Origin of the sequence: Streptosporangium subroseum, assembly GCF_900188345.1 — a bacterium.
GTDB lineage: Bacteria > Actinomycetota > Actinomycetes > Streptosporangiales > Streptosporangiaceae > Streptosporangium > Streptosporangium subroseum.
This window is the reverse complement of record NZ_FZOD01000034.1, coordinates 56,080-98,642: the sequence shown is the minus strand read 5'-3', so window position 1 is coordinate 98,642 and position 42,563 is coordinate 56,080. Positions and strand designations below refer to the sequence as shown.

Here is a 42,563-nt window from a genome sequence, read left to right as displayed (position 1 = left end):
AGCGCCTCCCCCTCGGCGCCGACCTCACGGTGACCGTGCAGCGGTGGCCGCCGTCCGCGCTCCGGCCCGCCACATTTGTTTACCGCGAGCGCGACGGGTAGGGCGATGGGTGCCCAACCATCGCCGAAGAAAAGAGTCTGGCCATGACCGAAAACGTGTGGGACTACCGTTCCGAGGCCCGTAGCGGCGACCAGGCACTGGATCTGGTCGGGTTCGACGTTGAGGCCACCGACGGCAAAATCGGCTCGGTGGACGAGGAGAGCAACGCCGTGGGCGACAGCTACGTCGTCGTCGACACGGGTTTCTGGATCTTCGGCAAGAAGGTCGTGCTGCCCGCCGGTACGGTGACCCGGATCGACCCCCAGGAGCGCAAGGTCTACATCTCCCGTACCAAGGAAGAGATCAAGAACGCTCCCGAGTTCGACGAGGCGACCTACAAGGAGCCCGACTACCGCGACAAGCTCGGCGGCTACTACGGCATCGGCCCCGGCCCCGGCCCCGGCGCCATGTAACCATTGGTCGTCGATGGGCTCTTCCCGCGAGGGAAGGGCCCATTTCACGTTGGGGATGGGGTTGGTGGATTTCGAGGAGGTCTTCACCGGAGAGGGGGTGACGGTGGTGAAGACGCCGCCGCGGACGCCCCGGGCGAATTGCTATGCCGAGTGATGGATACGCACCGTACGAGCCGAGTGCATCGATCTGATCGGCGAGTGTCACCGGGCTGCATAGCGGATCCCGTGAGACGCCAGGTCAGAGCGTGGGCGATGAGTTGAGAAGCGGTACAGGGGACGCAACGCTGCTACTTGTCATCGACACGATCATCGTGCTGGTCGAGCAGGGCCACCCGGGTGAGCATCTGGTGCATGTGCCGGCGGAAACGCAGCAACGTGCACGGATCGCCCGCGCCGGACCGCCGCCCCATCGAGTCCAGGACTCCGCTGAGCACGAACCCGTGGATACACCAGACCAGCGTGTACGTGATGAACTGCGCGTCGGCGCCCGCAGGGTCCGTCGCGGTGGACATGCTGTCGATGATGTGGGGGGTCATCGGCCGCACGTCGATCGCGTCCAGGTCGATGTCGCTGGCATCGGACATCCAACGGTGCATCCACAACAACGCGATCTCAGGGTGGCTGAGGCACAGGTCTAGATAGCTGTCCGCGAATCGCCGCAGGGCGGCCGCCTTCTCCTCGTGCGGGGCGGTCCGCAGCTCGTCCGAGCAGGGTATGACAACGTCGGCCCGGATCCGGTGGTTCTTCCGCATGACCTCCAGGTAAAGCTCCCGCTTGGTGGGGAAATACGCGCCGATGGTCTCCGCGTCCAGCCCGGCGGCCTCTCCGACCTGCTGGATGCTGGTGCCGTCGTAACCAAGCCCGGCGACCAATCTGGTCGCCACCTGCAGGATCAACTCCCGCTCGTTTCCTTCTGGAAAATCCATATTTTTGACCGTATGGCGGTTAGATTGAGGGGCCCACCACCGGATCGACAAGCACCGGCAAAAAAACCTACCCGACCCGGGATTCGCCGTCGCCTTGGTAATGAAGTATGCCTTCTGGCGGCGCGGCGGTTGGGAGCTGCTCGATATCGTGCCTCTGGCTGAGGAGGGACGAGCCGTCGTCCAGGGACGTGGGTAGTGACGAGCGGCGCTCGTATTCGTACGACACGCTTCTCTGGCCAGAGTCGCCTCGCGATGCGGGCACGTCGACAAGAATGGTCAGCGGGTACAGCATCTCAGCGCACTGATGACCGGACTGGCCATGCTACCGATGGCCATGATGCCAATGATCTCCTCGCCGCTGAGCGGCCGGGTCACCGCACGCACCGGGCCACACCTAGCCGCATGGACCTACCTCGCCGCATGGATGGGCATCGCCCTTATCGGGATGCTGTTCACCCGCACCGGACGAGCCGCTGAGGCCTGATCAGCCGGATGTCCTCAATGCCTCCGTTCAAGGTGCCGTGGCCTCGCTCAACTCTGACTGTCAACGCGGGGCATACATGATGACGGCGACGCCGATCAGGCACACCACGGCGCCGATGACGTCCCATCGATCAGGGCGGAACCCGTCAATGAGCATGCCCCAGGCCAGAGATCCGGCGACGAAGACGCCACCGTAGGCGGCCAGGATGCGACCGAAGTTGGCATCCGGTTGCAAGGTGGCCACAAAGCCGTACAGGCCCAGGGCGATGATCCCCGCCCCGACCCACAACAGCCCACGGTGTTCTCTCACTCCCTGCCAGACCAACCAGGCACCGCCGATCTCGGCGAGCGCGGCCACCACGAACAGCAGGAGGGAACGGACGACAGTCACAGCTGCGACTGTAGGGGATCGCTTTCGGTGGGCCATCCCCCGTCCGCCAGGCCGGAGAATGGCAGCGGGCAGCACGAACTCACCGCACACGCCACACCTGACGCGCCGGTCGTGTGGTCCTGCCCAGAGCCAGGTGCTCTGTCTGACGTTGTGGAGCGCGGCTGTACGTCATGGCCCCACCGAGTTCTCTGTCAGGCCGCCCCGCTTCGCCCACTTCCCAACTGTCTACGGGCCGCCACCGACGTTCGCCAGCATGCCCCACGGGGCGTACCCCTCTAGCCCAGTGCGTCCTCGCCCGGCGGGACTGGGTACGGCCCCGGCATTAGCGCGCCTCGCTCAGCGAAAATCATCGGTTCATGGGACGACAGGTTCCTCGGAGGCGATGCCGCGGGCAGGCAGCGGGGCCGGAAGACCCCGGCTGCGTGCCCGCCGGGACGGTGCGTCAGGCCACGGCGAGCCGGTCCACCAGCAGCTCCGCCCTCCGCTCGGACTCCTCCGGCGGCAGCCGTCCCGCCCGGGTCAGGGTCGCAAGACCGTGCAAGGACGCCCAGAACACCTCGGTGAACAGCCCCGGGTGGACACCGTCCCCGGCGACCTCGCCGAGAGTCTCCAGCAGCGCGGCGAAGGCGTCCTTCAGCGGCTCCGGGGTGTCCTCGTTCGCGAACGCCAGGCCGCCGTCGAGCTGGAACATGGCGTCGTAGACCACTGGGTTGCGCTCGGCGAAGTCGAGGTAGGCGCGGGCGAGGGCGTGCACCCGGGCGCGCGGGTTGTCCGCGGCGGCGGTCGCGGCCCGCACCGCCGCAGCCATCTCTGTGGCGCCCTGGAGGGCGACGGCGCCGATGATCTCGCGTTTGCCGCGGAAGTGGCTGTAGAGGACGGGCTGGCTGTATTCGATGCGCTCGGCGAGCAGGCGGGTGGTGACCGCGTCCCAGCCCTGTTGCTCGGCGAGTTCGCGGGCCGTCGCCACGATGAGGCGCTCGCGCTCCGCCCGTTCGCGCTGCTTGCGTTCCTGTACCGACATGATGAGATCCTAGCATCGCTAGACAAGTGAGCGACAGCAGTACTAGTGTTGCCTCATCATCTAGCGGCACTAGATATCAAGAGGGGTCACCATGCTCACCGCACTCGAGGTCGTCACCGTCGTGGTCGTCGGCGTGATGGTGGGGGTGGAGTTCTCCGTCGCCTTCGTCATCAACCCGATCCTCAACGCACTCCCGGAGGACAGCGGCCAACTCGGCCGCGCCCATGGGGGCCGGATGCTCGGCGCCGTGATGCCGGTCTGGTACATCGGCTCACTCGTCCTGAGCGCGGTCTGGGCCATCGCCGGATGGCACCACGACGGCGCCGGCCTCGTCGTCATCGCCGGCGCGCTGCTGATCCTCAGCGTGATCATGTCGCTTCTGCTGCTGGTCCCGATCAACAACCGGGGCAAGACGTGGACCCCTGACAACCGGCCCGCCGACTGGAAGGAGCAGATGAACCGCTGGGACCGCTTCCACTACGTCCGCGTCGCCGTCATCATCGCCGCCTTCGCCCTGCTGGTCGCCGCCCTCGCCTGAGCCCGCGGGCTCAGGCGCCTGGTCGTCAGCCGCAACCGCTCGGCCGTGCGCCCGAAGTGCGGCAGCGCCACCTCCATCTACACACATCTTCGAGCAGATCGACGTATGACACGGCAGCTGTAGCCGGAGGAGGGCAGCCGGAGAAGCCCTCCCCTCCCCCGGGCGGTCGCGCAGCCATGCACCATGCCGGGTCGCCAAGGCCGCCGAGCACCCCACCACGCGTAGCCCCGTCCCTGAAAAGGAGTCACTATGACCGTGGAACTGAATCACACCATCGTCCCCGCCCGTGACCCGCAAGCCTCGGCGCAGTTCCTGGCCGAAATCCTCGGCCTGAGTGTCGATCCGCCAGTGGCGCACTTCACGCCGGTCACGCTGGCCAACCAGGTCAGCCTGGACTACGACCAGCTGGACGACTTTGAGCCACACCACTACGCGTTCATGGTCAGCGAGCAGGAGTTCGACGCCGCCCTCGCCCGCATCCAGCACGGTGGAATCACCCACTACGGCGATCCCGCATGCCACGAGATTGGGCAGATCTATCACAGTAAGCACGCCAAAGGCCGCAGGGGCACTTACTTCCACGACCCCGACGGACACCTCATGGAGATCCTCACCCCGGGCGGCAGCTAGCCACCGAAATCCCGACATTCGGGAATGCAGCCGCCGCTCAGATCCCACAACTGCGATGCCGACGAACCACGCCCCTCGATCAGCCGCGTCCGCGCGGCTGATCAGGCTCCACACGACTCAGCAAGCTCCATGAAGCTCACCAAGCTGACGAGGACTCGCAAGGAGAAGAACAATGTCACTGAAGAAGATCAACACCATCCTGGCCACCGCCTTCATCCTCTTCATCCTCTGGTTCGGGGTGGAGTTCATCCTGAGCCCGGAGACGATGGCGCCGGGCTTCGGCCTGCCGAGCCGGCCGTCCGGCGACGGCGGCGGCTTCCTGATCATCAAGGGAATCCGCGACGTCGTCTTGGCCCTGGTCCTGGGCATCCTGCTGGTGACGGGCCACCGCCGGGCGCTGGGCTGGGTGCTGCTGGTGGAGGCCCTCGCCGCGTACGGCGACATGGCCACCGTGCTGGCCCACCACGGCTCCGTGGCCACCGCGCTCGGCGTCCACGGCCTGACCGCGACACTGATGGTGATCAATGGCCTGCTGATAATGCGCGAGACCCGCAAGGTCGCGGCCGCTCCGGCAACGCCCGCCCCGCAGCCCGCCTAACGCCGCCTTGGGCGCGTGTCGGTATTCGCCTGTCAGCGCCCGCCGGGAAAGGCGAGGTGCACGATCTTCTTCCAGTACGCTCGCTGCTCGACGCTCGGCCAGGAACTCGACGCGCTGGCCAAGCACGACATCCCCCGGGACAAGGTCTTCAGTGGGTAGATCGGCACGTGATGATCTACCGCAGACAACTGCCGAGTATCTGTGGTAGCCGGACCATGATGACCCCATGGAGCAGGTGAAATTCCTCCGAGAGCGGCTGACTTCACGCGGTTATCTGGGATAGCGACCCGGCCTGCCGTTCCATCGGTCACGCAGCGCGCAGACGCACGATCCGGTTCCGATGTTCCTCACACCCCGGTACGTGCATCGAAATCCTCCATTGCGTGGCCGACGCGGCTCACCCGCGGCTCAGCCCAGGTAGAAGTCCCTGCGAGCGGCCACGAACGCCTCGACCGTCTGGGCGGGCACGCCCGTCACGCGTTCGACGTCGTCGGACGCGCCGTCGTAGCGGTTCTCCTGGTGCAGTCGGATCAAAACGGTGGCGAGGTGCTGTTCGACGTGCGGCGGCAGGCCCGCCTTGGCGAGCACCTCGGCCCGCCACCGCTCCAGCGGCACATCCACATAGGCCACCGGACGCCCCAGCGCCCGCGAGAACTCCTCGGCCATCTCGGTCATGTCGGCCATGCGGGGCCCGGTCAGCTCGTAGGCGTGCCCGATGTGCGGAGCCGGGTCACGAAGCACGGTGGCGACCACCCGAGCGACGTCGTCCACGGCGACCGGCGCCGTGCGCCCGGTAGCGAACGGTAGCGCGATGGTGCCGTTCTCCCGGATCGATCGGGCCACCAGCGTGGTGAACAGCGCATTTTCCAGGAAGAGTGTCGGCCGGATGTGTACCACCGGCAGGCCCGACCAGTTCAGTACCTGCTCCGCCAGCCAGTGCAGCCGGTGCTGGTGCGACTCTGTGGTGCCGGTGCCGGTGGCGGCCATCTCCGACACCGTCATCTGTGACATGCCCACCAAGGCCTCCAGTTCCCCGCGTTCCCGCGCCACGGTGGCCACCACGGTCGCCGCCAGCAGATGCTCCGGCGACACGGGCATCGCGAAGTACATCCGCCCGACCCCCTCCAGCGCGGCCGCGACGCTCTCGGGTCGGGTCAGATCGCCGACGACCACTTCCGCGCCGCGCGCACGCAACCGGGCCGCGCGCTCGTCGTCGCGGCGGACCATCGCGCGCACCGGCACATCCTGCGCGCGCAGTTGGTCGAGGACCGCGAGGCCCGTGCCACCGGCGCCAGCGATGAGGACAAGGTTGCCGGCAACCATCGGTCGCTCTCCTTCTGATATTTCACCTCATTTCCTGGGCGTCTTGCTTCCTCCCCCGGACTCCCTCAAGCCACATCTAAAGATCCTTCATCGATATTTGGCGCGCTGTCCCTGGCCGATTCCGGGACGATCGCAATCTTGAGAAAGATCCCCAGATCGAGGCGTCCCGGCGGTGGGAGTACATCGAGGTCAGGATCCAGCCCATATACGCCCACAACCCACATATCGGCCGCTTGTTAGTCTTTCCGATCATGCGAGCCCTCTTCCCAGGATCCTTCGACCCGGTCACTCAAGGGCACCGGGACGTTCTCCGCCGCGCCGCGCTCCTGTTCGACGAGGTCGTCGTCTGCGTGATGTCCAATTCGAACAAGACCGGCCGCTTCCCCATCACCGAGCGGCTGGACCGGCTCCACGCGGCGGCAACCGGTCTGAGCAACGTCACGATCGACTCCCACGCCGGCGGCCTGCTGGCCGACTACTGCCGTCGAGGCGGAATCGACGTCGTCATCCGCGGAGTCCGCAACGTTCGCGACCTGGACTACGAAATGCCGATGGCCCATATGAACCACGAACTGGCCGGAGTCGAAACGTTCTTCATCGCCGCAGACCCCGCCCAGGCCCACATCTCCTCCACCCTCGTCACCGCGATGAGTCGACAAGACCCTGGAGCGTGTCCTGAATGATGATCCGAGCGAGCTTCTTCCAGCAGGTGAGGGCGGTTGCGAGGCCGTAGCCCGACAGATTCGAAGCACCGTCTGGTGTAGCCCAAGAATGGGCCAGGTGATGCCCTTCACGCGAGGGGTGGCTGCTTTAGCTGTGGGGCTGGTCGTGCTGACCGGGTGCGGAGAGACCCCGTCTCAGCATGGCGAGCGGCTGCGTAAGGCGGCCGGGGTGACCGCCTTTCGGATCACCTGCACCAAGGACATCTGGGAACGCACCAAGGAGTCGATTCGAGGTGTTCTGCTGAAGGCTCTCGACGTGGATGCCTCCGACCTGCGGACCGGCGCGCGCCAGGCGAGGTAGGGCCTGTCCGCGCCGCCCTCGGCCCGGCGCGGACGGGCACTTCGAGAGGGGCGCTGTTCGCCGCTCCCGGCGTGGGGCCCCTCCCGGCCGTCAGAGGGCGGGGTGCTGGTTGCGGACCGGGCTCAGCGACTCCAGCAGCGAGGCGATGTACAGGATCGTCGACTCTGAGTGCCAGTTGGCCGCCAACTGCACAGCGATCGGCATGCCGTCGCTGCTCGTGCCGAACCGCATGGACAGGGCCGGGAGCCCGGTCAGGTTGAACGGGACGGTCGCCGTCATCACATGGAAAGCGTCCACCGTCCGGCCGTCGATGGTGAACTGTGTAAGCCCGTGCGCGTGCGCGGGGATCGACGTCACCGGGAGCAGCAGCGCGTCGTACCGCTGGAAATACTCCGCGAAACCGTCTCGAAGCCGCTCGATGCCCTGCTCGGCCAGGACGTAGTCCTCCATGGACGTGTCGGGTGCGGCGAGCATGGACCTGGAGTACGTGAACATCTGGTCCTCGTGACCGGCGGTGATTTTCCGGAACGCCGGCTTCATCTCCATGATGTGCTGCCGGGTGAAGAGTTCGAGAGGGTTGTCACGCTCAAGAGCCGGGATGCTCACGGCCTCAACCTGGACCCCCGCTCCCCGCAGGGCGTCGGCGGCCTCCTGGACAGTTGCCGCGACCTCTGCGTCGATCGGACCGAGTCCCGAGTCGACCAGCCAGCCAACGCGGACGGGCCGGTCCGGCGAGGCGCCCAGGCCCGCGTCGAACTCGCGCGGGACGGTGGCGAAGCCGTCGGCGCCGTCGGGGCCGGCCAGTATCGAATACGCCAGTGCGAGGTCGCGGATGGTGCGGGCCATGGGACCGGCGTGCCAGTCACGACGCGGCTCCCGTGGCCAGACCCCCGTCATCGGGATGCGCCCGTGCGTCGGCTTGAGGCCCGCGATACCGGTGTCGGCTGCCGGCCCGCGCACCGAGATGGACAGGTCGCTTGCGAGCCCGAGCGGCGACATCCCAGCAGCGATCGCCGCGGATTCCCCGCCGCTCGACCCGCCGGAGCTGCGGTCGAGGTCCCAGGGGTTGTTCGTCCGGCCCGTCAGAAGATTGTCGGACTCGATCCAGTATGCGAATTCTGGGAGATTGGTCTTCGCCAGGAGAATCGCACCGGCGCCCTTCATGCGGGCCACGCTGGTGGCGTCCGTGTCCGGGATACGCCCCGCGAAGATCGGTGAACCGCGCTGGGTGAGCACCCCGGCGGTGTCGAACGAGTCCTTGACCGTGAAGGGCACGCCGTGGAGCGGCCCCACCTCCGCGCCCGCCGCGAGCTCCTCGTCCGCCGCCCTCGCGGCGTCCAGTGCACCGTCGGCAAGCGCGACGATGGCGTTAATCCTCGAATCGGCGGCTTCGATGCGCTCCAGGTGCGCCTGAACCACCTCAACGGAGGAAGCCCTCCTCGTGCGGATCAGCTCGGCGAGCTCGGTCGCGTCGCAGTAGTTGAGATCTGTGCTCATGATGGATCCCCTTTTACTAGAAACAGGCTGCCCGGTCCCGGTGCGCGGCAGGCAGCGGCGGCTCATCAGACATCGTGGCGCTGCATCTCGGAATCGACCCCGCAACGCTGGCCGCCGTAACGCCTTTCTGACCTGGCGTTGACGAGGTAACTCCCAGCACGGTCGACACGCTTGGTCTGGCCGGTTCTGCCGCGCCTCTGGGATGATCTCGACGATCCATTCCCGCCGAGCGAAAGGGCCCTACTTGAACACCGAACGGCCACCGACCGCCGACCTGCGCGAGCACTACCGGCGACTGATGAACAGCACGCAGTGGCTCGACGGGGGCATTTGCTGGACGGCGGTGGTCCCCGACGACGGGCGAGCGCTCACCCTGGACCAGGTCGCCGCCCGGCTCGCCGGAAACACGTCCTACCGGTTGCACGAGCCGGCGCCGCTCGACGCCATCGGGCCGCCCGAACGCGACGCCTACCCCATGCTCGTCGACCGGTGCGGCTCGACCACCGTTCTCTTCGAGTGGGACTACCTCGGGGCGAGCCCCGTCGTGCTCCGGCGGCTCAGTGAGGGCGCGCGTGTCTACAGCGCCTGGTGGAACGTCAACGCCAACAATCTGCTGAGCTTCGCGGCCGGAGGCGAGCACGTCCTGGCGATCGACGCGCTCTTCCCCGGGCTTCAGGAACACCATGCCGGCCTGGCCCGATGGCCCGAACTGCAGGCGATGACGGACTTCTTCGCCGAGCCCGAGCCCGAGGACCTCGACGAGGACGAGGACGAGGACGAGGACGACCTTGATGATCGCGCTGACTACGACTGGAGGGCCGCCTGCCTCGCGGTCATCGACCGCACCACCGGTGCGCGGCTGACCGGCGAGTGGCTGGAGCAGCCGCATCCCTACGTGACGGTTCGGATGCTCGACGCGACTCGCTGACCTCTGCCTTGGCCGCCTCATGGGGGCCCGGTAGTAATCACGGCAAATCCAACAGATATACCCCTGACCTGCACTGATGAGGGCATCGCATAGCTGGTGTGCCGCTTGGTGGACGCGGCGGGTTGGGTCGAGCAGGCGCACGTTTCGGTTCGGATGTTCTTCGCGGCGTGAGTGTGTCGGAAAACGATCGGTTCCCCGACAAGATCACGGCGGGCGGTAGAAGAGCCGGTTCGGCCCTGCGGCGGTGCTCATGAAACGTGCCGGAAAGTCGAGGCGTTCAGGAAGGCGCGCGGGGTCGTTTTTCGTACACCGGGGTCACGTCCAGCGGGGTGGTGTATGAAGTGCTGGATCCGCCTTGTCGCCAACCTCTGCGGTCAGTACATCTGATGCGGGGCCGATCACGAGCACCAGCCGGCCTCGTACGCGGCCCTGTTCGCTGGTGCGGTGGGCTTCGGTGATCTCGGTGAGCGGGAAGGTCAGGTCGACGGGAAGCCAGAAACGCCCGGTGCTGATCACCTCGCCCACCTCGGCGAGTGCGCGGAAGGCGTTGTCGCCGGACTCCGATCAGATGCCGGGAATTCCGTCGAGGGTAGCCAGCACGGCATCGCCGAGGCGGATGGAGCCGGCGGCGACGTTGGACTCGAGGTGCTCGACGCCGGCGGTTCCGGGGATGAGGAGCACGTTGGGTGCGTGGTGAAGCAGCCAGGCGAGGCCGACCTGGGACGGGGAATGTCCGAGGGCTTCGGCCGCGGCTCGGACGGCGGTTTGTTCCGCGACCTTGGGCAGACCGGGAACCGCACTGCCGAGCGGGAAGAACGGCACCCAGGCGATGCCTTCCGCCAGGCACAGGGAGAGAAATCCCTCATCGCGTCGGTCGACGAGGCTGTAAGCGTTCTGCACACAGACAATGCCGGCGGGGATCGCTCGGCGCAGCCCGTCAAGGGTGATGTTGCTCAGCCCGATCGCGCCGATCTTGCCCTCGTCGCGCATCGCTGTCATCGCAGCGAGCTGATCATCGAGGTCGACGGCCTGGTCGCCCTCGGCCCGCAGGCCCGGGCGGTCATCCGGACGTCGGAGGTTCATGACCGCGATCTGTTCAAGTCCGAGGCTCTTGAGGTTGTCCTCGACGCCGGCGCGCAGTTCCTCGGGTCGCTGAGCGAGTCGGAGATGGACGGGTCCGTCAGGATTGGCATCCGCGCCGATCTTGCTCGAGATGAGAACGTCGTCCCCGGAACGGAGCGCTTCGCGGATCAGGTTGTTGACGAGGCCGTTTCCGTAGATGTGAGCCGTGTCGAAGTGGTCGATTCCGAGTTCGGCAGCGCGACGTAGGAGCATGACCGCTTGATCGGGGTTGTTCGCCAAGCGAGTCAGCTGCATGGCTCCGTATCCGATCCGGGAGACCGTTCGACCGGCGAAGGCGGCCGCGCCGCCGGGGCGCCGATCGTCGGTCGAACGGTCTCGGATTTCCGGGATGTCAGGGGTGGACATGCAGACCTCTTTCTTCTGCGATGAGAGTGAGATGAGATGCCCGCGCCAGGCCGTGATGGGCCTTCGCCGGGGCGGGGGCCGGTTCGGCCGTACGCGCGTCAGGGGCGGGTCGACTCACGTGACTCCGGCACGGAGGAGGCCGACAGGGCCGGAAGCAGCACGTTGTCGATCACGGCAGCCGCGTAGTCGGGGTCCGGGCCGACACCCGTGAAGATCAGGCGGTGGAGGCCCAACGCCGGCAGGATCGCGGCCATCAGCGCCGGATCGGCCGGGGCGGCGATCTCGCCGCGGGCCACCGCCCGGTCGATGATCGTCGCCACCGCGCGCTCGACAGGCGGTACGAGCGTCGTGACGCCGGCCGCGTTCGTGCGCCAGTTCAAGGACGCCGCCGTCCCGCTCCTCGGCGATCCAGCGAAGATCGCAGCCCGTATCATCGACGGCGCCGAGCGGCAGCCCGCTCCGCTGAGGCTCGTGCTGGGCAGCGACTCCTACGAGGCGGTCACCACCGCCCTGCGCGACCGCCTCGCCCAGGTCGAGCCCCAGCAGGCTGTCGCCGCTCAGACCGACGCCGACTCCTACGCATAGCGGAGGGGCATCCCAGCTCTAAACCGCTCCTGTACCAGCAAGGTCGTTACCGCTGCAGGGGAGCTCGGCGAGCAAGTCGTTGGCGCGCGCCGCGAAAAGGTGGGCTCCGCGCTCCTGCGAAAGGGTGAGCGCTCGATGGGCGGTGCGCACGGCGGACTGGACGTCGCCGCCGGCTCGGAGTGCCTTCGCGCGGATGAGGAAAACCAAGCCCTCCGCATACCGTTCGCCGTACGTGTCGATGAACGTCTCGGCCTTGCCCAACGCGGTTATGGCGGCGGAGACATCGTCGGCGCAAAGCTGGACCTCGGCAAGGAGCGCGTACCAGGTGGCTAGGTTCGATCGAGGTGGGTCGACCAGTGTGGTCTCAATGATGCGCTCCATCTCCATGGCCGACGTGACGGGGTCACCGCCGGACATGGCCTTCGCCCAGTGCCTCGCGAGCCGCGGGTAACTGCCGGAAAACGTGAAGGAGAAGTCCGGATCGGCGTTGATCGCCGTCTCAGCCGCCCGCAGCGCCCAGGCGAAGTCTCCCGCAGCGGCTGCCGCGGTGACAGCGAATGAGCCCCAAATGCTGATGGCGTAGGGGTCGTCGCCGGCGTCGAACTCCACCACGTCAAAAAGGTGGCGCGCGGCAACCAGATCGCCGTGCAACGCGGTGTTCAGCGCCAGCATGACCGGCGTCATCATCTGCAGTCGGTGTCGCAGCGGCTCGGCGTCTCGCTGGGCACGGATGAGCGAATCGGATTGGCTCAGGTTCCGGTGGGCCTCACCGATGTTGCCTGAACTCCACTGATGGACTCCCCACGCGTGATGGCCGGAAGCCTGGACGACAGGGTCCGAGGAGCGCTGACCATGAACCAGCAGTCGGCGCGCGAGCCGCCCAGCAGCGTCGAGCTGGATGCCCTGGGCGTGAGCCAGGAACCGGGAGAAGAGGAAGCCGGTAGCCTCCCGTTCTTGGCCGAGCGACCGCGCGACCTTCTCGGCGCGGTCCAGATGGTCCATGGTGGCTCCGACGAAGCCGGCGTGGATACCCGCGACGGCAGTCAGCTCGGTGAGCGCGGTCAGCTCAAGGCCGAGGAGTCCGGCGCTGCGTGCGATGTGGGCCGCGGTGTCGAGGTGCTTCTCCGCAGTCTCGTAGGCGGATCGTCTTGCCGCGATGCGGGCCGCGACAATGAGTGCTTGCGCCGTCTGCTCCGGCTCGGCGAGCGGGCCCGCCGAGCACAGGTGGTGGGCGAGTGCCTCACCATGACGCTCGGCTGGTTCATGGATCTGCGCGAGCGCGGACGCGATGGCTAGATGGAAGTGGCTTGCGTTTGATCGGGACGTCGAGCGGGCCACTGACTCGCGGACGAGATCGTGCACGAACCGCCAGTCACCCGAGGAGCCGGAGGTCACCTCGACCAGTCCGAGCGCTTCAAGGGCCTCCAGGCGAGTGAGGCACTGCGACGCGTCGAGGCCGGATGCCCTCGCCAACAGGCGGGCGTCGATATCGCGGCCCATCAGGGCCGCGATATCGATGAGACGACGGTCCCCGTCATCGAGCTTGCTCGTCCGGTCGCTGACGATGTCGCGCACCGTGGACGGGACGGCGGCTTGGGCTGCCGCTTGGTCAGACAGGTGGTCCTCTTCGGCCAGGAATCTCGCGAGCTCGCGCACGAACAGGGGGTTGCCTTCGGTGCGGGCCTGTATGTTTCGCGCGACGCCGGGACTCGGAGACCGTCCAGTCTCTTGGTGGATCAACTCGGCGACGTCAGATGGGCCGAGGGGACCAAGAGCGACGCGTCGGTGGCGGTCTTGGCGCGCGACCGCCGCCAACATGCGCCGCACGTGTTGGCTGGGCGTCGGTGCATGGTCGCGTAGGGTGCCCATCAACACGCTCCTGTCCGGGAGCGACTCGGCTAGGTGTGCGAACAGCTGAAGCGAGGCCTGGTCTGCCCAGTGAAGGTCATCCACGACCACGACCAAGGGCCGGCGTGCAGCGGCTGCGCTGAACAGTGCGACGACGTTGCTGTACAAACGGAATTGCGCTCCGGCGTCTGGTCGCGCCAGAACTTCGGCATCGTGTGCGGGGTGCTGCAGCAGGTCGCCGAGTTCGGCGGTCCAACGCGCCCGGTCGTTCTCCGGTAGTTCCGCGATCAGGGCCTCGACGATCTGGACCCAGGGCCACATCGATGGGGCGCCTTCTCCGTCGTGGCATCGACCCCAGAAGGTAAAGGCACCGTTCGCGGCGGCCTCGTCGGTGACTTCGGCAAGCAACCGGCTCTTGCCCACTCCTGGTGGACCCTCGACGAGTACGATCTGCGCTCGGGTGAAGGTGGCCGAGTCGATGGCATGGCGGAGGAGGGTGAGTTCCTCTTGTCGACCCACGAGACGATCGGACCGGCTGCCGGAAAGTTTTCGCGCTCCGCTCGTGGAGTGTGCGCCGGACGTGGATCTGGGCGCGACTTCCGGGAGAAGGCCGGCGACGCGTGGTGTGAAGACAGCCTCGGTTTGTTGAAGAACTTGTCGGTGCGCCTCGCGAAGCGCTGGACCGGGATCGATGCCCAGATCGTGGGCCAGCCGTGCTCGCACCGTGTCGAACACGGACAGGGCCTCCGCCTGCTGTCCCGACGCCGCCAGGGCGGTCATGAGCGTCGACTGAATGGTCTCGTCGATGGGCGCGATCCATGCGGCGAGGCGCAGTGGTTGCAAGATGCGTTTGGCATGGCCGCGAGGCACGGTAACGCGAGCGGCCTCGACGCAGGCGTCGAGCAGCTCGCGGTTGACGGAGGCGATCAGAGGGCTGGCGGCGGAGCTGAGGGCCAGCCCGTCGCCCGCGGACCCTCGCCACCGCGACAGAGCCTCTTCGTAAGCATTGACTCCCTCCTCGAACCGGTGAGCGTCCAGTGCGGCGCGGGCGAGGCCGAGGAGCCGGCGAAATTCAGTCAGGTCGAGCGCCACGCGGCTGTCATCGAACTGGTAGCCGCTGCCGCGGCGGTGGAGGTAGGAGCCGGGCGCCCGCGCGGGCAGGTTCGGTTCGAGCAGCCGTCGCAACGTCCCGACATATTTGTGCACGATATTCAACGCCGACGTCGGCATGCTTTCGTCCCAGACGAGGTCGATGAGCTCAGAAGAGCTGACCGGTCGACCCGCACGCATCAGCAACAGGGCCAGCAGGTAGGTCTGCTGTCGCGGTCCGATGTCGACCTCGACGCCGTCACGCCACACCCGTAAGGGACCGAGGACCTGGATGGTCAGCGAAGCGGCGCCACCTCCCGGACGGGCCACGGGGATGGCAGCAGCGGGTACGACGAGCGTCGGTTCGGTTCCGACGCTTCGTCGGGAGGGGGAGGTGTCGGCCATCGAGCCCTTCCTCGGACTGGGTGGATGTTGAGGAAAGGCTACGCGTCGGCCTCGGCCGTTCAACTCTGCCGGGTCGTGTTCGAAGTTCGGATCACTGGGATGCTCTCTTTCTTGCTCGGGCACGGCGCCGCGCGTTGAATCGGGCGCGATGTGCGACCACCCGACCGCTTGCGTTTGGCCGATTCCGCATGGTGCCGACGAGTTCACCTGTCTGCTCGACCACTGCGTCTTTCGTCGGCGTGGCAACTCAGGATGTCGGTGATGTGATGCCGTGGCCGGCTGTGGTTCTGGTGAATCGGCGGGCGAGGTGTTCGAAGGCGTCGGTGAGTTCGTCGGGGCCGATGACTTCGATGTCGGCGTCGTAGCGGGCGATGGCGGCGGCGAGGCTGGGCCAGGACCAGGATCCGAGGGTGAGCCGGCAGCGGTGGGGGCTGGTCTCCTCCACGAGTCCGTCGCGGGTGTAGAGGGCCACGGTGGCGGCGGGCAGGTCGAGGATCACCGTGCCTTGGCAGGGCCAGTCGCCCGAGGCGTCGCCGGAGCCGCGGAACGTGCCGGTGACGAAGGCGGCGGCGTCTCCTCCGGGCAGGACGCGTGGAGTGAACCGGGGCCCGTTGGGGGTGCGCGGGGTGATCCGGTCTGCGCGGAAGGTGCGCCAGTCGTCGCGGTCGAGGTCCCAGGCGATGAGGTACCAGCGTCCGTCCCAGGTGATGACGTGGTGGGGTTCGACGCGGCGCGGGGGTTCGTCCGTGGCCTCGCCACCGTAGTCGAAGCACAGGATCTCGCGGGCGTGGACGGCGGCGCTGATGGTCAGGAGCACGTCGCCGTCGACCGGGGTGGGCGGCCGGGTGACGGGTCGTTCGACGGCGGTGACGCGCAGCGCGTTGACGCGGTGCCGGAGCCGGGAGGGCATGACCTGCCGGATGGTGTTCAGTGCCCGTTCTGCGGATTCGGCGAGGCCGTTGCCGGGGGTGGTGGCGGCGATCTGCAGGGCGACGGTGAGGGCGACGGCCTGTTCGTCGTCGAACAGCAGCGGGGGGAGTTCGGTGCCGGCGCCGAGCCGGTAGCCGCCGTCGGGGCCTTTGACGGCGGCGATGGGGTAGCCGAGCTCGCGGAGCCGGTCGACGTCGCGGCGCACGGTGCGCAGGCTGATGTCCAGGCGATCGGCCAGCACCGTACCGGACCAGTCCCGGCGGGTCTGCAGCAGCGACAGCAGGGCCAGCAGTCGGGCAGAGGTTTTCGGCATGAGCCTGATTCTGCCCGAAGTAGGTGCCACATCCTGTCACCTACCCCTGCGAATCTTCGTCTCGAGCCGGTCAGCCACCCGATTCGGCCTTCCTCGGTTCCCTCAAACGAGACTTATCAGCCCATATCGGGTGCACCGCGCCCGGAAAATCAACAGGGAGTCACCATCATGGCCATCTCCACTACCACCCACCTGAACTTCCGCGGCGACGCCCGCTCGGCGCTGGAGTTCTACCAGACCGTGTTCGGCGGCCACCTCACCACCATCGCCTACGGCGACTTCGGCATGCCGAAGGAACTGCCCGACGCCGACAAGATCGTCTTCGGTCAGGTCACGGCCGACAACGGCTTCAGCATCATGGCCTACGACGTGCCCAGCCAGGCACCGGCCGCCGCCGCGCCCGCCGCCACCACTCGCGAGCACGGCATGACACTGACCGGCGAGCGGTTCTTCGTCTCCGTCCGCGGCGAAACCGCCGAGGAAGTCGGCGCGTTGTGGGACAAACTCGCCGACGGCGCCGACCTCATCGAGAAGTACGGCCCGTCGCAGTGGGCCCCGGGCTTCGGGATGCTGACCGACCGCTTCGGCGTCACCTGGATCCTCGACGTCGCCGCCCCGTACGCCGGCTGACCACCAACGCACTCATCCGGTCCGAGGCGGCCTGGGAAGGCCGCCTCGGACCACCCCGGCCCTCCGCCTTTCGAAGGAACAAATCATGCGCACTCGCCCCCTCGGCCGTAGGGGAGCTATCTGCCGGAGGGCGAGAGCTGGTACTTCACAAATCTGCGCTCCCGGGGCCGGGCGCTGCTGATGCTGTTCCTGTTCAGCGAGGTCGGTGAGGAGGACGCCCCGACCCGGATCCGGGTCGGCTCACACCTCGACGTGCCGAAGGTGCTGGAGAAGTACGGGGAGGACGGGGCGAGCGGGCTGGCCCTTGCGCCCGATCTGGTGGCGGCGTCCGACCACCGGCCACTCGCCCTCGCCACCGGATCCCGGGCGACGCTTTCCTGTGCCATCCATTCCTGGTGCACGCGGCGCAACCGCACCATGGGGTGCGACCGCGCTTCATGGCCCAGCCGCCGCTAATGCCGGCCGCGCCGTACGAACTGGAGCGGGCCGACGGCGCGTACTCACCCGTGGAGATCGCGATCCGTCGGGGCCTGGGACAGGACACCCCCGGTCGGGACGGGGACGGCCTGCATGCGTGCGTTTGAGTTTTCGGACGCGGCACCCCATGGCGGTGACGGGCCAGAACTTAGCATGCTTCCCGGTGTCGAGAACGTGGCATTAGCTCCGTCCCAGGTACACCAGCGGCCCACAACGGGCCGCGACGAAGGAGGAGAACCACCATGACGCTCCAGCGGATGGACAACGTCGGCATTGTCGTCGACGACCTTGAGGCTGCCATTGCGTTCTTCGTAGAACTCGGCATGGAACTGGAGGGCGAAGCGCAGATCGAGGGCACCTGGGCGGACCGCACCGTCGGACTCGACGGCGTCCGCTGCGACATCGCGATGATGCGGACCCCAGACGGCCACGGCCGGCTGGAACTGGCGAAATACCACGCCCCCGCGGCGATCGGCGCCAGACCGCACAACCCGCCGCACAACACGCTGGGCATGCATCGCGTCATGTTCGCCGTCGACGACATCGAGGACGTCATTGCCCGCCTGCGCACCCACGGCGCCGAACTCGTCGGTGAACTGGCCCAGTACGGGGACAGCTACCGGCTCTGCTACGTCCGCGGCCCCGAGGGGATCATCATCGCGCTGGCCGAGCAGCTCAGCTGACAGCCCGTCGCGGCCGACCTGCGACCAACCAGAACGATCCGCTGGACGGACCAAGAAAACGACGACGAAAGGGCTGACCGTGCAACCGAACGAAGTCACCGAGGTTCTGAACCGGCCGATCAGTCAGGAACTGCTGGCTCGCGACGTGACCCGCCTGGCCTGCGTCGCCAAGGACGGCACGCCCCGCAACATCCCGATCATCTTTGCCTGGAACGGCCCGGAGATCATCATATGCACTCCGAGTTGGGCAGATCGCCCAGGCCTCAACCCCCACCGCGATGCGCGGAAAGGCCTGCTCCTGCCGGCCGCGGCGGGTGCCGATCAGCAGCGGCGATCCGGCGCGGCCGGATCTGGGACACCACCGTTTCCTCCGGCGTCGGATCCGCCACGAAGGGGCACAGCGCCAAAGCCCGACCCTCGTCCCCTTTTTTCGCTGATCGACGAAAGCTCTGTGTCGTGTGCCGAAAGATGGACGTGAATCGTCGAGAACAGTAGCCTCATCGCCAGTCGTACATGGGGTTCCACGGCGAGAGGAGCCGTCCATGGCTCAAAAGACGAGTAAATCATCATGGGCCCGGCCTCAGCCCAGCGTCCGTCGATCGAACGTAGTCGGTTACACCATCGCCGTCCTCGTCGCCGCCCTGATAGCAGGGCCGCTGGGAGCCGTGATCGGCTACGCCGTCGGCCGCCCTGACGCCAGTCAGGCCGCCATCGCCGCCATGCAGGAGGCGGACGTGAAACGAGACGCCCAGCAGATCGGCGAGCTGACCGCCCTGGCGCGCGCGAGCGCCGACGACCTGAACAAGGTACTGGCCGGACTCGCCCAGGCACTCCCCCAGGACAGAACCTCTGCTGCGCAACCGGCCGGACCGGAGCAGATCGACGGTTGGCAGCAGATCCTCCGGCAGACCGTCGACAAACACGCGGACGCCCCCTCGGGGACGACCGCGACCAACGTGGCGCGTGGAGGATTTCGCAGCGCGGTGAACGCTCTGGTCACTACGGTCGACACGTATGCGGCCAGCCGGCAGCTTCCCGAAAGCGCCCGGCAGACCTTCCTCGATCTCGCCGCACGCCAACGCTCCGTCGCCGTCATGATGTGGTCCGTCGCAGCGACCCAGCTCGACCAGCTCAACGTCGACGCCGGCAACGGCCACCAACATGCCTACCTGACAAGTACGCCAGAGGAAGGCGCCATTACCGCAGACGACGTTCCGGAGGGCACGTCCAACTAACGACGCGGGAAACAAAGGATATGCAGGTCGGCGACCCGCCTTCCAAGCCGTGCCCGAAGGCCCTTAAAGAAGCTCCGACCTGCGTATCCGTTGAAAATTTCGCCGACACTACCTGGGACCCAGAAAGGGCGGCCTGGCTGCCGGAGCCGGCGGCCAGGCCGTACCAGGTCATGCCGGGCGCGGGTGCCCGTGCCGCCGTCAGGATTGGCCGGCACGGGCACCCGGCCGGTCACCGGTCACCGTTGAACGTGTGCCGTCCCTTCTTGCCGCAGCCGTCGAGGGTGATGGTGATCGGCCCGTCGCTGGTCACGTTCAGCGCCGCGTCGCAGCGGACCCGTGCGCGCTTGACGTTGACGACCAGCTCGCTGATATTGGTTGCCGAGATGTCGAGCCGGTTGCGGGCCGGAATCCTGGGCGCCGCCTCCCAGTCCTTGGACTGCCTGGTGTAGGAGACCGGGCCGATCGCGCCCTGGAGCTCGCCCGACTCGGACCGGGTCGGCGTGGCGGCCGGGTCGCCCTGGCCGAAGCCGTGGGAGAACACGTCGATCGTGCCGGTCCGTGTGTTGGCGGCCTCGTCGCGCAGCTTGAGGCCGGACACCCAGTAGGCGTGGTCGGCGTTGAGCCCGACCGCGGGCTCGTTCATCATGCCGTTCAGCACGTAGGTCACGTGCACCGGGTCACGGACCACCCGGCGGTCGCCCATCCAGTCCACCATCGGCTGGAACTCGTTGCCCAGCGGGAAGGCGTGCCCGACCGGGAAGGAGTAGAAGTCGTACCGGTAGCCCATCGCGTCCAGCTTGTTCATGTACTCGACCTGCGCCCAGTACGAGCACACCGTGTCCTGGGTGCCGGCCCACAGCAGCTGCGGCACGTTGCGGAAGGACGGCGCGAGCAGCCGGGCCAGCGACGCGTCGCCGCCCGGAACAGGGCCGCCCTCCCGGTAGACGGCGCCCGAGCTGGGGCACGAGACGATCGCCGGCGTTGCGGCGAACAGGTCGGGGAACTGCCCGGCGAGCTTCCAGGTGGCGTACCCGCCCATGGACAGGCCGCCGATCACGGCCCGGTCGGGGTCGAGCCGGTAGCGGTGTGCGACGTCGGCCCAGATCTCGAACACCTCAGCACCGGCCTGCCCGTAATACCAGTAGGTGGTGCCGCGGGCGTTGGGGGTCACCGAGATGTACGGGGTCTCCCGGTCGCCGACCTGGCGCTGCCAGTTCGGCTGCCCGCCGGAGTAGCTGTTGTGGTTGCCGCCCGTGGCGTGCGGGTTGACCATCAGGCCGTCGCCGCGCTTGGGCGCCGGTGCGTCCGGCACGTAGATCTCGTACGGCTGGAGCCGGCCGGCGAAGCTGGGCGGCTGGTTGGCCAATCCCGCGCTGTACGCGCTGATGTACAGCGAGCCCACGAAAGAGACGTCGGCGCCTTCAAGGTCGGCATGGAGGCCCTGATGAGCCATATCCGACGCCTCGCCGTCGGTGGCTGGCTCCGCGTCGACGAGGAACTCGCGGTCACACTCATCCACGCCACGGCGCGCGGTGCCGTGCTCACCTGGCTGACCCTGCCCGAAGACCGGCGCGACCCGGCCCTGCTGACCGCTCTCCGGGAATCCATGGTCGCCGCCGTGACCAGCCAGGTGCCCGCCGTGCAGGACTCGGGCCCGGCCGGCGCAGCCCGCGCCCTACGCGCCGCGCTGCCCGAACAGACAACCCTCAGCGGCGCTGAACGGCATCTGCTGACGGAGTGGCATGTGATGCCGTCGATCAGCCGCGTCTCCCCTGCGGTTCGCCGGTGATCCAGTTCCAGCTGTCGATCGTGGTGCGCATCAGGCGAGCCGGCCGGGCGAATCAGTGGAGATCATCACCCGGTTCGACGGCTACCGCGGCCGCTACCTGTTCCACTGCCACAACGCCGAACACGAGGACATGGGCATGATGGCCAACCTCGAGATCATCTAGGAGCGTCCGCCATGCCTGCCCATCCCGGCATCGTCATCATCGGGACGGGACAGCGGCTCGGCTCTTAGGCGGCCAGCTTCTCGAGGCCGGTCCGAACCCAGCTGAGGCCCAGTTCGTCGGCCAGGCTCCGAGCAGTCTCGATGAGCGTGGCACGCTCAGGATCATCCTCGGGCAGCTCACCGGCGAGCAACAGCTGGGCCGCAGCGATCTGCGGACGCATGCCGGCTGCGGAGCGCAGATGAAGCGAGCGTCGCAGCATGCGCAGCCCCTCTTCGCGATCGCCGTCGTTGATCACATGCCAGGCCGAGTGGCGGAGCACGATGGACTCGAGGATCAAGTCGCCTTCCTGGTGGGAGGCTTGTAGGGCCTTGGTGTAATGCGCCTTCGCGGCAGCACTGTCTTCGCGGACGTTGTCGAGGAGCGCACCCCAGTGGAACTCGCCCCATCCGTGCGTCTTCGGGTCGGCGGCAGCGAAACGGTACCCCTCCTCTGCGGTCTCGTAGTCCTCTGGCAGCGGGTCCAGCTGGAAGAGCAGACGAGTGTAGGCGAGCCGGGCGGTGAGTAGACGAGCTTGCGGCGATTCCGGATCGAGGGCCGCTATCGCTTCGGCCGCGGCTTCGATGCCGTCGACTCGGAACAAGAACCGCTCGTACAGGATCTCGGCCTTCAGCTCGAGCGCTTCGGTGCTCTGCTCTTCGGCCAGCAGCGCAGCGGCGTGATCCCAGTCACCGAGTGCGTGGAGGCGGCGGGCCGCACCGAGGCTCGTGTAGGCGTCATTATCTATCATGCTGCCTACATTAAGAGTTGGGAATGTAGGTGGTCAAATGAACTACAGCGACTACATGGAGAGTTGTGGCCCGTCCGGCAGTCGAATCAGCCCGCCGAGCTGCCGCGCCAGATCTTCGCCCGGCACACGGCGTGGTTCTCGGCGTCTGCGGGCACGGCATCATCGGATGGTGGCCGCCTTGCGGCGGGCGCGGTGGTTGGCGACGGTCGTCCGGCTGGCGCAGGTGTTGGAGCAGAAGCGGCGGCTGCGGTTGCGCGAGTCGTCGACGTAGAAGCGAGTGCAACCGTCCGCCTGGCAGCGACCCACGGTCACCTCCGGGTCTCCACAGATCGCGTGTGCGAGGGCCGCGGCGCAGCTGCGGCCAAGCCAAGCGACGGGCTCCTCTCCGTCGCGGGCGAAGTGCAGGTGCTGACCCTCCCCGTCGTGCTCACTGACATAGATCGCGGGTGGGAAGCGTTCCAGGAGCAGGTTGACGGGGGCGATCGGCCCTGCGTCCGCGACGGCCGCGACCGCCTCGTGCAGGGGTCGAAGGAGACCTTCCAGCTCGTCGACGTCCGGTTCGGCGATGTGGTGCTGGCGGAAGAACTCTCGCCGCAGCTCGCTGGGCTCGTCACCGTTGACCAGTTCGACGGCCAGCCGGGTCAGATTACCAATGTAGGCAACGTAATGCACTTGACCACCTACCTCCTTCGCTCTCATAGTAGGCGGCATGAACATGAACACCTACTACGCTATGACGTCTGTCTACATTACGACGTCTGCCGAAGGTGCCGCGCGGGCCCTGAAACGGGGTGTCGTGGCCGAGCACCTGGATCACGCTCCCGAACAGGCGAAAGAACGCTACCTCCATGCCTTTGACGCGGCCGTCAAGGACCAGGACCTGATGTTCGGAGTCCTATGCGATCAGGCACCTGGGCGGCCAGGCCATAGCCGACGGCGACATGGCCGGCCTCGCCTGCCGCGCCGGTCGTATCGCCTGCGTGCCGCCCCGGGCGCCCACCCCCGGATCGCGTCCGCGGCGGTCACGCTCGGCGCCTGCCTCCCACCCGGCGCCGAGGCCGGACAGACGAAGGAGACCGCGGCACACACAGCCCGCGAACTCGGGCCGACCTGGCTGATCAAGGCCCTGTGAAAATGATCGCCGACATCGATCTGGGCCAGGGCCTGCGGCTGCGCACCTTGACCGCACATGACGTCGACCTCGTGGTCGAGGCCACCGGCACCGAGATGGCCCGGGCCCTCTGGGGGCCACACCCAGGGCCCTACACACCTCGGGACGCGCGCGCGGCGCTGAACGACTGGGATCCAGCCGCAGGATGCCAGGCGTCCCACGGAATACTCAAACACGACCGCCTGCTCGGTGCCCTAGGGCTGATGATCGACGGCCCGCACAGCGCCGAACTCGCCTACTGGGTGCGACCGGAAAGCCGTCGCCAAGGCCTTGCCCTGCGCGGTGTCAACGCGCTGACCCGCTGGACGCATGACGAACTGGGCCTAGACCGGATCTGGCTTGAGATCAACCCCGCCAACACCCCCTCGCTACGTCTGGCCGACCGCGTCGGCTACCGGTACGAACAACGCCTCCCGCATCACTGCCGTGCCTGGACCACACCCGACCCCGACCACGACACCTGGCACGACTGCATGATCTGGGTGCACGCCAACCTCACGACATCACCGGCCACCTGAGCCGGGGGTCGAGGTGCAGCGGAACGAAAACGTACGCCAAGCCGGCTCTCGCAGACCATGACCACCGCGCGTCTTCGGCTCGGCCGGTTCTCAGGTCCGCGTGGGGACCTCGGCGGCGGCGTTGGCCCGGATGCCGTCGAGAAGCCACGTGAGGCCGAGGGCGAAGCTGCCGTCCCATTCGTCGTCCACGGTGAGGGGACCGTGGGCTGCGAGCGCGGGGTAACGCTCACGATTGGCACGCAGGTGCTCCTGGGCGGCCTGCCGCGTCGCCTGCTCCACGTTGGTCGTCCAGGTGGTCTGCATCAGCGCGGAGCCGATGACGTAGTTGGACAGCCCGTACGCCGCGGCGGTCAGGTGAGGCTCGGTGACCCCGGCTCTCAGCAGGGTGGCGTACAGGAACTCGCTGCGGGCCAGCACGTTGGGCCCCAGCATCGGACGACCTAGGAGCGTCGCCGACCAGGGGTGATTCAGCAGGGTGGTGCGCCACCGGCCGATCAGCGCGGTGATGTCGGCACGCCAGCCGCGATCGCCCACCGGCGGGATCTCGACTTCCGCGAAGATCGCATCAAGTGCGAGGTCAAGGACGTCGTCCTTGGTCTTCACATGCCAGTACAGCGTGGTGGAGCCGGTGCCGAGCCGCTCGGCGAGCCGCCGCATGGTCAGCCGGCCGACGCCTTCCTCGTCCAGGAGGGCCACGGCCTCTTCGACGATCCGGCCCCGGCTGAGCGGGGGCGCGTCGCGCCCCGCCCGCGCGGACGGCCGCAGCCACACGCCTCCCGCCGCCCCCGAACTCCCCGTTCCCGGCCCCGCCTTGCTCGTGTCCACACGGACGAGTTTAGTATGGTGATCGAGCACCGGATCATTGGTCCGGTCACTAGAACAGCGATCCAGGGCCGATTCAGGGCCTCCATCCGGACAGAGGAGGCCGGTATGGCGGGGCATGTCGAGGTGGACCGGCTGACCTACGTGCTGCCGGACGGACGGCTGCTCCTTCACGAGGTGTCGTTCCGCATCGGCGACGGGGTCAAGGCCGGGCTGGTGGGGCCGAACGGCGCGGGCAAGACCACCCTGTTGCGATTGATCGCCCAGGATGTGCAGCCGGATGACGGCCGCGTGGTCCACTCCGGAGGGCTGGGGGTGATGCGGCAGTTCATCGGCAGCGTCCGCGACAGCCGGACCCTGCATCACCTGCTGCTGTCGGTGGCGCCGGACCGGGTCCGCACGGCCGCCGCGGTCTTGGAACGGGCGGAGTCGGCGATGGCGGCCCACGACGACGAGAAGACGCAACTGGCCTACGCGCAGGCGATCACCGACTACGCCGACGCAGGCGGTTATGACATGGAGGTCGTCTGGGACACCTGCACCACCGCGGCGCTGGGCCTGCCCTACGACACGGTCCGCGACCGCCCGGTGAACACCCTTTCTGGAGGCGAGCAGAAACGCCTCGTCCTGGAAACCCTGCTGCGCGGCCCCGATGAGGTCCTGCTGCTGGACGAGCCGGACAACTACCTGGACGTGCCCGCCAAGCAGTGGCTGGAGGCCCGGTTGCGGGCGACCTCCAAGACCGTGCTGCTGGTCTCCCACGACCGGCAACTGCTGGCCAATGCCGCCGACCGCATCGTGACGGTGGAGTCACGTGGCGTCTGGGTCCACGGCGGAGGCTTCGCCACCTACGCCCAGAGCCGTCAGGATCGCACCGCCCGGCTGGAGGAGCGGCGCCGTCGCTGGAACGAAGAACACGCCAGGCTCAGGCAGCTGGCGCGCACCCTGCAGCAGAGCGCGGCCAACAACGACGCGGTGGCCTCGGCCTACCGGGCCGCGCGCACCCGGCTGAGCCGGTTCGAGGAGGTCGGCCCGCCCGAACGCCCGCCCAGGAAGCAGAACGTGCGGATGCGGCTGCGCGGCGGCCGCACCGGCAAGCGCGCCGTCATCTGCGAGAACCTGGAGCTCACAGGCCTGATGCGGTCGTTCGACGCCGAAATCTGGTACGGCGAGCGCATCGGGGTGCTCGGTTCGAACGGCTCGGGCAAGTCCCACTTCCTGCGACTGCTGGAGCAGGCCGCGGACGGCGCGGCCCCCACCGTGCGGCACAGCGGCTCGGTGCGACTGGGAGCGCGGGTGGTGCCCGGCCACTTCGTCCAGACCCACGCCCGGCCGGATCTGCATGCCCGCACCCCGGCCGAGCTGGTCATGACCGGTCACGCGCTCACCCTGAACGAGGCGATGGCCGCCCTGGCCCGCTACGAACTCGCCCCCGCCGCGACCCAGCGGTTCGAGACCCTGTCCGGCGGCCAGCAGGCCCGGCTGCAGATCCTGCTGCTGGAGTTGTCCGGTGCGACCCTCCTGCTCCTCGACGAGCCGACCGACAACCTGGACCTGGCCAGCGCCGAAGCCCTGCAGCAGGGCCTGACCGCCTACTCCGGCACCGTCATGGCCGTCACCCACGACCGCTGGTTCGCCGCCGACTTCGACCGCTTCCTGATCTTCGGCGCTGACGGGCTCGTCTACGAGAGCGCCGAACCGATCTGGCACGAAGGCCGCGTCGAGCGCACACCACAGGCTCGGATTCCGTATCGAAGCTGACGGTCCGGGGACGGCAGCCGGGGACGCTTTTGTCGCACGGCTGTCAAAGGCGCAGCCCGAGGGGCGCCGCTCCCACGAGGCCGCCGTCGATGACGAGGTCCTGACCGGTGATGTACGACGCGTCTTCCGAGGCCAGGAAGGCGACGGCGGCGGCGACATCGTCCGGGTGGCCGAGCGAGCCGAGCGGCACCTCCGCCGTGATGCGGGTCTCCGCGTCGGGGTCGATGGCGGACCGGTACATCTCGGTCTCGATGTAGCCGGGGCTGACGGAGTTGACGCGAATGCCCCGCGGCGCGAGGCCGGTGCCGGGGAACGCGCGCATCTCGGAACTGCGCCGCTGCCGCGCATCTGTGGAGAGCCGGGAAATGCCCATCAGGTCATGCTATGTCGTGATTAACAAGCCTCGTCTGTACGGAACGCCCACGGGCGTCGCCGCCCGGGCCGCTATCGGCGGGTGTTTGTCACTGGTTGTCCTTGAGGAGTTGTTGTGTGCGGGTGAGGAATGCCTGGCGGACCTCTTCTGGGTGCAGGATCTGGAGTGGTCGGCCGAGGCTGAGCAGGTAGCGGGCCAGGCCGTCGGCGTCTGGCCCGCCGATGTCGACGATCGTGGCGTCATCGCCGTCCGGGTGGTGGACGCCGACCGTTAGCGGTACCAGCATGCGGGCCTCATCGGCCGGTACGGCCAGGCGGATGGTCACCCGCACCGGGTAGGGCCTCAGCGCGATGCCCGTGCTGACCATCTGTGCTGGATCCGGCGGGTCCGGCAGGGCAGTGGCCTGCCCGGTGGCTGTGGCATCGACGATGCGATCGGTACGGAAGGTGCGCCAGTCCTGCCGCGTCAGGTCGTAGGCGAGGAGATACCAGCGGCGGCCGGTGTAGATGAGCCGGTAGGGGTCCACTCGGCGGGTGGACGTCGTTTCGGCCCGGTCGCGGTAGGTCAACTGGGTGCGTTCGCCTCGCCGGCACGCGGTGGCCAGGTCGAGCAGCAGCGCGGGAGAGGTCTGGCTGTCGTCGGGTCGTACGGTGTGGGTGAACGCGGCGTCCAGCTCGCCGAGCCGGTCGGCGATCCTGGCCGGCAGCACCTGGCGTAGTTTCAGCAGCGCCGACAGGGCTGCCTGGTCGCTGCCGGAGACTCCGCTGAAGGCGGCGGTGCGCAGCCCGACAGCGACCGCGAGGGCCTCCTCCTCGTCAAGGATCAGTGGCGGAATGCTGGTTCCGGGCCCGAGGTGGTAGCCGCCCCACGGGCCCATCTCCGATTCGATGCCGTAGCCGAGTTCACGTAGCCGGGCGATGTCCCGGCGAACCGTCCGTTCGGTGATCTCCAGCTGGGCGGAAAGATCAGCGCACGTCCAGGACTGCCGCGTTGACAGCAAAGACAGCAGCCGCAGCAGCCGCGCCGAGGTGTTGACCATGGCTAACAGTCTGCTCGATAACCAGGACCGTTTCTGACCGGGTCATACCGTAACGTCGCCGGCATGACCGAGAACTCCTCGGCTGAAAAGTCCATTCCGACGACGATGACCTCCGCCAAGGTGCGTTAGACGACGGGCCCGGATGGGCGCACGTAACCAATGAGGGGCAGGACCCGTGGAAGCACGCATGAAGAGCGTGGCGAATCCCGACGTGATCACAGCGATCCAGCATCTCCATAAGGCGATTCACGCCGGTGGCGTCGACCCGCTCGTGCTCGAGCTGGTCCATCTGCGGGCCAGCCAGATCAACGGCTGCGGCCCGTGTGTGTTCGCCGGCGTCCAGTCGGCGAAGAAGCATGGAGAGACCGATGAGCGGCTGCACAACGTGGTCGCGTGGCGCGAGACCCCGTTCTTCACCGAGGAGGAGCGGGCAGCGCTCGCGCTGACCGAGGCCGCCACCCGGATCCAGGACGGCGCGCCGGGCGTGACCGACGAGATCTGGAACGGTGCTGCCACCCACTTCGACGAGAACCAGATGTCCGCGATCATCCTGAACATCGCAATCACCAACTTCTTCAACCGGATCAACCACACGATCCGGGAGCAGGCCGGCAAGACCTGGTGAAGGCGGGTGGGCGTCCGTTCAGAGGCCGCGGTGGCGACGTGGCGGAGGACGTGATCGGCCGGCTCCACCGCTGACCGATCCAGCGCCACTTCCGGCAGGCCCCCGTCCTGGGCTCCCACCTTCGGGTGACCGCCGACAACCATCCCTTTGATGATCATCAGGGGCACATGACGATGAGCGACGAACTACTGGAACTGACCGTTACCGATGCCCGAGCCTGGCGGGAGTGGCTCGGCAGGCACCACGACAGCTCGGCAGGGGTGTGGCTGGTCCTCGCCAAGCAGAACACGACCCGGCCCACCAGCCTGACCTATGACCAGGCGCTCGACGAAGCCCTGTGCTACGGCTGGATCGATGGTCGGCTACGACGGCGGGATGAGATCACTTTTTGTCGGCGCTTCACCCCTCGCGGGAGGCAAAGCACCTGGTCGGCGCGGAACGTTTCCATCGTCACTCGCCTGATCAGCGAGGGCCGGATGCATCCGGCCGGAATGACCGAGGTCGAACGCGCCAAGGCCGACGGCCGCTGGGACTCTGCCTACGCGGGACAAGCCGGCATCGAGGTACCAGCCGACCTGGCCGCCGCATTGGCCGCGAAACCCCAGGCACAAGCGATGTTCGACATCCTCACCTCCCAAAACCGCTACGCCGTTCTCTATCGGATCACGAACGCCAAACGCGCCGAGACCCGAACCCGCCGTATCACCCAGTTCGTTGACATGCTCGCCCGCGGCGAGACGATTCACCCACAAAAGCGCGCCCTCGGCAGTTGAATGCGAGCCCACTCCTCTCCCCGCCTCGCTCCTCCACCATGCGGGTCGGCCCCAGGTTGGCGGCCATCGCGATCAACACGGCCAGAATGTTGCGTTTCAGCTCGGCGGACTTGGCCTGTTTACGGCCCCCGGCGTGGGTGAAGCAGTCCAGTTCAGCGGTGCACGTGGGGAAGCACCTGGCGGCCGTAGAAGTCGATGACACCTGCCTGGTCGGCCTGGCCGGAATGGACCATGGGGACGCCGCCCGTGTCGACGATCTTCTGCAGGGCCTTGATGTGCACCCCGGGATCGGTGCCGCGTGGCCATGGCCCGTACACCTCGGGCAGGGGCCAGCGTTTCTCGGCGATCTGCTGGATGGTGACCGGGTTGGGCTGGTACAGCAGGTCGCCGAAACCGCCCGGGGTGAACCGCCACAGGTTCGCCGCGTACTCGGCCTGCGCCTGGTCGCCGACGACCACCCAGGTCTCCACCAGTTTCGGCATCGTGTCGGGGTCCCGGCCGGCGGCGCGGGCGCCGCGCGCGAACTCCGTGCGGAGTTGCGGGTCGGCGATGTCCTTGGTCTGGGCGATCCAGCCGTCGCCGTACCGGCCGGCCGTGTAGGCGCTCTTCGGGCCGCTCGCGGCGATGTAGATGGGCACCGCCTTGTCGGGTACGTCGTAGAGCTTGAACTGGTCGGTGCGGTAGTAGTCGCCCTTGAACGTGGTGCGCTCGCCGGTCCACAGCTTGCGGATCAGCGTGACGGCCTCGATCAGCCGGGCACGGCGTTCGGGGTAGCGGTCGTAACGACCGGTGCTGGCCTGCTCGTTGAGGGACTCACCGGTGCCGACGCCGAGGAACACCCGGCCGGGCGTGAGGATACCGAGCGACGCGAACGCCTGCGCCACCTGCGAGGGGTGGTGGCGGTAGAGCGGGCAGGTCACGCCGGTGCCGTACGTCACCTTGGACGTGTGGTCGCCTATCAGAGCCAGGGTGATCCACGGGAACATGGAGTGGCCCTCGTTGTCCTGCCAGGGGTGGGAGTGGTCACTCGTCCAGACGTGGGTGAATCCCGCCCGGTCGGCACGCTCGGCGGCTGACACGAGCTGCGGCGTGCGGAACTGCTCATGCCCGAGGACAAAACCGACCGGAGCGCGCTGCCCGTTGCCCGGGCTCGGCGTGGGACTCGCTGCGGTCTGGGGGAGCCTTCCCAGATGCGGCAGGCTGCCCAGCGCCGCCCCCAGGAAGGAGAACTCCCGTCTCGTCATCCCATCGGCATGATCGTTCATCGCAGGACCCCCAGGAGATCTCTTCCGGGGGCTACCCGGAGATAAATCGCCCAAAACTCCATAAATGAGACAGGAGAACCAAAGTGCAGCTGGGCGCCGGGACGTGGAAGCGCGCGCATCGGTGGCCATGCCTCTCGTTCTAGATCACCCTTAACATTTGTCCTCAGCCGAGGACAAATGTCCTCAACTGAGGACTATAGTTGTCCTCAGTTGAGGACATAGTTGCGAGCGGACGCGTCCCCGAGTGCGGGCATGTCCGCCGCCCGGAAAGGACCTTGGTCATGAGCATCACCACCCGATTCCTCGGCCCCAACCGTCTCGAGGTCGGAGCCATCGGCTACGGCGCGATGAGCTTCGCCAACCCCTACGGGCAGAGCGGAGAGTACGACCCGGACGCGGTGGCCCGGGAGATCATCGACCGTGCCGCCAAGCTCGGCGTCACCATGATCGACACCGCCGACGGCTACGGGGACAGCGAGGAGATCGTCGGCCGTGCGATCGCCGGACACCGCGACGAGTTCGTGGTCGCGACGAAGTTCGGCATCGTCTCCGCCCCGTTCGGCGGGGCCGAAGCCCGCATCGACGGCAGTCCCGCCTACGCGCGCGAGCGTCTGGAACGGTCCCTGCGGCGCCTGGGCACCGACCACATCGACCTGTACTACCAGCACCGCGTCGACCCGACGGTCCCGATCGAGGACACCATCGGCGCCATGGCCGAGTTCGTCGCCGAAGGAAAGGTGCGCCACCTCGGCCTGTCCGAGGCCGCGCCCGACACCATCCGCCGCGCCGCGGCCGTGCACCCGATCACCGCGCTCCAGACCGAGTGGTCGCTGTGGGAGCGGAGCATCGAGGACGAGATCCTCCCGCTCACCCGCGAACTCGGCATCGGGATCGTGCCCTACAGCCCGCTGGGTCGCGGCGCCCTCACCGGTGCCATCACTTCCCGGGACGACCTGAAGCACGAGGACCATCGCAGCGGCCTGCCTTGGTATTCCGAGGAGAACTTCGACCGCAACCTGTCGACCGTCGACGTCGTCCGTGGCATCGCCGCCGACCTCGGCGCCACCACCGGTCAGGTCGCGCTCGCCTGGCTGCTCGCCAAGGCGCCCGACGTCGTCCCGATCCCCGGCACCCGCCGACCGGCGTTCTTCCAGGAGAACAGTCTCGCCGCCGACATCATCCTCACCGAGGACCACATCGCCGCCCTCGAACGCATCACCGTGACCGGGGACCGCGAGCACAACACCGCTGTCGCCACGCGGAACTGGTTCAACGGGGTCACCCCGCCCCGCTGAGGAGACCCTTGCCGAGCAGAGGACGCGGCGGCACCCGCGTGGGCGGTGATCTGCTTACGCGCGTCCGCCGGCCGTCACACGGGACGGCTCGCTGCCCCTTCCTCCCGTACTTGGTCCGCCTCCCTGATCGGCTCATCTCTGCCCACAGCGTCAGGTCGCGGGCCGCGCTGCCGTGGTGGTCTCGTTCCAGGCACGTTGGTGGCGGGTGATCTGCTGGAGGGTGTCCTTGAAGGCGGTGTACCGGTCGGCGCCGAGGGCCTGTTCGTAGCGGTCTTCGATCGCGGCGAGGGTGGCGCGGGCTTTGGCGACCTCGTCCAGGGCGCGGTCGGTGGGAACGATGAGCTTGGCGCGACGGTCGGCGGGGTCGGGTTGGCGGGTGACGTAGCCGAGGCGGACGAGTTCGTCGGTGATCGTGCCGACGATCTGCTTGTGCTGGCCGGACCAGGCTGACAGATCGGTCGCGCGGGTGCCGCCGGGCTCGAGGAATGCCAGGACCGTTCCGTGCCGCGGGCTCACGTCGGGGTGCCCCTGCTCAGCCAGGGTGTGGAACAGCTCCTCCTGAATGGCCCGCATGAGCTGACCTGTGAGCATGCCCAGGTCAGGGCCTCTGCCGGTGATGCCCATGGAAATCCTCTCCGAATTTTTTAGTCACGATCATTGACGATAATTGATCGTGACTATATCGTAAGTCTCAGTTGATCCCACCCCCTGAACCAAAGAGGCAGGCCATGCGCAAGATCATTGCATCCACCTACGCCACCCTCGACGGCTTCATCGACAACCCGCACGAGTGGTCGCTGCAGTACTCCGACGCCGAGTCCCAGCACTACGCGTTGTCCATGACGCTCGGCGCCGACGCCCTGCTGCTCGGCCGCATCACCTACGAGGGCATGACCCAGGCCTGGCCGAACATATCCGGCAACCCCTACGCGGACCACGTCAACTCCATTCCCAAGTACGTGGTCGCGTCCCAGCCGGTCGACGTCTCCGCGTGGAACCCCACGACGGTGATCCCCAGCGATGACCTCGTGGCGCACGTCACCAAGCTCAAGGAACAGGACGGCAAGGACATCCTGATCTGGGGGTGCGGCCGCCTCACCGACGCCCTGGCCCAAGCCGGCCTGCTCGACGAGTACAAAGTGTGGATCTTCCCGGTCATCAAGGGCCAGGGCGAGCCCCTGTTCCGCGTCGACAGCGCCGCCACCCTGGCCCTCACCGACTCCACCGTTTTCGCCGGCGGCACCGTCGTCCTCACCTACCGCCCCGAGCCCTCCGCTTAGTCCATCGCAGGACCGGCGAACACCCAGAAGGGATCGGTCATCATGACCCTGACCGGATCGAGGAACACCTCCATCCCCGCACGCCGTCTGCGCGCAGGCTTCGCCGGCGCTGTGCACCTTCCCGGCGAAGCCGGATACGAAGAGCACCGGCGCCCGCTGTTCACACCGATCGACCAGCGACCCGCTCTGATAGCCGAGGCGACCAGCGCCGAGGACGTACGGGCGGCGGTCGTGGCGGCTCGGGACGCCGGCCTGACACTGGCTGTGCAGGCGACCGGGCACGGCACCCACGCGCCCTGCGACGGCGGCCTGTTATTGAGGACGTCCTCTATGGGCGGAGCACTCCTCGATCCGCGCCGGCGCATCGCCCGCGTCGGCCCCGGCGCCCGATGGGGCCAGGTCATGACGGCCGCCGAGCCGTTCGGACTGGCCCCTCTGTCGGGCTCGCACGCCGACGTCGGCGTGACCGGATACACCCTAGGCGGCGGCCTGGGCTGGCTCTCCCGCGCGTACGGCTTCGCCGCCGACAGCGTGCTGCGCGCCCAGGTCGTCACGGCCGACGGACGGCTCGTGACCGCCGCTCCCGACAGCCACCCCGATCTGTACTGGGCGCTGCGCGGCGGAGGCGGCAACTTCGGCGTGGTCACCTCGCTGGAGTTCCGGCTGCACCCGGTGGCCCAGGTCTTCACGGGCGCCGCCTGTTTCCCGGTGGAACGCGCCGGCGAGATCGTGACCTTCTACCGGGACTGGATCACCGGGCTGCCCGACGAGCTCAGCACCGCACTGTCACTGACCTCGATGCCCGACGATCCAGAGGTGCCCCCACTCGTGCGCGGCCGCCGCGTCCTGCAGCTCAAAGCGCTGTACGCGGGGAGCGCCGACCAGGGCCGGCGACTGCTGCGGCCGCTGTGGCGAGCCGCAGGTCCGGCGCTCATCGAGGACTTCCGCACCATGCCGTACGCCGAGGCCTCCATGGGCGGCATCGCCCCCAGCCAGGTCGAACTCCTGAAGGAGCTGCCGGACTCGGCGATCGCGGCGATCATACGCGTCGCCGAGCCGTACGACGGGCCGGCCGTGGAGATCCGGCACTGGGGCGGCGCCATGGGCCGCCCCGGCCCCGACGCCGGCCCGGTCGGCCACCGCACCACCCGCCTGTCGGTGATCGCCGATGCCGGCTCTCCGGTCCTGGCCGACGCCCTGCGCGCGCACACCAGCGGCGGGGCGTTCCTGAACTTCCTGCACGACTCGACCCGGACCGCAGACGCCTACACCGCCGCCGACCACCGGCGGCTGCGCGCCGTCAAGCGCCTGTACGACCCTGACAACACCTTCGGTGTCACGCACAACATCCCGCCGACACCGCTCGCCGCCGCCCGCCCGACGTCATCGAAGTGGGCTCCATCCCCGACGGTTCCCGCCTGAGAGTCAGTAGGCGATGCCGGCCGTTTGCTCGATGGTGGCGGGGTCGTCGAGGGTGACGAGCATACGGTGGCGGCCCGGGCCTGCTCCTCCAGCGCCTACAGAAATCAGCACCGTGAAAACCTCCCCCGCGCAGATGCGGCAATGCACCGCGGCCACCCGGCGAGTGGAGGGGCGGATCAGGCCGCCTCGTCCTTGGGCTTGGGAGCTGGAGCCAGCCGTACGCGGCCGGGGTGGGCCTCCTCGTCGGGGAAGACCCACTTCCGGAACGCCCAGAAACGGAAGACCATGGCGATCAGCGTGCCAATGACCTGCGCGCTCATGAAGTCGGCGATCTCCTGTGGATCGTACGACCGGCGTCGAGATGTTTCAGATCGTCCAGACCGCGCCCGGCACGCTGCGTGTACGCCTCAGGATCGCTGGCGGTACCGACCCCGACCACGTGTGGCGGACGGTGTTCGCCGACCTCGCCCAGCTCCTCAAAGAGCACGGGGCCGGCGACGTCACACTCGAGCGCTCCGACGAAGCACCCCAGCAGGAGCCCGGCGGAAAGTTCCGCAGGGTCATCCCGCGGGCCAAGCCGTGATCACCCGATACCGCGCGGTTAAGGATCACGAGCCCGGCGTCAAGGGCTCGCGCCGATGAGCGTTGACGATTCCCGTGATCCGCCCGGCCACGGTGAGGAAGGCCGCCGGTGTCCGGCGGTGGTGAGGTCCTCCGGCTCGGGAGGCTGCTCGACAGCGCGTTCCCGCTCCACATCGAGGACTGAGCGGCCCGCACGCTGGGCGGGTCTCTCCTGGCTCGTACCAGCGTCATCGGCGATGCCCGCATGCGGTCAAGGGCGGCCCAATTCCATCGATTGTCATTATCCGTCCCTATTTGAGTGGTTTATGGCTAGATGAAGGCGGCAGACAACGACGGGGTCGCGGCACCATGGATTTCGAACAGATCGCGCCTCGGAGCCCCCATGAACAGGCAGCGCAAAGTCGAATATTCGTACTAGCAACAGGACGCATGCCATGACTTTCACCGATTCGTCCCTGCCGCCGGTCCTGCCGGAGGATGCGGCGGCCCTCGTGGCCGCGGTGGCAGGTTCGGTTCTGCTGCCGGGCGACGCGGGATACGACGACGAACGCGCCATCTTCAACCTGAATCACGACCTGGCGCCCGCGGTGATCGTGGTGGCGGAGAGCGTGGCCGATGTCCAGGCCACCGTCGCTTTCGCGGCGGGGCAGCACCGGCCGGTCCTGGTGAAGACCACCGGCCACCAGATGGTCGGCCCGGCGCACGGTGCCGTCATGATCGCGATCCATCGGATGAATGACGTGGCCATCGACGTGATCGGCCGCACGGCCCGGGTCGGCGCCGGAGCGATATGGTCCGAGGTCGTCGCGGAGGCGGCCAAGGCGGGGCTGGCTCCCCTGAACGGGTCGAATCCCACGGTGGGAGTCTCCGGTTACACTCTGGGCGGTGGTCTCAGCCCGACCCTCGGCCGCTCCCACGGCTACGCCGCCGACCATGTGCACTCGCTCGACGTGGTGACCGCGGACGGCGAACTGCGGCATGTCGACGCGGAGTCCGAACCCGAACTGTTCTGGGCGCTGCGCGGCGGCAAGGGCAACTTCGGAGTGGTTACCGCGCTGGAATTCGCCTTGTTCCCGGTGCCCCGTCTTTACGGCGGCGGCATCTACTTCCCCGGTGAGCGGATGGCCGACGTGCTGCGAGCCTGGACCGCCTGGCACCCGGGCACACCGGAGACCATGATCTCCTCGTTCGCCGCGATGCGGCTGCCACCGCTGCCGGAAGTGCCCGAACCACTGCGCGGGACGTTCGTGGTGTCTCTGCGGTTCGCTTACAACGGCACGGTAGCGGACGGCGAGCGGATGATCGCGCCGCTGCGGGCGGTGGCTCCGGCGGTCCTGGACACCGTTAGGGACATGCCGTACGCCGAGGTCGCGTCGATCCACAACGAGCCGACCGAACCGCTGCCCTACTACGAACGGGGCATCATGCTGCGGGAGTTCCCCGCGCAGGCGCAGGACAAGCTGGTCGAACTCGTCGGCCCGGGCTCCGGCACCACCCTGTGGATCGCCGAACTGCGTGCCCTGGGCGGGGCGTGGGACCGGGAGCCCGCGGTGCCCAACTCCGTGGCAACCAGGGGCCTGCCGTACAGCCTGTTGGGTGTCGAGGTCGGCCCGCTGGCGCAGGAGCAGCAGCTCAAGAAGTCGGTCGCCGTGCTGCTCGACGGCATGGAACCCTGGCAGGGCGACCGGCGCCTGGTGAACAACCTCGCCCCGGAAGAGGCGACCGACGCCGCCGCGATCTACGGCCCGGAACGCTACGAGCGCCTGAGGGCCGTCAAGAAGATCTACGACCCGGCCAACATGTTCCGGATCAACCACAACGTGGTGCCGGCCGCCTGAATCGAGCGATACCGCGTGGCCGTAGGCCTGCTCCAGGCGCGCACTATCGTCGCCGACCTTGAAGGCGAGCAGCAGGTGGCCGCCCGGAGCCAGGACCCGGTGGAACTCGGTGAGCATCGCCGGCAACTCATCTGTCACGGTGTGGACGGTGGAGTACCAGGCGATGATGCCGCCAAGAACATCGTCTTCCAACTCCAGAGCGGTCATCGAAGTTCTTCTCGCCGGTTAGGGCACCAGCTTCGACATCACTGCGGGCGGCAGCGACGGATTGGCGGCCGCCGCCTCCACCACTTGCCAGTCGTCATCAGCGAGCAACTCGACGATGACCTGTGGCGGCAGGACCGGATGGCCGACCCCGCCGGCCGCCGCCCGCGGACATGTGCGTCACAAGAACGGAGCGGCTGTAGTCCAGGAGCGGCCGGGAGCGCCGAACCTCTGGATGGCCGTGATCTTGTCCCGGAGGGACTGGGTCAGACTCCGAACGCGGCCGGGTAGCGGATGGTGCCGGACGGCACGGGCAGGGTGGGGTCGAAGACGAGCGCCATCATGTACTTGTCCTCGACGTCGAAGGGCGGCCGGATGGAGTGGCCGGAGGCCGGGGTGAAGCCGAAGCGCGGGTAGTAGTCGGCGTGGCCGAGCACGAGCACAAGGTTCTCGCCGTACTCACGGGCGGCGTCGAGGGCGGCGTGGATGGCGGCGGAACCGGCGCCGCGCCGCTGGCGCTCGGGCCTGACGGCGCACGGGCCCAGGGTGAGCGCCGGAGAGCCGTTGACGTGGCAGCGGGTGAGCAGCGCGAATCCGGTGATGGAGCCGTCGGGTGCCTCGGTGACCCAGGACAGGCCGGGGATCCACGCCTGCTGGTCGGCGCGTAGCGCCTCGACCAGATCGGCCTCGTGAGGGGTGGGGAAGGCGGCGAGGTTGACCTCGCGAATCTGGGCGAGGTCGGTGGCGGTCTCGGGACGGGTGATCCAGGAAGTGGTCATGGGGGTGTTGGAGTCCGTTTCTGTGCTTGCCTGGAGGCGCGGGACGTAGCCGGTGTACTGGTAGTCAGTATTGATCTTGGCTGTGGGCTGGATCTGGGTGATCGGCGTTCCGTAGTCGCTGCCGGAGATCTGCTCGCATGTCGGTCAGCGTGTCGCCGGGGCGGAGAATGCAGGCCGGGCGAGGCCGGGGAGGTCGCCGGTCTGGAGGTCGCGCTCACGCAGAACGCTCAGCCGGTCAGGCTGTTCTGACCCGGCTGCGCAGGCGGTCGCTGAGTACGACGGCGTGCGGGAGCATCCGCAGCGCGTCCGAACCCGCTGCCACGCCATGCTCTCCCAGAACGGCGGCCAGATGCGTCCAATACGCGGCCGCCACCTCCTCGTGGGTCTGACCTTCGGCCGGCTCGTCCGGGCCGACCACGGTCCGAGCGGTGTCCTCGATCTCGCCGACCGTCGTCGTCTCCAATAGTCTGGTGCTGCCCCAGCCTCGGTCATCGAGCAGCGTGATCTGGCGACCGTTGTCGAGGACGGCCGAGAGCGTCGCCGACACCGATACCCGGCGCGGGTCGCCGTCAGCCCGCTCGTCGAGGTCGACGGCGGTTTCGAGGAGAACGAGTGCGGTCACACGGACATCTTGCCCCGAACTGGTGTCGCAGCAGGCTCCGTTTGCCTTCTTGCCGACGAGCGCCTCCGCAAGGTCCTGGCTCGGGCGAACGTCGCGTAGCCGTCGGTCCCCCGATCTCCGGATGGAGATGCGTCAGTCCGCCTACCGGCCGGCGTCGGCCGCCGCAACAGCGGGTAGCGCGCGACTCGCGGCGGAAGAGCACAGTCGGACTCGCCGTCTCGGCGGGCGGTGAAATACTCCCTCGCGCTCGGCGGCATCCGGGCCGCGCTCGAATCCGGGCCGGCCGCGCTGGGGAAGTCAGTCCAGCGCAGCCGCCTTGCGCAGCAGCACTGAGCGTTCGCGCTGGTTGGCGCAGAGCCGGGCGGCCAGCTCCAGCTCGGCGCGCGCCTCCGGTCGCCGACCGAGGCGGGCCAGCAGCTCCCCGCGTACGGTCGGAACCAGATGCGAACCGGGGAGCCGGTCCGAGGCGATCAGCTCGTCCACGATGGCCAGGGCCTGCACCGGCCCCGAGGCCATGGCCACGGCAACGGCCCGGTTGAGCTCGACCACCGGCGAGGGTGTGACCCGGCCGAGCGCCTCGTAGAGCAGTACGATCCGGTCCCAGTCGGTCGCCTCGACCGAGGGCGCCGACGCGTGGACGGCGGCGATCGCGGCCTGCAGGCCGTAGGGGCCGAGGCCGCGGGTCGACGCCCTGGCCAGCGCGGCCAGCCCCCTGCGGATCGCCGAGAAGTCCCACAGCCGCCGGTCCTGGTCCTCGAGCAGGACCGGCGTGCCGTCCGGGCCGGTCCGGGCCGGGAAGCGCGCGGCCGTCAGCTCGCACAACGCGAGCAGGCCGTGCACCTCCGGCTCATCGGGCTGCAGCGCGGCCAGCGTGCGGGCCAGCCGGATCGCCTCGTACGCGACGTCGGGGCGCAGCAGCCGGTCGCCAGACGTGGCCGTCGACCCCTCGGTGAAGATCACGTAGAGGACGCTGAGCACGCCGCCCAGCCGTTCCCGGCGCTCGCCGGCCGGTGGCAGCTCGAACGGCACCCCGGCCGCCGCGATCCTCTTCTTGCCCCGGGTGATGCGGGCCTGCACGGTCGGCACGGGTACCTGGAACGCGCGGGCGATCTCCTCGCTGGACAGGCCGCCGACCACGCGCAGGGTCAGCGCCACCCGGGCCTCGCGGGAGAGCACCGGGTGGCAGCTGACGAACATCAGTGCCAGGACGTCGTCGTCGATCCTGTCGGGGTCGATTTCCTGGTCGACCGCGGGGTCGGCCGCCAGCAGGGCGTATCGATCCTGGAGGGCGGTCCGGCGGCGGATCGCGTCGATCGCCCGCCGCCGGGCCGTGGCCATCAGCCAGCCGGCCGGATTGGCCGGAGCGGCACGCGGCCACGACACCAGCGCCTCGGCCACCGCCTCCTGGGCCGCGTCCTCGGCCAGCCCGAAATCACCGGTGAACCGGGTCAGCGCGGCGACGATCTGGGCCGACTCGATCCGCCAGACGGCCTCGACGTCGGCCGTACCCATCAGATCTGGCCGTTGCTCTCGCTGCCCGGCGGGACCTCGTCTGCCTCGGCCACCCGCCGGACCTCGATCTTGGACCCACGGACCGCCGGGACCCGCTTGGCCCACTCGACCGCCTCCTGTTTCGTGGCGACATCGAGCATGAAGTAGCCACCGAACAGTTCCCTGGTCTCGCCGTACGGCCCGTCCGTGACCAGCGGCGCCTCTCCGCTGAAGTCGACCACGACGCCCTGGCCCGGATCGTCCAGCCCTTCGGCCGCGATGAGGACCTCGGCCTTCATCATGTCCTCGATGAACTGGCGGGTCGTGGCCATCATCTCGTCGATATCAGCCATCATGGCCGCGTTCGTCTCATCGGTGCCCCGCATGATCAGCAGGTACTTCGACATCGCGTTCTCCTCGTCCGGCGGGGCCGTCCCTCGGCCCTCGCCCCCATACGTCGAACGAGCGGCCCGCCGATCGACACAGCCCCGAAGAAATCTTTCGCCGCGACGCGGCCGATCCCGCCAGACCGGCCCCTGAGCGATGGCTGACGCGGACGCCCCACTGATGATGATGCCGATCAGCTTAGTAGCGCTGTTGACCAGGATGCCCTCGCACGACGGGTCTTCGGCGGCCATGCGCAGCGGGACCGCGCCGGGGACGCCGGCGTTGCACCGCGACCCGGGCGCCTGCGACGCCACCTCCGGGTCGGCGAAGGTTCGGCGAAGGTGAGGATGCGCGGCCGGGATCCCGGTAACCGGGGGGAAGGTCCATGCGGTCGTTGATCTTGGTAAAACGGCGATCAGCGGTCGATGGGAAGACCCTGAGGGTGTCACGTCGGCCGGTGGCCGGTGATCAGCCCCGGCGTGGGTCGGCGGTACGCAGATAGTGCTCGGCGATCTCGTCGCTGGTGGTCAGCCAGATATCCGGCTGCGCCGCCAGGTACGCCAGCGCCCGGTCAAGGTACTTCGCACGGAATGCCTGGCCGATCGAGAACGGGTGCAGGGCCAGCGCCATGACCCGGCCGCTGTGCGCGGACTCGGCGTGCAACTGCTCGTACTGGTCGGTGACGATCTGGAGGAACTCCGGCCCGGTCGTGCCGGTGCCGAACAGCATCAGATCGTTGAGCTCGACCGAATAGGGGACACTGATCATCCCGGGTACCCGCAATGGGTACGGCTGGTCGTCGTTGGTCCAGTCCAGCAGGTAGCGGAAGCCGAGATCGGCCAGCAGCTCCGGGGTGTGGAACGTCTCGGTCAGGCCGGGCCCCATCCAGCCGCGCGGCCGGTGGCCGGTGCCCTCGGCGATGGTGTCGGTGATCTCGGTGAGGACGCGGCGTTCGTCGTCGCGGTCCATGCCGGTGTGCAGGATCGAGTTGGTCTGCCCGTGCGCAAGCCACGCCCAGTCCCGTTCGACGCCGGCCTTGACGATCTGTGGGTAGTGGTGGACGACGTCGGAGTTGAGCAGCACGCTGGCCCGGACGCCATGCCGGTCCAGGATGTCGGTGATGCGCCAGATGCCGACTCGGGCGCCGTAGTCACGCCAGCCGTGGTTGAGCGCGTCGGGCACCAGGTCCGCGGTGCCGGGCCAGATGCTTGTGGACGGGCTGCCGAGTCGGAAGTGCTCGATGTTGAGCCCGACATACACGGCGACCCGGGCGCCGCCGGGCCAGGTGATCGTCGGGCGCTCGGTGATCGGGGTGTACTCGAAGAGATTCAGGTCTTGCGTCATGCCGGAACGGTAGGACCTGACATTGGTGTCAGGTTCAAGCGAGAAGTGGCATGCGCATCGGTGGGACGGCGCGGCGGACCAAGGAGAACGTCGACGAGACCCGCACGGTGGCCAAGACCACGGTCCACAGTGATCGGCCAGCTTCGGTCATGGCCGCGCCGGTTTGGGCGAGGGCCGAGCGCCCTGATCCCGCCCGTCGGCAGGCGGCCGGTAGATCCGAAGAAAACAGTTCGTCGCGGATGTCGATCCGGCCGGGTGCCCGGTCGACCTGTCAGTGAAGGCGCGGCCGCGACGGCCTCGCTTCACCGCAAAAACATCCAGGAGCAGACATCATGGCCACCACCGCACCCCGCAGTGACTCTGCCGCGCCCGACCGCGCGGCCCGTCGTCATCCCGCGCTGATCATCGTTGGCACAGTCACCGCCGCACTCGGCGCCAACCTCGTCCTCTGGCTGATCGGCACCGCCGTCGGCGGCAAGTTCGAATACGTCAGCGACGGCAAGACCGCCTCATCCACACCCTGGTTCGTCGCCGCCGAAACCGTCGTGCCGCTGGCCCTCGGGCTCACCCTCGCCGCCCTCATCGCGATCAAGTGGCGCCGCATCATCCTGATCGCCCAGGTGATCGGGGCACTGCTGGCGCTGGGAACCGCCATCGGCCCCTTCATCACCGACTTCGAC

50 protein-coding genes and 1 pseudogene (1 of these 51 running past the window's edge) are annotated in these 42,563 nt (G+C 68.1%); 27 read left to right on the top strand and 24 right to left on the bottom strand.

Annotated elements, in window-relative coordinates; genetic code table 11:
• Positions 1-143 precede the first annotated feature (143 nt).
• Positions 144-512: a PRC-barrel domain-containing protein gene (locus tag CHC08_RS28770; protein WP_089210497.1), complete on the top strand. Its 369-nt coding sequence runs from the start codon at positions 144-146 to the stop codon at positions 510-512.
• 287 nt (positions 513-799) lie between these two features.
• Here the strand turns inward: CHC08_RS28770 and CHC08_RS28760 are convergent, their stop codons facing one another.
• Positions 800-1,438 (bottom strand): TetR/AcrR family transcriptional regulator, encoded by a 639-nt coding sequence (locus CHC08_RS28760; protein WP_089210496.1) that lies wholly within the window; start codon positions 1,436-1,438, stop codon positions 800-802.
• Between the two features lie 328 nt (positions 1,439-1,766).
• Here CHC08_RS28760 and CHC08_RS49795 point away from each other — a divergent pair, with 328 nt between their 5' ends.
• A complete protein-coding gene (locus CHC08_RS49795) occupies positions 1,767-1,922 on the top strand; it encodes a hypothetical protein (protein WP_179282267.1) in 156 nt (51 codons plus the stop codon).
• Between the two features lie 60 nt (positions 1,923-1,982).
• Here CHC08_RS49795 and CHC08_RS28745 read toward each other — a convergent pair whose 3' ends face one another.
• Together CHC08_RS28745 and CHC08_RS28740 are read right to left on the bottom strand one after the other, a co-directional pair.
• Positions 1,983-2,312 (bottom strand): YnfA family protein, encoded by a 330-nt coding sequence (locus CHC08_RS28745; protein WP_089210493.1) that lies wholly within the window; start codon positions 2,310-2,312, stop codon positions 1,983-1,985.
• A gap of 442 nt (positions 2,313-2,754) precedes the next feature.
• Positions 2,755-3,333, bottom strand: a complete 579-nt coding sequence (locus CHC08_RS28740; RefSeq protein ID WP_089210492.1) for a TetR/AcrR family transcriptional regulator — start codon at positions 3,331-3,333, stop codon at positions 2,755-2,757.
• A gap of 91 nt (positions 3,334-3,424) precedes the next feature.
• Between CHC08_RS28740 and CHC08_RS28735 the strand changes: the two genes are divergently transcribed.
• The 4 genes from CHC08_RS28735 (at position 3,425) to CHC08_RS50835 (ending at position 5,258) form a co-directional block, all read left to right on the top strand.
• The gene (locus CHC08_RS28735) at positions 3,425-3,871 is read left to right on the top strand and encodes an anthrone oxygenase family protein (RefSeq protein ID WP_089210491.1); all 447 of its coding nucleotides are present in this window, start codon (positions 3,425-3,427) and stop codon (positions 3,869-3,871) included.
• A 249-nt stretch (positions 3,872-4,120) separates the two neighbouring features.
• Positions 4,121-4,501 (top strand): VOC family protein, encoded by a 381-nt coding sequence (locus tag CHC08_RS28730; protein ID WP_089210490.1) that lies wholly within the window; start codon positions 4,121-4,123, stop codon positions 4,499-4,501.
• A 172-nt stretch (positions 4,502-4,673) separates the two neighbouring features.
• The gene (locus tag CHC08_RS28725; protein ID WP_089210489.1) at positions 4,674-5,099 is read left to right on the top strand and encodes a DUF4267 domain-containing protein; all 426 of its coding nucleotides are present in this window, start codon (positions 4,674-4,676) and stop codon (positions 5,097-5,099) included.
• A 15-nt stretch (positions 5,100-5,114) separates the two neighbouring features.
• Entirely contained in the window at positions 5,115-5,258 is a 144-nt protein-coding gene (locus CHC08_RS50835) for a hypothetical protein (protein WP_218825532.1), read from the top strand.
• A gap of 249 nt (positions 5,259-5,507) precedes the next feature.
• On the opposite strand, the gene CHC08_RS28720 is transcribed toward CHC08_RS50835, so the two are convergent.
• Positions 5,508-6,422: an NmrA family NAD(P)-binding protein gene (locus CHC08_RS28720; RefSeq protein ID WP_089210488.1), complete on the bottom strand. Its 915-nt coding sequence runs from the start codon at positions 6,420-6,422 to the stop codon at positions 5,508-5,510.
• 251 nt (positions 6,423-6,673) lie between these two features.
• Here CHC08_RS28720 and coaD point away from each other — a divergent pair, with 251 nt between their 5' ends.
• The gene (coaD, locus tag CHC08_RS28715) at positions 6,674-7,105 is read left to right on the top strand and encodes a pantetheine-phosphate adenylyltransferase (protein ID WP_089210487.1); all 432 of its coding nucleotides are present in this window, start codon (positions 6,674-6,676) and stop codon (positions 7,103-7,105) included.
• Positions 7,106-7,223: 118 nt separating this feature from the next.
• Positions 7,224-7,445, top strand: coding sequence for a hypothetical protein (locus CHC08_RS28710; protein WP_179282266.1), 222 nt, complete (start codon positions 7,224-7,226; stop codon positions 7,443-7,445).
• Positions 7,446-7,535: 90 nt separating this feature from the next.
• Here CHC08_RS28710 and CHC08_RS28705 read toward each other — a convergent pair whose 3' ends face one another.
• Positions 7,536-8,942: an amidase gene (locus CHC08_RS28705; protein WP_089210485.1), complete on the bottom strand. Its 1,407-nt coding sequence runs from the start codon at positions 8,940-8,942 to the stop codon at positions 7,536-7,538.
• A gap of 244 nt (positions 8,943-9,186) precedes the next feature.
• Here CHC08_RS28705 and CHC08_RS28700 point away from each other — a divergent pair, with 244 nt between their 5' ends.
• Positions 9,187-9,870, top strand: a complete 684-nt coding sequence (locus CHC08_RS28700; RefSeq protein WP_089210484.1) for a DUF6461 domain-containing protein — start codon at positions 9,187-9,189, stop codon at positions 9,868-9,870.
• A 315-nt stretch (positions 9,871-10,185) separates the two neighbouring features.
• Here CHC08_RS28700 and CHC08_RS28695 read toward each other — a convergent pair.
• The 3 genes and pseudogenes from CHC08_RS28695 to CHC08_RS28685 all read right to left on the bottom strand — a co-directional run.
• Positions 10,186-10,398 (bottom strand): annotated as a pseudogene (locus CHC08_RS28695) (zinc-binding dehydrogenase); the annotation flags it as partial.
• 36 nt (positions 10,399-10,434) lie between these two features.
• Positions 10,435-11,205, bottom strand: a complete 771-nt coding sequence (locus tag CHC08_RS28690; protein ID WP_245878625.1) for an aldo/keto reductase — start codon at positions 11,203-11,205, stop codon at positions 10,435-10,437.
• Between the two features lie 251 nt (positions 11,206-11,456).
• Entirely contained in the window at positions 11,457-11,678 is a 222-nt protein-coding gene (locus CHC08_RS28685; protein ID WP_245878622.1) for a TetR-like C-terminal domain-containing protein, read from the bottom strand.
• Here CHC08_RS28685 and CHC08_RS49790 point away from each other — a divergent pair.
• Entirely contained in the window at positions 11,665-11,943 is a 279-nt protein-coding gene (locus tag CHC08_RS49790; protein WP_179282250.1) for a Rossmann-fold NAD(P)-binding domain-containing protein, read from the top strand. The two genes, CHC08_RS28685 and CHC08_RS49790, sit on opposite strands and share 14 nt — an antisense overlap.
• An 18-nt stretch (positions 11,944-11,961) precedes the next feature.
• Here the strand turns inward: CHC08_RS49790 and CHC08_RS28680 are convergent, their stop codons facing one another.
• Complete coding sequence (locus CHC08_RS28680) at positions 11,962-15,285, bottom strand: AAA family ATPase (protein WP_089210480.1); 3,324 nt, start codon at positions 15,283-15,285, stop codon at positions 11,962-11,964.
• 247 nt (positions 15,286-15,532) lie between these two features.
• The gene (locus CHC08_RS28675; RefSeq protein WP_089210479.1) at positions 15,533-16,528 is read right to left on the bottom strand and encodes a helix-turn-helix transcriptional regulator; all 996 of its coding nucleotides are present in this window, start codon (positions 16,526-16,528) and stop codon (positions 15,533-15,535) included.
• 168 nt (positions 16,529-16,696) lie between these two features.
• Between CHC08_RS28675 and CHC08_RS28670 the strand changes: the two genes are divergently transcribed.
• From CHC08_RS28670 to CHC08_RS28650, 4 genes are all read left to right on the top strand, one after another.
• Positions 16,697-17,158 (top strand): VOC family protein, encoded by a 462-nt coding sequence (locus tag CHC08_RS28670; RefSeq protein WP_089210478.1) that lies wholly within the window; start codon positions 16,697-16,699, stop codon positions 17,156-17,158.
• A 180-nt stretch (positions 17,159-17,338) separates the two neighbouring features.
• Positions 17,339-17,614 carry a hypothetical protein gene (locus CHC08_RS51755; RefSeq protein WP_245878621.1) on the top strand — a complete coding sequence of 92 codons (276 nt, stop codon included), beginning with the start codon at positions 17,339-17,341 and terminating at the stop codon, positions 17,612-17,614.
• A 278-nt stretch (positions 17,615-17,892) separates the two neighbouring features.
• The gene (locus CHC08_RS28660) at positions 17,893-18,318 is read left to right on the top strand and encodes a VOC family protein (protein ID WP_218825538.1); all 426 of its coding nucleotides are present in this window, start codon (positions 17,893-17,895) and stop codon (positions 18,316-18,318) included.
• Between the two features lie 665 nt (positions 18,319-18,983).
• Entirely contained in the window at positions 18,984-19,553 is a 570-nt protein-coding gene (locus tag CHC08_RS28650; protein WP_089210476.1) for a hypothetical protein, read from the top strand.
• A gap of 229 nt (positions 19,554-19,782) precedes the next feature.
• Here the strand turns inward: CHC08_RS28650 and CHC08_RS28645 are convergent, their stop codons facing one another.
• Complete coding sequence (locus CHC08_RS28645; RefSeq protein ID WP_179282264.1) at positions 19,783-21,006, bottom strand: prolyl oligopeptidase family serine peptidase; 1,224 nt, start codon at positions 21,004-21,006, stop codon at positions 19,783-19,785.
• On the opposite strand from CHC08_RS28645, the gene CHC08_RS28640 reads away from it, so the two are divergent.
• Positions 20,998-21,342 carry a hypothetical protein gene (locus tag CHC08_RS28640; protein ID WP_179282263.1) on the top strand — a complete coding sequence of 115 codons (345 nt, stop codon included), beginning with the start codon at positions 20,998-21,000 and terminating at the stop codon, positions 21,340-21,342. The two genes, CHC08_RS28645 and CHC08_RS28640, sit on opposite strands and share 9 nt — an antisense overlap.
• A gap of 55 nt (positions 21,343-21,397) precedes the next feature.
• Positions 21,398-21,505, top strand: a complete 108-nt coding sequence (locus CHC08_RS51750; RefSeq protein WP_245878620.1) for a multicopper oxidase domain-containing protein — start codon at positions 21,398-21,400, stop codon at positions 21,503-21,505.
• A 64-nt stretch (positions 21,506-21,569) separates the two neighbouring features.
• Here the strand turns inward: CHC08_RS51750 and CHC08_RS28630 are convergent, their stop codons facing one another.
• Together CHC08_RS28630 and CHC08_RS28625 are read right to left on the bottom strand one after the other, a co-directional pair.
• Complete coding sequence (locus CHC08_RS28630; RefSeq protein ID WP_089210474.1) at positions 21,570-22,292, bottom strand: hypothetical protein; 723 nt, start codon at positions 22,290-22,292, stop codon at positions 21,570-21,572.
• Between the two features lie 159 nt (positions 22,293-22,451).
• The gene (locus tag CHC08_RS28625; RefSeq protein WP_089210473.1) at positions 22,452-22,964 is read right to left on the bottom strand and encodes a CGNR zinc finger domain-containing protein; all 513 of its coding nucleotides are present in this window, start codon (positions 22,962-22,964) and stop codon (positions 22,452-22,454) included.
• A 37-nt stretch (positions 22,965-23,001) separates the two neighbouring features.
• Between CHC08_RS28625 and CHC08_RS28620 the strand changes: the two genes are divergently transcribed.
• Together CHC08_RS28620 and CHC08_RS28615 are read left to right on the top strand one after the other, a co-directional pair.
• The gene (locus CHC08_RS28620) at positions 23,002-23,424 is read left to right on the top strand and encodes a hypothetical protein (RefSeq protein ID WP_143653376.1); all 423 of its coding nucleotides are present in this window, start codon (positions 23,002-23,004) and stop codon (positions 23,422-23,424) included.
• Between the two features lie 2 nt (positions 23,425-23,426).
• Positions 23,427-23,981 (top strand): GNAT family N-acetyltransferase, encoded by a 555-nt coding sequence (locus CHC08_RS28615; RefSeq protein WP_089210471.1) that lies wholly within the window; start codon positions 23,427-23,429, stop codon positions 23,979-23,981.
• Positions 23,982-24,071: 90 nt separating this feature from the next.
• Here the strand turns inward: CHC08_RS28615 and CHC08_RS28610 are convergent, their stop codons facing one another.
• Positions 24,072-24,806: a TetR/AcrR family transcriptional regulator gene (locus CHC08_RS28610; protein ID WP_089210470.1), complete on the bottom strand. Its 735-nt coding sequence runs from the start codon at positions 24,804-24,806 to the stop codon at positions 24,072-24,074.
• A gap of 105 nt (positions 24,807-24,911) precedes the next feature.
• Here CHC08_RS28610 and CHC08_RS28605 point away from each other — a divergent pair, with 105 nt between their 5' ends.
• Positions 24,912-26,564, top strand: coding sequence for an ABC-F family ATP-binding cassette domain-containing protein (locus CHC08_RS28605; protein WP_089210469.1), 1,653 nt, complete (start codon positions 24,912-24,914; stop codon positions 26,562-26,564).
• Between the two features lie 43 nt (positions 26,565-26,607).
• Here CHC08_RS28605 and CHC08_RS28600 read toward each other — a convergent pair whose 3' ends face one another.
• Complete coding sequence (locus CHC08_RS28600) at positions 26,608-26,937, bottom strand: SDR family oxidoreductase (protein ID WP_089210468.1); 330 nt, start codon at positions 26,935-26,937, stop codon at positions 26,608-26,610.
• An 88-nt stretch (positions 26,938-27,025) separates the two neighbouring features.
• The gene (locus CHC08_RS28595; protein WP_089210467.1) at positions 27,026-27,976 is read right to left on the bottom strand and encodes a helix-turn-helix transcriptional regulator; all 951 of its coding nucleotides are present in this window, start codon (positions 27,974-27,976) and stop codon (positions 27,026-27,028) included.
• A 175-nt stretch (positions 27,977-28,151) separates the two neighbouring features.
• On the opposite strand from CHC08_RS28595, the gene CHC08_RS28590 reads away from it, so the two are divergent.
• Together CHC08_RS28590 and CHC08_RS28585 are read left to right on the top strand one after the other, a co-directional pair.
• Complete coding sequence (locus CHC08_RS28590) at positions 28,152-28,601, top strand: carboxymuconolactone decarboxylase family protein (RefSeq protein WP_089210466.1); 450 nt, start codon at positions 28,152-28,154, stop codon at positions 28,599-28,601.
• Between the two features lie 125 nt (positions 28,602-28,726).
• Complete coding sequence (locus tag CHC08_RS28585; RefSeq protein WP_218825530.1) at positions 28,727-29,374, top strand: YdeI/OmpD-associated family protein; 648 nt, start codon at positions 28,727-28,729, stop codon at positions 29,372-29,374.
• A 152-nt stretch (positions 29,375-29,526) separates the two neighbouring features.
• Here the strand turns inward: CHC08_RS28585 and CHC08_RS28580 are convergent, their stop codons facing one another.
• A complete protein-coding gene (locus CHC08_RS28580) occupies positions 29,527-30,618 on the bottom strand; it encodes a F420-dependent hydroxymycolic acid dehydrogenase (protein ID WP_089210465.1) in 1,092 nt (363 codons plus the stop codon).
• A gap of 302 nt (positions 30,619-30,920) precedes the next feature.
• Here CHC08_RS28580 and CHC08_RS28575 point away from each other — a divergent pair, with 302 nt between their 5' ends.
• On the top strand, positions 30,921-31,934 hold the full coding sequence (locus CHC08_RS28575; protein WP_089210464.1) for an aldo/keto reductase: 1,014 nt from the start codon (positions 30,921-30,923) through the stop codon (positions 31,932-31,934).
• A 150-nt stretch (positions 31,935-32,084) separates the two neighbouring features.
• Here CHC08_RS28575 and CHC08_RS28570 read toward each other — a convergent pair whose 3' ends face one another.
• Positions 32,085-32,558, bottom strand: a complete 474-nt coding sequence (locus tag CHC08_RS28570) for a MarR family winged helix-turn-helix transcriptional regulator (protein ID WP_218825529.1) — start codon at positions 32,556-32,558, stop codon at positions 32,085-32,087.
• A 104-nt stretch (positions 32,559-32,662) separates the two neighbouring features.
• Between CHC08_RS28570 and CHC08_RS28565 the strand changes: the two genes are divergently transcribed.
• A complete protein-coding gene (locus CHC08_RS28565; protein ID WP_089210463.1) occupies positions 32,663-33,214 on the top strand; it encodes a dihydrofolate reductase family protein in 552 nt (183 codons plus the stop codon).
• 42 nt (positions 33,215-33,256) lie between these two features.
• Positions 33,257-34,636 (top strand): FAD-binding oxidoreductase, encoded by a 1,380-nt coding sequence (locus CHC08_RS28560; RefSeq protein ID WP_089210462.1) that lies wholly within the window; start codon positions 33,257-33,259, stop codon positions 34,634-34,636.
• A gap of 176 nt (positions 34,637-34,812) precedes the next feature.
• On the opposite strand, the gene CHC08_RS28555 is transcribed toward CHC08_RS28560, so the two are convergent.
• Positions 34,813-34,956: a GtrA domain-containing protein gene (locus tag CHC08_RS28555; protein ID WP_218825528.1), complete on the bottom strand. Its 144-nt coding sequence runs from the start codon at positions 34,954-34,956 to the stop codon at positions 34,813-34,815.
• A 17-nt stretch (positions 34,957-34,973) separates the two neighbouring features.
• Between CHC08_RS28555 and CHC08_RS28550 the strand changes: the two genes are divergently transcribed.
• Together CHC08_RS28550 and CHC08_RS28545 are read left to right on the top strand one after the other, a co-directional pair.
• Positions 34,974-35,219 carry a hypothetical protein gene (locus CHC08_RS28550; protein WP_089210461.1) on the top strand — a complete coding sequence of 82 codons (246 nt, stop codon included), beginning with the start codon at positions 34,974-34,976 and terminating at the stop codon, positions 35,217-35,219.
• A 433-nt stretch (positions 35,220-35,652) separates the two neighbouring features.
• A complete protein-coding gene (locus tag CHC08_RS28545) occupies positions 35,653-37,056 on the top strand; it encodes an FAD-binding oxidoreductase (protein WP_089210460.1) in 1,404 nt (467 codons plus the stop codon).
• A gap of 470 nt (positions 37,057-37,526) precedes the next feature.
• Here the strand turns inward: CHC08_RS28545 and CHC08_RS28540 are convergent, their stop codons facing one another.
• The 5 genes from CHC08_RS28540 to CHC08_RS28515 all read right to left on the bottom strand — a co-directional run bounded on the left by CHC08_RS28540 (position 37,527) and on the right by CHC08_RS28515 (position 41,883).
• A complete protein-coding gene (locus tag CHC08_RS28540; RefSeq protein ID WP_179282260.1) occupies positions 37,527-38,039 on the bottom strand; it encodes a GNAT family N-acetyltransferase in 513 nt (170 codons plus the stop codon).
• Positions 38,040-38,274: 235 nt separating this feature from the next.
• The gene (locus tag CHC08_RS28535; RefSeq protein WP_089210458.1) at positions 38,275-38,661 is read right to left on the bottom strand and encodes a hypothetical protein; all 387 of its coding nucleotides are present in this window, start codon (positions 38,659-38,661) and stop codon (positions 38,275-38,277) included.
• Positions 38,662-38,958: 297 nt separating this feature from the next.
• Positions 38,959-40,173, bottom strand: a complete 1,215-nt coding sequence (locus CHC08_RS28530) for an RNA polymerase sigma factor (protein WP_089210457.1) — start codon at positions 40,171-40,173, stop codon at positions 38,959-38,961.
• Complete coding sequence (locus CHC08_RS28525; RefSeq protein WP_089210456.1) at positions 40,173-40,559, bottom strand: YciI family protein; 387 nt, start codon at positions 40,557-40,559, stop codon at positions 40,173-40,175. The genes CHC08_RS28530 and CHC08_RS28525 overlap by 1 nt, the downstream gene beginning before the upstream one ends.
• A 448-nt stretch (positions 40,560-41,007) precedes the next feature.
• Positions 41,008-41,883, bottom strand: coding sequence for a polysaccharide deacetylase family protein (locus CHC08_RS28515; RefSeq protein ID WP_089210454.1), 876 nt, complete (start codon positions 41,881-41,883; stop codon positions 41,008-41,010).
• Between the two features lie 332 nt (positions 41,884-42,215).
• On the opposite strand from CHC08_RS28515, the gene CHC08_RS28510 reads away from it, so the two are divergent.
• Positions 42,216-42,563, top strand: partial view of a DUF6069 family protein gene (locus CHC08_RS28510; protein ID WP_179282259.1) — the 5' portion only. It continues 123 nt past the right edge of the window; only the first 348 of its 471 coding nucleotides appear in the window; it begins with the start codon at positions 42,216-42,218; the stop codon falls past the right edge of the window.

Bases quoted from the DNA above. Each gene is read 5' to 3' on its own strand.
- CHC08_RS28770 (WP_089210497.1), top strand. From the start codon at position 144: ATGACCGAAAACGTGTGGGACTACCGTTCCGAGGCCCGTAGCGGCGAC.
- CHC08_RS28760 (WP_089210496.1), bottom strand. From the start codon at position 1,438: ATGGATTTTCCAGAAGGAAACGAGCGGGAGTTGATCCTGCAGGTGGCG.
- CHC08_RS49795 (WP_179282267.1), top strand. From the start codon at position 1,767: ATGGCCATGATGCCAATGATCTCCTCGCCGCTGAGCGGCCGGGTCACC.
- CHC08_RS28740 (WP_089210492.1), bottom strand. From the start codon at position 3,333: ATGTCGGTACAGGAACGCAAGCAGCGCGAACGGGCGGAGCGCGAGCGC.
- CHC08_RS28735 (WP_089210491.1), top strand. From the start codon at position 3,425: ATGCTCACCGCACTCGAGGTCGTCACCGTCGTGGTCGTCGGCGTGATG.
- CHC08_RS28730 (WP_089210490.1), top strand. From the start codon at position 4,121: ATGACCGTGGAACTGAATCACACCATCGTCCCCGCCCGTGACCCGCAA.
- CHC08_RS28725 (WP_089210489.1), top strand. From the start codon at position 4,674: ATGTCACTGAAGAAGATCAACACCATCCTGGCCACCGCCTTCATCCTC.
- CHC08_RS28720 (WP_089210488.1), bottom strand. From the start codon at position 6,422: ATGGTTGCCGGCAACCTTGTCCTCATCGCTGGCGCCGGTGGCACGGGC.
- coaD (WP_089210487.1), top strand. From the start codon at position 6,674: ATGCGAGCCCTCTTCCCAGGATCCTTCGACCCGGTCACTCAAGGGCAC.
- CHC08_RS28705 (WP_089210485.1), bottom strand. From the start codon at position 8,942: ATGAGCACAGATCTCAACTACTGCGACGCGACCGAGCTCGCCGAGCTG.
- CHC08_RS28690 (WP_245878625.1), bottom strand. From the start codon at position 11,205: ATGCTCCTACGTCGCGCTGCCGAACTCGGAATCGACCACTTCGACACG.
- CHC08_RS49790 (WP_179282250.1), top strand. From the start codon at position 11,665: ATGATCGTCGCCACCGCGCGCTCGACAGGCGGTACGAGCGTCGTGACG.
- CHC08_RS28680 (WP_089210480.1), bottom strand. From the start codon at position 15,285: ATGGCCGACACCTCCCCCTCCCGACGAAGCGTCGGAACCGAACCGACG.
- CHC08_RS28675 (WP_089210479.1), bottom strand. From the start codon at position 16,528: ATGCCGAAAACCTCTGCCCGACTGCTGGCCCTGCTGTCGCTGCTGCAG.
- CHC08_RS28670 (WP_089210478.1), top strand. From the start codon at position 16,697: ATGGCCATCTCCACTACCACCCACCTGAACTTCCGCGGCGACGCCCGC.
- CHC08_RS51755 (WP_245878621.1), top strand. From the start codon at position 17,339: ATGCTGTTCCTGTTCAGCGAGGTCGGTGAGGAGGACGCCCCGACCCGG.
- CHC08_RS28660 (WP_218825538.1), top strand. From the start codon at position 17,893: ATGGACAACGTCGGCATTGTCGTCGACGACCTTGAGGCTGCCATTGCG.
- CHC08_RS28640 (WP_179282263.1), top strand. From the start codon at position 20,998: ATGAGCCATATCCGACGCCTCGCCGTCGGTGGCTGGCTCCGCGTCGAC.
- CHC08_RS28645 (WP_179282264.1), bottom strand. From the start codon at position 21,006: ATGGCTCATCAGGGCCTCCATGCCGACCTTGAAGGCGCCGACGTCTCT.
- CHC08_RS28630 (WP_089210474.1), bottom strand. From the start codon at position 22,292: ATGATAGATAATGACGCCTACACGAGCCTCGGTGCGGCCCGCCGCCTC.
- CHC08_RS28620 (WP_143653376.1), top strand. From the start codon at position 23,002: ATGAACATGAACACCTACTACGCTATGACGTCTGTCTACATTACGACG.
- CHC08_RS28615 (WP_089210471.1), top strand. From the start codon at position 23,427: ATGATCGCCGACATCGATCTGGGCCAGGGCCTGCGGCTGCGCACCTTG.
- CHC08_RS28605 (WP_089210469.1), top strand. From the start codon at position 24,912: ATGGCGGGGCATGTCGAGGTGGACCGGCTGACCTACGTGCTGCCGGAC.
- CHC08_RS28600 (WP_089210468.1), bottom strand. From the start codon at position 26,937: ATGGGCATTTCCCGGCTCTCCACAGATGCGCGGCAGCGGCGCAGTTCC.
- CHC08_RS28595 (WP_089210467.1), bottom strand. From the start codon at position 27,976: ATGGTCAACACCTCGGCGCGGCTGCTGCGGCTGCTGTCTTTGCTGTCA.
- CHC08_RS28580 (WP_089210465.1), bottom strand. From the start codon at position 30,618: ATGACGAGACGGGAGTTCTCCTTCCTGGGGGCGGCGCTGGGCAGCCTG.
- CHC08_RS28575 (WP_089210464.1), top strand. From the start codon at position 30,921: ATGAGCATCACCACCCGATTCCTCGGCCCCAACCGTCTCGAGGTCGGA.
- CHC08_RS28570 (WP_218825529.1), bottom strand. From the start codon at position 32,558: ATGGGCATCACCGGCAGAGGCCCTGACCTGGGCATGCTCACAGGTCAG.
- CHC08_RS28565 (WP_089210463.1), top strand. From the start codon at position 32,663: ATGCGCAAGATCATTGCATCCACCTACGCCACCCTCGACGGCTTCATC.
- CHC08_RS28560 (WP_089210462.1), top strand. From the start codon at position 33,257: ATGACCCTGACCGGATCGAGGAACACCTCCATCCCCGCACGCCGTCTG.
- CHC08_RS28555 (WP_218825528.1), bottom strand. From the start codon at position 34,956: ATGAGCGCGCAGGTCATTGGCACGCTGATCGCCATGGTCTTCCGTTTC.
- CHC08_RS28545 (WP_089210460.1), top strand. From the start codon at position 35,653: ATGACTTTCACCGATTCGTCCCTGCCGCCGGTCCTGCCGGAGGATGCG.
- CHC08_RS28540 (WP_179282260.1), bottom strand. From the start codon at position 38,039: ATGACCACTTCCTGGATCACCCGTCCCGAGACCGCCACCGACCTCGCC.
- CHC08_RS28530 (WP_089210457.1), bottom strand. From the start codon at position 40,173: ATGGGTACGGCCGACGTCGAGGCCGTCTGGCGGATCGAGTCGGCCCAG.
- CHC08_RS28525 (WP_089210456.1), bottom strand. From the start codon at position 40,559: ATGTCGAAGTACCTGCTGATCATGCGGGGCACCGATGAGACGAACGCG.
- CHC08_RS28515 (WP_089210454.1), bottom strand. From the start codon at position 41,883: ATGACGCAAGACCTGAATCTCTTCGAGTACACCCCGATCACCGAGCGC.